Annotated in this window: 43 protein-coding genes, 9 tRNA genes, 1 rRNA gene and 6 pseudogenes (2 of these 59 cut by a window edge); 41 read left to right on the plus strand and 18 right to left on the minus strand. The window is 41.3% G+C overall.

All coding sequences use genetic code 11. From position 1 onward, the window contains the following. The 7 genes from RBH91_RS03125 to RBH91_RS03155 all read left to right on the plus strand — a co-directional run. Positions 1 to 40 (plus strand) — tRNA-Asn (locus RBH91_RS03125); it begins 35 nt to the left of the window's first position. 2 nt (positions 41 to 42) lie between these two features. Then, positions 43 to 133, plus strand: a tRNA-Ser gene (locus RBH91_RS03130). Between the two features lie 28 nt (positions 134 to 161). Further along, positions 162 to 233: transfer RNA gene (locus RBH91_RS03135), tRNA-Glu, on the plus strand. 17 nt (positions 234 to 250) lie between these two features. Then, positions 251 to 325, plus strand: a tRNA-Gln gene (locus tag RBH91_RS03140). A 9-nt stretch (positions 326 to 334) separates the two neighbouring features. Beyond that, positions 335 to 410 (plus strand) — tRNA-Lys (locus tag RBH91_RS03145). A gap of 11 nt (positions 411 to 421) precedes the next feature. Further along, positions 422 to 504, plus strand: a tRNA-Leu gene (locus RBH91_RS03150). 19 nt (positions 505 to 523) lie between these two features. After that, a tRNA-Leu gene (locus RBH91_RS03155) sits at positions 524 to 606 on the plus strand. Between the two features lie 199 nt (positions 607 to 805). Here RBH91_RS03155 and RBH91_RS03160 read toward each other — a convergent pair. Then, positions 806 to 1834 (minus strand): Delta(5) desaturase DesA, encoded by a 1029-nt coding sequence (locus RBH91_RS03160; protein ID WP_307893448.1) that lies wholly within the window; start codon positions 1832 to 1834, stop codon positions 806 to 808. A 153-nt stretch (positions 1835 to 1987) separates the two neighbouring features. Between RBH91_RS03160 and RBH91_RS22570 the strand changes: the two genes are divergently transcribed. Then, positions 1988 to 2116 (plus strand): molecular chaperone TorD family protein, encoded by a 129-nt coding sequence (locus RBH91_RS22570; protein WP_404802487.1) that lies wholly within the window; start codon positions 1988 to 1990, stop codon positions 2114 to 2116. 702 nt (positions 2117 to 2818) lie between these two features. Further along, the gene (gene cspC, locus RBH91_RS03165) at positions 2819 to 3022 is read left to right on the plus strand and encodes a cold shock protein CspC (RefSeq protein ID WP_003328189.1); all 204 of its coding nucleotides are present in this window, start codon (positions 2819 to 2821) and stop codon (positions 3020 to 3022) included. A 671-nt stretch (positions 3023 to 3693) separates the two neighbouring features. Here the strand turns inward: cspC and RBH91_RS03170 are convergent. Beyond that, positions 3694 to 3858, minus strand: coding sequence for a BC1881 family protein (locus RBH91_RS03170; protein WP_307893449.1), 165 nt, complete (start codon positions 3856 to 3858; stop codon positions 3694 to 3696). A 548-nt stretch (positions 3859 to 4406) separates the two neighbouring features. Further along, complete coding sequence (locus RBH91_RS03175) at positions 4407 to 4868, minus strand: CarD family transcriptional regulator (RefSeq protein WP_148958900.1); 462 nt, start codon at positions 4866 to 4868, stop codon at positions 4407 to 4409. Between the two features lie 224 nt (positions 4869 to 5092). Here RBH91_RS03175 and RBH91_RS03180 point away from each other — a divergent pair, with 224 nt between their 5' ends. Then, positions 5093 to 5356, plus strand: coding sequence for a winged helix-turn-helix transcriptional regulator (locus RBH91_RS03180; RefSeq protein WP_307894646.1), 264 nt, complete (start codon positions 5093 to 5095; stop codon positions 5354 to 5356). A 223-nt stretch (positions 5357 to 5579) separates the two neighbouring features. On the opposite strand, the gene RBH91_RS03185 is transcribed toward RBH91_RS03180, so the two are convergent. After that, the gene (locus RBH91_RS03185) at positions 5580 to 6224 is read right to left on the minus strand and encodes a YczE/YyaS/YitT family protein (protein ID WP_307893450.1); all 645 of its coding nucleotides are present in this window, start codon (positions 6222 to 6224) and stop codon (positions 5580 to 5582) included. A gap of 117 nt (positions 6225 to 6341) precedes the next feature. On the opposite strand from RBH91_RS03185, the gene RBH91_RS03190 reads away from it, so the two are divergent. The 5 genes and pseudogenes from RBH91_RS03190 to RBH91_RS03210 form a co-directional block, all read left to right on the plus strand. Continuing rightward, complete coding sequence (locus RBH91_RS03190) at positions 6342 to 6794, plus strand: MarR family winged helix-turn-helix transcriptional regulator (RefSeq protein ID WP_307893451.1); 453 nt, start codon at positions 6342 to 6344, stop codon at positions 6792 to 6794. A gap of 25 nt (positions 6795 to 6819) precedes the next feature. Beyond that, on the plus strand, positions 6820 to 7338 hold the full coding sequence (locus RBH91_RS03195) for a spermidine/spermine N(1)-acetyltransferase (RefSeq protein ID WP_307893452.1): 519 nt from the start codon (positions 6820 to 6822) through the stop codon (positions 7336 to 7338). A gap of 16 nt (positions 7339 to 7354) precedes the next feature. After that, on the plus strand, positions 7355 to 7972 hold the full coding sequence (locus RBH91_RS03200) for an FMN-binding negative transcriptional regulator (RefSeq protein ID WP_307893453.1): 618 nt from the start codon (positions 7355 to 7357) through the stop codon (positions 7970 to 7972). Positions 7973 to 8030: 58 nt separating this feature from the next. Then, positions 8031 to 8289: pseudogene (locus tag RBH91_RS03205) on the plus strand (MFS transporter); the annotation flags it as partial. Between the two features lie 167 nt (positions 8290 to 8456). Further along, positions 8457 to 8594: pseudogene (locus RBH91_RS03210) on the plus strand (lipoprotein); the annotation flags it as partial. Positions 8595 to 8633: 39 nt separating this feature from the next. Here RBH91_RS03210 and RBH91_RS03215 read toward each other — a convergent pair. Next, entirely contained in the window at positions 8634 to 8882 is a 249-nt protein-coding gene (locus RBH91_RS03215; RefSeq protein WP_307893454.1) for a hypothetical protein, read from the minus strand. Positions 8883 to 8888: 6 nt separating this feature from the next. Next, on the minus strand, positions 8889 to 9998 hold the full coding sequence (locus RBH91_RS03220) for a Rap family tetratricopeptide repeat protein (RefSeq protein ID WP_307893455.1): 1110 nt from the start codon (positions 9996 to 9998) through the stop codon (positions 8889 to 8891). Positions 9999 to 10281: 283 nt separating this feature from the next. Here RBH91_RS03220 and RBH91_RS03225 point away from each other — a divergent pair. The 3 genes and pseudogenes from RBH91_RS03225 to RBH91_RS03235 all read left to right on the plus strand — a co-directional run. After that, positions 10282 to 10515, plus strand: a pseudogene (locus RBH91_RS03225) (ArsR/SmtB family transcription factor); the annotation flags it as partial. A gap of 93 nt (positions 10516 to 10608) precedes the next feature. Further along, complete coding sequence (locus tag RBH91_RS03230) at positions 10609 to 11001, plus strand: SRPBCC family protein (RefSeq protein ID WP_239693634.1); 393 nt, start codon at positions 10609 to 10611, stop codon at positions 10999 to 11001. A gap of 81 nt (positions 11002 to 11082) precedes the next feature. After that, on the plus strand, positions 11083 to 11676 hold the full coding sequence (locus RBH91_RS03235) for a YdeI/OmpD-associated family protein (RefSeq protein ID WP_307893456.1): 594 nt from the start codon (positions 11083 to 11085) through the stop codon (positions 11674 to 11676). Positions 11677 to 11708: 32 nt separating this feature from the next. Here the strand turns inward: RBH91_RS03235 and RBH91_RS03240 are convergent. After that, a pseudogene (locus RBH91_RS03240) lies at positions 11709 to 11804 on the minus strand (hypothetical protein); the annotation flags it as partial. A gap of 530 nt (positions 11805 to 12334) precedes the next feature. Between RBH91_RS03240 and RBH91_RS03245 the strand changes: the two are divergent. The 3 genes from RBH91_RS03245 (at position 12335) to RBH91_RS03255 (ending at position 15897) form a co-directional block, all read left to right on the plus strand. Continuing rightward, entirely contained in the window at positions 12335 to 13741 is a 1407-nt protein-coding gene (locus RBH91_RS03245; RefSeq protein ID WP_307893457.1) for a right-handed parallel beta-helix repeat-containing protein, read from the plus strand. Positions 13742 to 14507: 766 nt separating this feature from the next. After that, positions 14508 to 14909 carry an RrF2 family transcriptional regulator gene (locus tag RBH91_RS03250; protein WP_076761287.1) on the plus strand — a complete coding sequence of 134 codons (402 nt, stop codon included), beginning with the start codon at positions 14508 to 14510 and terminating at the stop codon, positions 14907 to 14909. An 82-nt stretch (positions 14910 to 14991) separates the two neighbouring features. Beyond that, positions 14992 to 15897, plus strand: coding sequence for an NAD(P)/FAD-dependent oxidoreductase (locus RBH91_RS03255; RefSeq protein WP_307893458.1), 906 nt, complete (start codon positions 14992 to 14994; stop codon positions 15895 to 15897). A gap of 218 nt (positions 15898 to 16115) precedes the next feature. On the opposite strand, the gene RBH91_RS03260 is transcribed toward RBH91_RS03255, so the two are convergent. Both RBH91_RS03260 and RBH91_RS03265 read right to left on the minus strand, forming a co-directional pair. After that, on the minus strand, positions 16116 to 17489 hold the full coding sequence (locus tag RBH91_RS03260; protein ID WP_307893459.1) for a serine hydrolase: 1374 nt from the start codon (positions 17487 to 17489) through the stop codon (positions 16116 to 16118). Positions 17490 to 17641: 152 nt separating this feature from the next. Next, entirely contained in the window at positions 17642 to 18949 is a 1308-nt protein-coding gene (locus RBH91_RS03265; RefSeq protein ID WP_404802488.1) for an amino acid permease, read from the minus strand. 461 nt (positions 18950 to 19410) lie between these two features. Between RBH91_RS03265 and RBH91_RS03270 the strand changes: the two genes are divergently transcribed. Further along, positions 19411 to 20307: an ROK family protein gene (locus tag RBH91_RS03270; RefSeq protein WP_307893461.1), complete on the plus strand. Its 897-nt coding sequence runs from the start codon at positions 19411 to 19413 to the stop codon at positions 20305 to 20307. Positions 20308 to 20552: 245 nt separating this feature from the next. Then, a complete protein-coding gene (locus RBH91_RS03275; protein ID WP_404802489.1) occupies positions 20553 to 21176 on the plus strand; it encodes a DUF2306 domain-containing protein in 624 nt (207 codons plus the stop codon). Positions 21177 to 21297: 121 nt separating this feature from the next. Here RBH91_RS03275 and RBH91_RS03280 read toward each other — a convergent pair whose 3' ends face one another. Both RBH91_RS03280 and RBH91_RS03285 read right to left on the minus strand, forming a co-directional pair. Next, positions 21298 to 21432: a hypothetical protein gene (locus tag RBH91_RS03280; RefSeq protein ID WP_307893463.1), complete on the minus strand. Its 135-nt coding sequence runs from the start codon at positions 21430 to 21432 to the stop codon at positions 21298 to 21300. 120 nt (positions 21433 to 21552) lie between these two features. Continuing rightward, positions 21553 to 22338, minus strand: coding sequence for a cyclase family protein (locus RBH91_RS03285; RefSeq protein WP_307893464.1), 786 nt, complete (start codon positions 22336 to 22338; stop codon positions 21553 to 21555). A gap of 483 nt (positions 22339 to 22821) precedes the next feature. On the opposite strand from RBH91_RS03285, the gene RBH91_RS03290 reads away from it, so the two are divergent. Both RBH91_RS03290 and RBH91_RS03295 read left to right on the plus strand, forming a co-directional pair. Continuing rightward, complete coding sequence (locus RBH91_RS03290; RefSeq protein WP_307893465.1) at positions 22822 to 23187, plus strand: putative zinc-binding protein; 366 nt, start codon at positions 22822 to 22824, stop codon at positions 23185 to 23187. A 271-nt stretch (positions 23188 to 23458) separates the two neighbouring features. Beyond that, positions 23459 to 23776 (plus strand): YolC/YozM family protein, encoded by a 318-nt coding sequence (locus RBH91_RS03295; protein ID WP_404802466.1) that lies wholly within the window; start codon positions 23459 to 23461, stop codon positions 23774 to 23776. A gap of 203 nt (positions 23777 to 23979) precedes the next feature. Here RBH91_RS03295 and RBH91_RS03300 read toward each other — a convergent pair whose 3' ends face one another. Together RBH91_RS03300 and RBH91_RS03305 are read right to left on the minus strand one after the other, a co-directional pair. Beyond that, positions 23980 to 24813: an alpha/beta fold hydrolase gene (locus RBH91_RS03300; protein WP_307893466.1), complete on the minus strand. Its 834-nt coding sequence runs from the start codon at positions 24811 to 24813 to the stop codon at positions 23980 to 23982. Positions 24814 to 25148: 335 nt separating this feature from the next. Further along, a complete protein-coding gene (locus tag RBH91_RS03305; protein WP_307893467.1) occupies positions 25149 to 25412 on the minus strand; it encodes a CD3324 family protein in 264 nt (87 codons plus the stop codon). A 358-nt stretch (positions 25413 to 25770) separates the two neighbouring features. Here RBH91_RS03305 and RBH91_RS03310 point away from each other — a divergent pair, with 358 nt between their 5' ends. The 4 genes from RBH91_RS03310 to RBH91_RS03325 all read left to right on the plus strand — a co-directional run bounded on the left by RBH91_RS03310 (position 25771) and on the right by RBH91_RS03325 (position 29773). Then, positions 25771 to 26268, plus strand: a complete 498-nt coding sequence (locus tag RBH91_RS03310) for an RNA polymerase sigma factor SigV (protein WP_307893468.1) — start codon at positions 25771 to 25773, stop codon at positions 26266 to 26268. After that, positions 26268 to 27128, plus strand: a complete 861-nt coding sequence (gene rsiV / locus RBH91_RS03315; RefSeq protein WP_307893469.1) for an anti-sigma-V factor RsiV — start codon at positions 26268 to 26270, stop codon at positions 27126 to 27128. The genes RBH91_RS03310 and rsiV overlap by 1 nt, the downstream gene beginning before the upstream one ends. Before the next feature lie 231 nt (positions 27129 to 27359). Then, positions 27360 to 29225: an acyltransferase family protein gene (locus RBH91_RS03320; protein ID WP_307893470.1), complete on the plus strand. Its 1866-nt coding sequence runs from the start codon at positions 27360 to 27362 to the stop codon at positions 29223 to 29225. Between the two features lie 47 nt (positions 29226 to 29272). Beyond that, a complete protein-coding gene (locus RBH91_RS03325) occupies positions 29273 to 29773 on the plus strand; it encodes an arsinothricin resistance N-acetyltransferase ArsN1 family A (RefSeq protein ID WP_307893471.1) in 501 nt (166 codons plus the stop codon). A 12-nt stretch (positions 29774 to 29785) separates the two neighbouring features. Here the strand turns inward: RBH91_RS03325 and RBH91_RS03330 are convergent, their stop codons facing one another. Continuing rightward, on the minus strand, positions 29786 to 31084 hold the full coding sequence (locus RBH91_RS03330) for an NAD(P)-binding domain-containing protein (protein WP_307893472.1): 1299 nt from the start codon (positions 31082 to 31084) through the stop codon (positions 29786 to 29788). A gap of 58 nt (positions 31085 to 31142) precedes the next feature. Then, positions 31143 to 31463: an ArsR/SmtB family transcription factor gene (locus RBH91_RS03335; RefSeq protein ID WP_275667193.1), complete on the minus strand. Its 321-nt coding sequence runs from the start codon at positions 31461 to 31463 to the stop codon at positions 31143 to 31145. A 523-nt stretch (positions 31464 to 31986) separates the two neighbouring features. On the opposite strand from RBH91_RS03335, the gene RBH91_RS03340 reads away from it, so the two are divergent. The 5 genes from RBH91_RS03340 to RBH91_RS03360 all read left to right on the plus strand — a co-directional run bounded on the left by RBH91_RS03340 (position 31987) and on the right by RBH91_RS03360 (position 37315). Then, positions 31987 to 33627, plus strand: a complete 1641-nt coding sequence (locus RBH91_RS03340) for an FAD-dependent oxidoreductase (RefSeq protein ID WP_307893473.1) — start codon at positions 31987 to 31989, stop codon at positions 33625 to 33627. A gap of 102 nt (positions 33628 to 33729) precedes the next feature. Then, positions 33730 to 34041: a metal-responsive transcriptional regulator AseR gene (locus tag RBH91_RS03345; protein WP_307894648.1), complete on the plus strand. Its 312-nt coding sequence runs from the start codon at positions 33730 to 33732 to the stop codon at positions 34039 to 34041. 15 nt (positions 34042 to 34056) lie between these two features. Next, complete coding sequence (locus tag RBH91_RS03350) at positions 34057 to 35355, plus strand: arsenic transporter (RefSeq protein WP_307893474.1); 1299 nt, start codon at positions 34057 to 34059, stop codon at positions 35353 to 35355. A 24-nt stretch (positions 35356 to 35379) separates the two neighbouring features. Further along, the gene (gene arsC, locus RBH91_RS03355; RefSeq protein ID WP_307893475.1) at positions 35380 to 35799 is read left to right on the plus strand and encodes an arsenate reductase (thioredoxin); all 420 of its coding nucleotides are present in this window, start codon (positions 35380 to 35382) and stop codon (positions 35797 to 35799) included. A gap of 289 nt (positions 35800 to 36088) precedes the next feature. Continuing rightward, on the plus strand, positions 36089 to 37315 hold the full coding sequence (locus RBH91_RS03360; RefSeq protein WP_307893476.1) for a Bcr/CflA family efflux MFS transporter: 1227 nt from the start codon (positions 36089 to 36091) through the stop codon (positions 37313 to 37315). 45 nt (positions 37316 to 37360) lie between these two features. Here the strand turns inward: RBH91_RS03360 and RBH91_RS03365 are convergent. From RBH91_RS03365 to RBH91_RS03375, 3 genes and pseudogenes are all read right to left on the minus strand, one after another. Further along, positions 37361 to 37507, minus strand: a pseudogene (locus RBH91_RS03365) (NADH-dependent alcohol dehydrogenase); the annotation flags it as partial. A gap of 117 nt (positions 37508 to 37624) precedes the next feature. Continuing rightward, the gene (locus RBH91_RS03370; protein ID WP_307894649.1) at positions 37625 to 38578 is read right to left on the minus strand and encodes a histidine kinase; all 954 of its coding nucleotides are present in this window, start codon (positions 38576 to 38578) and stop codon (positions 37625 to 37627) included. A gap of 177 nt (positions 38579 to 38755) precedes the next feature. Next, positions 38756 to 40630 (minus strand): annotated as a pseudogene (locus tag RBH91_RS03375) (sensor histidine kinase); the annotation flags it as partial. 236 nt (positions 40631 to 40866) lie between these two features. Here RBH91_RS03375 and RBH91_RS03380 point away from each other — a divergent pair. The 7 genes from RBH91_RS03380 to RBH91_RS03410 form a co-directional block, all read left to right on the plus strand. Then, a complete protein-coding gene (locus tag RBH91_RS03380; protein WP_307893477.1) occupies positions 40867 to 41943 on the plus strand; it encodes a response regulator in 1077 nt (358 codons plus the stop codon). Between the two features lie 327 nt (positions 41944 to 42270). Then, entirely contained in the window at positions 42271 to 48192 is a 5922-nt protein-coding gene (locus RBH91_RS03385) for a SpaA isopeptide-forming pilin-related protein (protein ID WP_307893478.1), read from the plus strand. Between the two features lie 117 nt (positions 48193 to 48309). Next, positions 48310 to 48948 carry a class A sortase gene (locus tag RBH91_RS03390; protein ID WP_307893479.1) on the plus strand — a complete coding sequence of 213 codons (639 nt, stop codon included), beginning with the start codon at positions 48310 to 48312 and terminating at the stop codon, positions 48946 to 48948. Positions 48949 to 49979: 1031 nt separating this feature from the next. Then, complete coding sequence (locus RBH91_RS03395; RefSeq protein ID WP_307893480.1) at positions 49980 to 51401, plus strand: sugar porter family MFS transporter; 1422 nt, start codon at positions 49980 to 49982, stop codon at positions 51399 to 51401. 499 nt (positions 51402 to 51900) lie between these two features. After that, a tRNA-Arg gene (locus RBH91_RS03400) sits at positions 51901 to 51977 on the plus strand. 15 nt (positions 51978 to 51992) lie between these two features. Next, positions 51993 to 52066 (plus strand) — tRNA-Gly (locus RBH91_RS03405). A gap of 96 nt (positions 52067 to 52162) precedes the next feature. After that, positions 52163 to 52738 (plus strand): 16S ribosomal RNA (locus RBH91_RS03410); it runs 973 nt beyond the window's last position.

The following is a 52738-nucleotide window of genomic DNA, read 5'->3' on the forward strand; positions in this document are numbered from 1 at the left end:
AACCGATCGGTCGCAGGTTCGAATCCTGCCTGTGGAGCCAATGGAGAAGTACTCAAGTGGCTGAAGAGGCGCCCCTGCTAAGGGTGTAGGTCGCGTAAGCGGCGCGAGGGTTCAAATCCCTCCTTCTCCGCCATTAGAAAAATATGATTCCGACTTCATATGGCCCGTTGGTCAAGTGGTTAAGACACCGCCCTTTCACGGCGGTAACACGGGTTCGAATCCCGTACGGGTCATTTCTCATATGGATTATTGGGCTATAGCCAAGCGGTAAGGCAACGGACTTTGACTCCGTCATGCGTTGGTTCGAATCCAGCTAGCCCAGCCATTTTTATTTGAGCCATTAGCTCAGTTGGTAGAGCATCTGACTTTTAATCAGAGGGTCGAAGGTTCGAGTCCTTCATGGCTCACCATTGTTTTTCATGCGGGTGTGGCGGAATTGGCAGACGCGCTAGACTTAGGATCTAGTGTCTTTATGGCGTGGGGGTTCGAGTCCCTTCACCCGCACTTTAAAACAACATATCATGCGGTCGTGGCGGAATGGCAGACGCGCTAGGTTGAGGGCCTAGTGGGGGCAACCCCGTGGAGGTTCAAGTCCTCTCGGCCGCATACCAATAATACCAAGGGTTTAATCACCTTTGGTATTATTTTTTTTACGGAAAATAGGGCAACAAATATACCGCATTGTGGAGTCTACAAGTGTATTTGGCACTAAAAAAGTGCTGACCTCTGCACAAAACCGTTGCGCGAGTCTGCACTTTTATTCTGCAAGATACACTGCCCCTTATCATCGATTATGGAAGTTTATTTAATCCGTTCTTAGCCGCGCTGATACTTGGCTTTTAGAAGCTTTTTTTAAGTGGCTAAAACCAACAAATTTTTTGCCTTCTTCATCCCATAGGCGGAACTTTAACGACTTAAGACTTGTTGCCAGTGTAATGGTCGGAACGTTTTGCAATGGTTCAGTGTTGTTATGCACTTTTTCAAGCTTATAGTTTGGAACTCTCGGGCTTAAATGATGAACATGATGGAAACCGATATTGCCTGTTAGCCATTGCATGACTTTTGGAAGCTTATAAAAAGAGCTTCCTTCAACTGCTGCTTTTACATATTCCCAATGCTCATCTTCTTCAAAATAAGAATCCTCAAACGTATGCTGAATATAAAACATCCAAATTCCGAGGAATCCCGATATCATAAAAATTGGCACCTGAACCAGCAGGAAGTTTTGCCAGCCAATAGCCCAACATAAAAGTGCTGCCAAAGCGACGATCCCCAGGTTCGTTACATACGTATTTATCCGTTCTTTGCGTTTTGCCCCTTTACGATTAAAACGATTGGTAATCCCGAAGACGTAAATCGGCCCAATAATAAACATAACAAACGGATTTCTGTACAAACGGTACATTATTTTTGTCTTAGTTGAGGCTTCCTTATATTCCTCAACGGTCAGTACCCAAATATCGCCTGTACCGCGTTTGTCCAGGTTGCTGCTTGTCGCATGATGGACAGAATGGTCGTGTGCCCAATGATCAAAAGGATGCAGAGTCAGAATTCCTGTTATTGTTCCAAGGATTCGATTCGCCTTTCTGTTCTTAAAAAAGGAATAGTGGCAGCAATCATGAAAGATGATGAAGGTTCTCACTAAAAAACCTGCCGCAACAACAGAAATCGCTAATGTAAGGAAATAAGAAATCGACAAGCTCTTATATTCCAAACACCATAACAGGAAAAATGGTACCAATGTGTTAATGATTTGACAAATACTTTTTTGTAAATCGGACTTTTCATAAGGTGTAACCAGTTTTCTCAAAGTCCTTAGGTTTTGTTCATTCATTTTTTAAAGTTTCCCCTTCCCTGATGATCTTAATCTAAGTATAGAAAACGTTTTATTGCCTTTGAAGTCCCAGCTGTCATACTCCATATATGATACTTATCTTCCCCATCCCTTTGTAAAATTATTGGAAATGCGAAACTGATTTCCAGATCAATTAAATCTTTATTAGCAGAGCCAGCTGGGATACAAAAGGCGTATGAAGATTATACCCGGCTCTTTATCGGGCCAAACTCTCTCCCTGCTCCCCTATGGGAACCGGTTTATTTAGACCGTGAACATTGATTGTTTGAGGAACAAACATTACAAGTAAGGAAATACTACCGTAAATATGGATTGATTTTTGAGTGTCAAAATAAAGAGAGCTAGAAGACCATATTACTATTGAGCTTGAATTTCCTAGTTTCTTAATTAAAAAGGCTTTGGAAAGTGGTAATGAAGAAAAGGAAGATTATTTGTGGTCAAGTTTTATTTTTTTATGAGCATCTTGGCAAATGGGGATATACCATGAGTGACCGTTTGGAAACATCTGCAGAAACAAAGCTTTACCAGTGAACAGCCCTGCTTTTAAAAGAATATCTTGCACTTGAACAAGAAACAGCTGAGCTTTTTAAAGAAATCTTTAACAATCAATAATGAAGTACTATTAAGCAAAGAAAAAGGTTTGAAGACACTCGCGATTCATTTTCAAGGTGTTTTCAAACCATAGTTATTAATAGGCCTCTTAGAGATGTTATAAATTCGATGCAGAATTATTGACATTTTCTATTTTTGCTTACCGCTGCACTGGTATTCATACGTTTAATAAATGATACCATGAATAAAACAATAATATTAATTTGCAATTATTTCCGTATTATGCTATGATAAAGAAGAATTATTTTTGTTCGGTGTAAAGGATAGTATGAATATCGACTTTTCGTCTTGATGATACTTTGGGCAAGGATAGTAATACAATGTGTGGTAACGCACTAGGAGGCAACAAAAATGGAACAAGGTACAGTTAAATGGTTTAATGCAGAAAAAGGTTTTGGCTTTATCGAACGTGAAAATGGAGACGATGTATTCGTACACTTCTCTGCAATCCAAAGTGACGGATTCAAATCTTTAGACGAAGGTCAAAAAGTAACGTTTGACGTTGAGCAAGGTGCTCGTGGAGCTCAAGCTGCTAACGTTCAAAAAGCTGCTTAATCTTAAATCGTTTATACAAACAGGCTCTTTATATAGGGCCTGTTTTTTTATGTTCTCTGTATAATACTCAATAAAAAACCCTACTCAACGTTCGAGTAGGGAGATGGTACAAGGTAATAGAAAAAGATTTAAAGCTTCAAAGGTTTGTTTACAGTATAACATATTGGATTGACAATATGCGGAATGTATATAAATTATTTATTTTTCTTTTCGAATACAACTACATTTTATTCTTTCTTTTTTCACTAACCTGCCCGTTAATTTAAGTAAAAGACTTCACAATCTCAAGTCCTACAAACCATTTTCAGATAACCTCTGATTGAAAGTTTATCAGCTAAGATCTTTTCTTTTCCTGTTCCAAATGCTTGGTAGCCGTAGTTCGGGACCAATACTATTTAGCGAGGAAGCAAAAACATTTACGAAATTCAGAAAAAATAGCCAACGTAAATGTGTCTTGTGCCATCCGCCAAAAGCGTCACGCTAAACGAAGTACCGATTTCTATTAAATAAAGTTGGCGCTATTTTTATTTTATAGAAGTAATCCATGATAATTCCGACACTCTCCTTCCTTTTAATCCATCACATCAGATGAAATTTATGCATATCCTATTATTACCAGAAGTAAACAAAAAGGATCATCCCTTTTCGTAAAGAATCATCCTTTTCTTCGTTCATTCAACCATTTTCAGGTATTCTTGATTAATTAAAATAACAGCTGGTCCATCTACAAGAATTCCACCAACTTCAATTTTTTCATAAGACTCAACCTTAATAGAAGTAACCCCTTTTCGCTTCTTTAACTCGTTACTTAATTCTTGCGTTGGCATGTGTTTCATATCTCCACTCCCTCTTATTGTTTCATTTAATCTTATTATGTTAAATGAATTATAAAAATGGTTTTTAGTTCTAGAAATTTCGTTATTTTTTATCGTTGACCATATATTTAGATGTTACCAACTCGTGTATCTCTTTTATGAAAAGAAGATAAACAATTACTATTCACTGTCGCAGTGGATATAAGAAATTCTTAAAGATAGAGGGGGATTGATTGATTTTTTTTCTGGAAATAATCACTTAGATATACCTAAAACAATGAAAGCCCTACCTCTCTTCCATCCTTACGGCTCCTTGTCCGTGCCAGTGTGAATCAGGATTACAAAAATCAAGTGACTATTTTATCGAATTTTTTGATAAAACTTCTAATGTTCGTAGAAGAAATTTAAATAATAAAAATGGATTAGATTGTAGGAATAACAAAAGAGGTTAATGTTCTAAAAGTAAGTTGAAGAAGTTGAACGTATTTGAAATGATTTACTTTTAATCATAATATTCCCGAAAAATCCAGGATGTTTTTTGGAATGCAATACATTATCTATAATTAACCTTAACAGAAACTTTTTATTTGATTTTCAGTGATTCCTTTAATTACTTCCAGTTCACTAATCAAAAATTCATATGCATTATCCAACATTTTTTTTTCGCTTGCGTTAAGTGCTTTTTCTTTCTTCATACGCATTAAATCACGTACAACTTCAGCGCCTTCTTGTATTTCACCCGTTTTTATTTTGTTCGTGTTTACTTTATACCTTTGTTTCCACGGCAGTAACCTATCTGATTCTCCATGCTGAAAAATGTGTATAATGTGTTTTAATGCAAGTATATCAGTAACTGGTCGTATACTTGAACTCAATATTTTACGCGTTGGAATCATAAGTTTCATATTACTGATTGACATTTTTATGACATAATACTGTTGTTTTTCCTCTAAGAATTCTTTTTCTTCTATGGCTTCAATTATACCTGCTCCGTGCATTGGATAAACAATGTTATCGCCAATTTGAAACATATAATCCACCTCCATATATGGTAACCTTCTTAAGATTACCATATATTCGTTTTTTTATCAAATATTCAATAATAACATGATCATATTTTTGGTGTCAATAAATTTTTTTAAAAAATCAGATCAAGCAAAAACAACATCAAAATAATAGGGAACGTGTCGTATTTCCAATAAAGGAAAGGTCAATTGGTCCGTGTATATCCTGAAATCTCGACTAATTAACATAGATCAGTTTAATAGGTGGTAAATATAAAATGATTATTTTATGTTGGTTGTCTGAAAATAAGGTTATGAGGTTCAATGAGCTGAAGCGATGTATTGGGACTATTTCCTTTAAAACACTAAGTGTTATGTTAAAAGAACTTGAGGAAGATGGTCTTATTATACGCAAAGAATTTCCCCAAATACCTCCAAAAGTTGAATATTCATTATCTGAACGTGGTTGTTCACTTATTCCATTGTTAGATATAATGTTTGTTACGGACCACTAACTTACAGTAAGAAGAAGCTAAAGACGAGGAATAATATTGGAAGAGTAGACAAGATGTCTACTAAGGCTGTCGAAAAAATCTCGGGCAGCTTTTCATACAATACACGGGTTATTTCACTGAAGGAAATCCCTTATATATGTCTTTGAACTGCGAAAATAAAAAACGAGGGATTTTTTTGACCTGCGTCTTCAAAAACCCCCGCTTTCTCTTTAAACTGAGCATTCTATATTGAATGCTTTTTATCTTGACCATCATTTGGTAATGTACTGGAATTTGTTAATATGCGGTCCAATACTTTTTCAGTAAATGGCATAAAGTAATTAAGTATCAGCCCTCCTAAACAAACGGTTAATAAAGTTCCAACGCCAATTGGTCCATTTAAAATCAGAGCCATGATCAAGAAGACGAGGTAAATGAATGTTCTGGAAAAAAATATATTTGTTCTCGTTAATTCTTGAAGGATTAATGTTAATCGGTCAACTGGAATCGGTGCGAAATTTGTGTGTAAATATGTTGCGGTTCCTAATCCTATAACAACTAAGCCGATTCCAAAACAAATAACTTTGCTGTACCATCGTTCAGGTGTTACAAAAAAGTGCAATAAAAAAAGCCACATATCAATACCCATACCCGTTATAAATGCTGTTAACACCCCCGAAACTTCCGGTTTTTGTCTTTTTAAAAATGAATTACAGCATATCAATATTAAAGCTATTATGATTTCCCAACTTCCCACAGTGAGCCCCACATTGATAGACAGTCCTATCAGAAGTGCATCAAAAGGTGAAGTGCCAAGGTCTGATTGGATCGTGAAAGAAATACCAAGGGTTAATATTAAAATTCCTAATACATAAAAAACATATTTCACTTTACTCGACCTCTTCATCATTATTTTTTTATTGCAAATGCAACAAAGTTGGGTTATATTTAATTTACGCCAATTTTATTGTATTTGCAACAAAAATATGTACGCAGGGAGTTAATGATGAAGGACATTCTTCGTGAAATTGGAATGATTGCCAGGGCATTAGATTCTATAAGCAATATCGAATTTAAAGAACATGACCTTACAAAAGGGCAGTATTTGTACCTTGTCCGAATATGTGAAAACCCGGGAATCATTCAAGAAAAGCTAGCTGAGATGATTAAAGTAGACCGGACAACCGCAGCTCGTGCAATAAAAAAACTTGAAATGAAGGGCTTTATTGAAAGGAAAGATGATGAACATAACAAAAAAATAAAAAAACTCTTTCCAACAGAAAAGGGAAAAAAGGTATTTCCTTTTATAAAAAGCGAAAATGATCATTCGAATCGTGTCGCATTAGAGGGATTTTCCGAAAGAGAAGTGGAAACCATCTTCAATCTTCTTCAAAGAGTAAGAAAAAATATAGAAAAAGACTGGGAATTCGTCAAAAAGGGAAACAAGAGAAATTATTGATGAGATAAAGGAGCGGCCGATTTAAATGACGATAAACATAAAAAAGTGCACCCTTGAAGATTCACGCAAACTTCAAGAAATTAGTTATGAAACATTTAATGAGACATTTAAACATCAGAATTCACCCGAAAATATGAATGCCTATTTGGAAAGGGCATTTAACTTAAAACAATTGGAAAAAGAATTATCCAATATGTCTTCGCAATTCTTTTTTGTTTATTTAAATAATGAAGTCGCTGGATATTTAAAGGTCAATATCAATGATGCTCAGTCTGAAAAAATGAGGGATGAATCACTTGAAATCGAGAGGATTTATATCAAGAACAAATGTCAAAAACACGGGCTTGGTAAATATCTGCTAAATAAAGCTGAGGAAATTGCGCTGGAACTTAATAAAAAGAAAATCTGGCTTGGCGTATGGGAAAAAAATGAAAATGCTATTGCTTTTTATAAGAAAATGGGGTTTGTTCAAACCGGAGCCCACTCTTTTTATATGGGGGATGAAGAACAAACGGACTTTATAATGACCAAAACACTCCTATAACTGAAGGAGGATTATTATGTATATTCCAAAATATTTTAAGGTCACAAACGTTGATGAAATTTTGGATTTTGTTCAAAAAAACTCTTTTGGCACGATCGTCACAACTGAACAAGGGAAACCAATCGCCGCTCATTTGCCTTTGGTGTTAAATAAAAAAGGCGATGATTACTATATTACTGGGCATATCGCTTATGGAAATCCTCAGTGGAGAACATTTGAAACCTGTGAAGATGTGCTTGTTATGTTCCAGGGGCCGCACGCTTACATTTCTTCTTCCTGGTATGGGCATGAAGAAGTTCCAACATGGAATTATCAAGCCGTCCATGTATATGGTAAAGCAAGCATTTTAGAGAAAGATGAATTGTTAGAAGGATTAACAATAATGATGGGAAAATACGAAAAACATCGAGAAAATCCGATTTTAATGGATAAACTTTCTCCTCAACTCTTAGAACGTCAACTGAAAGGTATTGTCGGATTTAAGATTAAGGTGGGAGAAATTCAGGCTGCATATAAATTAAGTCAGAACCGAAATGAAACGGATTATATGAACATCATTGATCAATTACAAAATGAAGGAAATCCAAATTCGAAACAAATGGCAGAACTGATGGAAAAGAGATTAAAAAATTAAATATAAGCCAACTTTTATTAAATCCTCAGATGCAAGAATTAAGGACCGGAACGGAGCAATTGCTCTTTCTTTAATTGGATTGGGATGCGAACTTTGGATTAATTAGTGGTACTGCTCAAATTGTTAATTCTACAGAGCCTTCAACTCGCGCGACAGTTCAAGGAACACTTGATGTTTTTACTGCATTAGCATGGGCTTCTGGCGGGGCTCTTTCAGGGATGATAATGAATAATACAAGTGATGTCGCACTATCTCTGAGCATAGGGCTATTATTCTTAGTTCTTATACCGATTGTCATTTGGTTCCGCAAGAAATAAAGGATAGTCGAAAGGCTATTCTTTTTTTGTATTTTTCATTAATAGACAGGGCATTAGTGACATGTGGATAATTACATACTTATTCAGTGGTTTATTTATAGCCTAAAAACAGTGCCTATTTTGTGCCCAAAATGATGAAAACTGGTGTAATGAATGACTACAAATGCTATTATGAAAAAGTCGGTGATTCATATCAGAAACTTGATCATATGCCAGGAGACGGAAAACGTGATCGTTTGGGACTTGATAGGAAAACACCAGATTATGAAGAAGTATTAGGAAAAGAAACAAAGTTAGAAAGTTAGAATTAAGAATAAATTTAAAGCAGGCATATGCCTGCTTTTTCAAGTGATAGCTTTTTCAGCGGTTTGAAATTCATTGATCGATGATGTAATCATTCTTCCAGCGGTTTGAAATTCATTGATCGATGATGTAATCATTCTTCCGGTAGTTTGAAATTCATTGATCGATGATGATGTAATCATTCTTCCAGCGATTTGGTAAGAGTCGGAGGGGGTAGTAAATTTAATCGGAATTGTTGTTAATGCGGCCAAAGAGAATAAAGTAATACAGAGTAGAATTTTGTTTTTCATAAAAAATCAACTCCCCTTTTTGTTTATATTCATTGCATGAATAGCTTTTCGGTAAAATTGGACTGATTCCTCAAGTTTACCAATTTTATTATAATATTCTGCCGCGTCTAAAGCCAATTCCTCAACATCTGTATACAGCCCCTTATTTTCAAGATATTTGAATTCCTCCTCTGTAGAACCATGATCAAAATAAATTTTTCTCAATATGTTAAGTTGCGCTTCATGGGATTTGTCATTTATAGACTTGGCATTCTCTACACCTTGTTCATAAAGGCTTAGTGCCTCTGGAAAATTCCCTTGTTTTAAACAAACATACATTAACTGAAATAAAGCTTTAGGTATATATGAAGAATTTTCTTTCTTAAATATTGATAAAGACTTTTGTATATGTTCATATGATTCCGAAAAACGTTTCAAATAAAAATGGCAGTTCCCCAAATTGAAATAAGCTGACGCTAATAAGTGGTTATTATCCGTTTTCTTAGTTTTATGTAAAGCAATTTGTAAGGTTTTTAAGGCGTTTTTATATTTCATGGTATCAACTTGATTTCCGGCTATAACGAAATAGCAATATATTTCTTTTTCTATTAAGGTCTCATGTGCTTTGAATGTATCGATCGCCATTGTGGCATAATTCATGGATATATAGTTCTGTCTGAGGTGGTAGTAAACTTCGGATAGCTTATAATAAAATTCGGCTTTTTCTTCTTCGCTATCAACAGAGGCTAATTTTTTTTCGGCGATTTTGTAACAGGTTATTGCTGTATTGAAATTATGTTGCTTGAATTCATACATCCCTTTAAAAAACCAATAGTAGTAGTGAATCATTTCATCGATTTGGGTGCTTTGCATGTCCTCTTTTTTGGTTTCAATACTTGATAATGAAGCAGAAATGTCAATTGCGTCGTTAGGTTTCAAATCTCTTAACATAATATTGTGACGGAAATCAATTAAAGAGTAATACAACAATACTGTTTGCTCTTCTTCCATTTCCTCGAAATCTCGTTGAATTTCGGCTTTAATGAATTCTGCGTCTGTGACTTGATTTCTGCGTATCTTCGAATACCATTCATTAATTTTTATTGCCACATTCTCCGATGGAATTTTTTGTTTCATGATGCAAACCCCTCTCATAATCAATACGTTCTCTATATCCATATATTGCATATATTAACATGTTTTCTCGATTTCGAGAATTAAAAAATTGAAAGTTTTCGGTGTGCCGCAATAAGGCTTTTTTTGCTATGAACTGTTTACTCTTTTACTATAAAGAAGGAACCTATAGTTGATGATAGGAGAATAAAACAATACCGTGATGTCAAAAATAAAATTGACGTGACACCAATTAGTGTCCTATAATCAAGACACCGATTAGTGTCCAATTAAGGGTGAGTGGATTTTGTACGAAAAAAATCAAGAGCGTGATATTTATGCAGCCATTGCTGACCCAGCAAGACGCAAATTGCTGCGTTTGTTGGCGGACGTGGAAGAAGTGCCGCTCAAAGAGTTGACCGTTCATTTTGAAATGGGGCGTACTGCGGTTTCGAAGCATTTGGCCATTCTTAAAGAGGCTGATCTCGTCATCAGCAGAAAGGTCGGCAGGGAAACGCGTTATCGGCTGAATGCTGCCCCATTGAAAGAAATTGAGGACTGGGTAGCGTTTTACAGGAAATTCTGGAGTGGAAGAATGTTGATTTTAAACCAAATATTACAGGAGGAACAAAAAATGAGTTTAACAGTATCACAAGATTTTCATTTTAAGAGCCCGATCGAGAAGGTATGGCACGCCTTAACAGATACAGATACTCTTGCAAAATGGATCATGGCTAATGACTTTAAACCTGTCGTCGGACATAAATTTCAGTTTCGGAATGAACAGTGGAATTTAATTATTGATTCCGAAGTTCTTGAAGTGGACGAGCCTTATCAGTTATCTTACACTTGGGTAGGCGGCGGGATAAACACTACAGTCACATGGACATTAAAGCATGAGGATGGAACAACCTACTTACATCTTGAACACACAGGATTCGAAAAAGAAGATCAAGCGTTCAATGGTGCGAAATATGGTTGGGTTAGAATGGGCGAAGAACTTAAAAAATTGTTAGAGGAAATGTAAGACCAAAACTCTAAACCTGTTTTTAAGTATTAGCTAACATATAAGAAAAAAGAAACTGCTCGGAAAGAGGGTTGTTCCTTGATGAAAAATAGTAGAATGAATCCTAAGGTTGATGACTTTTTAAGTAAAGCTGAAAAGTGGAAGGAAGAATATAAGCAGTTGAGAAATATCGTTCTTGACTGTGAGCTGACCGAAGAATTTAAGTGGATGCATCCTTGCTACACGTTAAATAAAAAAAATGTCGTTTTAATACATGGATTTAAAGAATATTGTGCACTTCTGTTTCACAAAGGCGCCTTGTTAAAGGATCCCCATGGGATTCTCATCCAACAAACGGAGAATGTACAGGCGGCGCGCCAAATTCGGTTCACCAATGTTCAAGAGATAGTTGAAATGGAACCCATCTTGAAAGCCTATATTCATGAAGCTGTTGAAGTTGAAAAAGCCGGTTTGGAAGTGAATTTTAAAGAGAATACGGAATTCATCATTCCAGAAGAACTTCAAAATAAATTCGATGAAATCCCTGCCCTGAAAACTGCTTTTGAAGCATTGACCCCGGGGCGGCAAAGAGCATACATTCTTTATTTTTCTCAAGCCAAACAATCCAAAACTCGAGTGTCAAGGGTTGAAAAATATGTACAGAAAATTCTCGATGGAAAGGGATTAAAGGATTAGTATATCCGATGAGAAAATAAATGAATCAAACTTTAAGATATGACCTCACTTTGTTTATTTGGAAAAAGGTGTCCGTAAACATCTATTGTCATCTTTATAGAAGCATGTCCTAGCCGTTCTTTTATTGTTGCATTCTTTTAATAAAGCTACGCGGCAATACTAAACCGGGATACGATCGAGACGAGTATCCTCTATGGTCATGTGTTTGAGCGGGAGACGTTTTTGTGAGATTGTGTCCGCATCTTCCAATATCGAGGTTTGGAAAGCTGTTGAGGTCAGATATTGATGGAACAGAAGTGATGATTGTTTGTGGTGCAGTGAAACAAAAAAAGCCCTCAACTTGAGGGATTTAGCTCAAAACTCTCCATTCCGCTGTTATTTGTAAAATCCATATGAAATTTCTTTGTTCTTTCCATAAGGTTTAATCACCTATTCTTCTTCATTCAGCATCATAAGTTCTTAATCTAGACTTTTTACTTCCTGAATTGTTGACAGATGATGCACCTTTCCACCGTTATGCCGTTCAGGCTGCCGAGATTTTCTCGACAGCCTTTTTGAGATTCATAAACACCATGTTCATATTTTTGAGATGGTTTTCCATAAATGGATAGCCTATAATTGTGATGCAATCCATTTTTATTAGAAAAGGGGGCTGAAGATGAGAGTATTGTATTTTATTTTATCAGTAGGTATTTTAGCTTCTGTTATGCTCGTCTTAGCTTATGATAAGACAAGAGCGAATGAAGACGAACAAGCAAACTGCTTATATGTTTCTCCAGATGGAAATGATCAAAATGAAGGAACGAAAGAAAAGCCGTTTCATACACTGGCACATGCCGCAAAAGAGGCTGTTGCCGGCACAACCGTCATGATTCGGGAAGGTACATATCATGAAACACTTGATGTAAAGCATAGCGGGACGGACGGAAAGCCTGTCACATTCCGAAACTATGAGAATGAAAAAGTCGTGATGAGCGGAGAATCAGTTGCGGACGCAGAATATGAAACACCGTTAATTCGTATTCACAATAAACAGTACATCACAATCAGCGGTCTGACAATGAAAGATCTTTCTGTTTCATCCGAAGAAGCAACCGCCATGGGAATTTACGTTTCAGGCTCCAGCAGTCATATTACCATTAAGAACAATCATGTCCGGGATATAAAGACAACAGCGGATGAGGGCAATGCCCACGGAATTGCGGTCTATGGAACTGGCAGCATGAAAGACATTAAGATCGAGGGCAATACGGTGGAAAAACTGACACTCGGAGCGAGTGAAGCGGTTGTGCTAAATGGAAACATCGACGGTTTCACGATTGCGGGCAATGTGGTCCGTGACAATAACAACATCGGTATTGATCTTATCGGCTATGAAGGAACTGCGGATCGAAATGATTTTGTGCGCAACGGTGTCGTAGAAAACAATACGGTTTCTCATAACTCGACTTACGGAAATCCCGCCTATGGGGATGATTACTCGGCTGGCGGCATATATGTCGATGGAGGACAAAGTATTGAAATTAAGAAAAACACAGTCTACGGCAATGATATCGGTATTGAAGCAACGTCTGAACATAAAGGGAAATATGCCGCAGATATTCAAATAACCGATAACACGGTGTATCAGAACGCTTATACCGGTATTTCAATCGGCGGATACGACAAAGAGCGGGGAGGCACCATCGATTCTGTCATTTCTCACAATATTGTGTACCGCAATGATACAAAGGGGCTGTATGGCGGGCAGCTGCTGCTGCAGTACGATACAAAAAATAACAAAATCGAAAAGAACATCATGACAGCAAGTGATTCGCGATTATTTATTGCGAACGATTTCACGAAAAATGAAGGGAATACGGTGAATCATAACGTTTACCATAAGGAAGCCGGCAAAGACGGCTTATGGATTTGGAAAAAGAATGAATACGACTCGTTTTCGTCTTATCAAAACGCAACAAATAATGATGCAGATTCTATTTATGCCGATCCGATGTATCGTGACGAGGAGTCTTATGACTTTACATTAGATCCAGATTCACCAGCTCGATCTGTCATTGAGTAAAGCATATTTTTTTAAGAAAGTGACATGAGCAGACTTCCTTCAGAATCAAAGGTGGGAATATTTTTGAACGAATTTGTGCCTAAAGCTTTTCAAATGTTAGGGATCATTGGTTTCATTTTAGCCTTTGTCCAAATCTCAATTGGCTGGTTTATAGGATTTTTCTTTTCGGGTCTGTTCTTCATGATGTTGAAAACAAAGGATGATAAAACGGGAACATTTAATGTAATGGCGGGAATCTCGGCTTTCCTGTATTCATTTTATTGCTTATTTACCCAGGTTTTATGACTAAGTCGGTTTGCTGAATTGGATCATTTATAGAGCAAGATTTAAAGCAGGCATAAGCCTGCTTTTTTGGAGCATTAAAAGCCGAGAAATAAATAAGGAGAGCGGCAACATGGGGAAATTCTCAATTAACCTTTTAAAAATCTGGCTTGCAATACCTAGATGGTTTAGAATATTTACACTCAGTGCTATTACCATATACGTTTTATCATCATTTTTTATTAATGGAGTAAAACATTTATTGAAATTAGACACAGCTTCTTTCATCATAAGCATCATAGCATCAGGCATCATACTGTTGATTTTCAATAAACATTCTGAAATAAAATAAGATTTTACGTTATTGTATTTGATCCCCAGACCGGTTTAAAAATGCAATAATGATTAAGGTGGGCGATGGCTGTCATCAATGGCACCTTGACATACACCCGGATAAAGGATATTGTAGACACGAGATATCTTTAATTGAGGGGTAATGATTGAGATGAAATATTCAAAGGCGACGAACTATGCATTACATACAATGCTATATTTGGCAGTCCATACACCGGAGAAACACATAGGCGTTCACCAGCTTGCCGAGTACCAAAAGGTGTCGACAACGTATTTGTCGAAAATATTGACGAAGCTTGTCAAGGCTGGGATGGTTGAATCCATTTCTGGCGCGAATGGCGGTTATAAGCTAAAGCATAATTGGGAGAGCGTTTCTTTTTTAGACATCATCCAGGCCATCGAAGGCCCTGTGTCAATGTTTGATTATTGTATCAGTCATGATCCCAATTGCTTGATACAAAAGGTCATCTGTTCTGCGGAAGAAAAGATGCTGGATGAACTAAAGGATCAAAAAATTGCCGATATCGCTAAGCAAATGAAAGTGGCTGATTAAGCCGCTTTATTTACCCTCTTATTAAAGATATTACGGAGTTTTATTGTCCTTAATTATATATAAAAGCAAAGGATGGATAGAGATGAATACTTTTGATTGCGTGATTGTCGGCGCAGGTCCGGCAGGATTAAGTGCAGGTTTAACTTTAGGAAGGGCAAGAAGGAATATTGCAGTAATGGATAATGGAACGAATAGAAACAGGGTGACGCAGCAGTCACATGGATATCTGACCAGAGACGGCATAACCCCTCAAGCGTTTAAGGAGGCTGGAGTAAATGAGTTGAAGAATTACCCGTCCGTATCTTATTTTCATACAACAGTCACCGGAATTCGGAAGGAGTTTGGCGGAGAACGAATGATCGTCAGAACAATGGATGACAAGACATTTTATACAGAAAAAGTAATCTTGGCAACAGGTGTTCAAGAAGAATTTCCTTTTCCAAGTGTAAGAGAATTTTATGGCAAAAGCTTGTTTAGCTGCCCATATTGCGACGGCTGGGAGATGAGGGATCAGCCGCTCATCATCATCGCGGACAAAGAAGAGCATACCATGCACATGGCTAGATTGATTTATAACTGGTCAAGCGATTTAATTGTCGCCACTAACGGTGTGGAGCTTTCTAAAGATTGTGCTCAAGAACTGAAGGAACGAAAGATCATCATCAAAACTGAGCCTATCAAAAGCTTAAACGGTCATAACGGATATTTAGAAAAAATTGAATTTGAAACAGGGGAAACCATATCAAGATCTGGCGGATTTGTTGTGCCATCTTTTTACCGCCCTAATCAATTTGCTAAACACCTTGGCTGTGAAATTGACGAAGATGGAACAGTTGCAACAGACGGCGCGGGCCGCACAACAAGCAAAAACGTGTATATTGCCGGAGAAACCGAAAAATCGGCCTCCTCTTCACTCATTATTTCTGCTGCCGATGGTCAAAAAGCTGCCGTTTCCGTCAACACCGATTTAACGTTGGAGCGGTTTTAAGTCTTATGAAGTAATAAAAAAGCCTGCAGAAAAACCCAGTTTTCTCTGCAGGCTGATGTGTTCGCTTTACTTACACCTGATGCTTGTTCGGCTTCCGCCCCTTATAAATCGCAGCAAACCGGTGTGACAAATCCGTTGCCAGTGCCGGCACAATCAGAATGAACGCTTGGAATCTAGAATCAAGTAATTAGAAAGGCCGATAGTTCCAAGCTTAGCGGTCATTCCTTTCTGTCTGATTCAGGTACTCGCGCCGCTTCTTCTTCAGCCCCATTTTGGAAGATGATCAATCGGCTTGCAGCATTTTCTTCTACAATAAATTCGACTTCCACAGACAATGACCGGAGAAAAAAGCGTGTTTCCGAGGATGGAAATAACTCGAACCGAACTTGACCGGCGATTTGCATATAGAGGCGCTCTTTTTCAGATGTCACATAAACGGCGGTTCCGTCTTGAAATGAATAACTGCCGATGTAGCGCCTGTAAATGGCCGGATCGATTTCTTTTTTCTTTTTATCAGCAGGACGGTCTGGTATTGTGTATGCTTGATCAAACAAGATATTGTCCACCGCTTTAAAGATGGCCTGTTCATATTCATCGTCCTGTTCCACATTGCTCAAATAGATGAACGTTTTTTGATGATCAATATATCGAATCATCATCGTCGAATAGCCTGGCCAGCCTCCGCTATGACTGACGATCCGTCCCTTTTCGGGATTGTCTTGAAGCACCCATCCGCACCCATAATCTACAGTCTCGCCGTTTTTCAGACGCGCGGGAGAAAAAGCAAGCTCTTTGGAAGCTTGATTGATCAAGCTGTCTGTATATAAAGCCTTGTCGAACAAAAATAAATCCTGAATTGTTGAGTTTACGGTCCCGTCTCCTTGTATTCCATCAAGATAATAGACATATTCGGTTTCCTCAAGGTCGTCAGGCAGCACATACTGTCCTGTATGTACGTCATACACATATCCAAACGCATAATCGTCAATGATTTCAGGCTGAAGCCTTCTGTTGTACACCCTTGTGCTCCGCATGTTCACCGGATGAAAGATGCTTTTTTTCATGAAATCGGCAAAGCTCAAACCGGATGCCTTTTCAATGATCACCGCCAATAGCACGTATCCCGTATTGCTGTACAGCCAGCCTTCCCCAGGGGAAAAATAACCTGGCGGCTGATGGTTTATCAGCATATCAACGATATCTTGGTTAACAGCAATCTTGTTATGATCCCAATGATTCAGAAACCATTCAAAATAATCCGGCAGGCCCGACGTATGTGTCAATAGATGGTGAATCGTTACGCCCTGATAGGGAAATTCCGGAATCCAGCACTCCACTGAATCTTCGATATTCACTGCCCCTTGCTGTGCTAATTGCATGATTCCCAAGGCGGTAAACGGCTTTGAAAGCGATGCTAGTTCAAATAATGAATGTTCCTGCAATGGACGCTTTTCCGGCAGATTTGAATAACCGAAGGAGTTCTGATAGAGGATGTCGCCTTCCTCTGCAATTAACACCGCTGCGTTTAGATGATTTCTTTCTCCTAACACACTAAACAGATTGGCAAGCCGATCTCTTTTTTTCTGTTTCACTTCTCCACCTCCTCTTTTTTATACGTATATGGAAAATAGAGGTTCCCACCAAAAGAGACATTGGTTTTGGCAGGTTATGACCGATCGCCTTATGAAAAAATAAAAAGCCTGCAGAGAAAAATCTTTTTCCTCTGCAGGCCGAACACATTTCCTCATGCACCTGAATGTTTCTTCGTTATTCTCATCTTATAAATCGCAATCAGCAAAATAAACCAAACCGGTGTGACAAATAGGGAAACACGCGTATCCGTCGCAAGTGCCAGCACAACGAGAATAAACGCCAGGAATGCAAGAATCACGTAGTTTGAAAACGGATAAAGCGGCATCTTGAATTGATTCGCTTTCGCTAAATCGGGTCTTGTTCTGCGGTATTTCAAATGGCAGATGACCGTAATGCCCCAAATAAAGATGAAGCATATGGTAGATATACTTGTGATCAGCGTAAATACTTCTTCCGGCATGATATAGTTCAGAGAAACGCCGATCAGAATGACGACGGCCGAGAAGAATAATGCATTGCTCGGTACTTTGCGCGAAGTCAGTTTCGTCATGGCATCGGGTGCATTGTGTTCTTTGGCGAGCGAATATACCATCCGGCTTGTGCTGAAGACCGCACTATTGCTTGCCGAAGCTGCCGATGTGAGCACGACAAAATTGATAATGCTCGCAGCTGCAATAATGCCGATCGCAGCAAAGACTTGAACGAATGGACTTTCATTCGGATTGATGACATTCCACGGATAAATGCACATAATGACAAGAAGTGCACCGATATAGAAAAGCAAAACCCGGACAGGGATATTGTTGATCGCTTTCGGAATAACTTTTTCCGGATCTTTTGTTTCTCCTGCCGTGAGTCCGACAAGTTCAATGCCGACAAATGCAAAGACGACCATCTGGAAAGAAAGGAGAAATCCATGCAGTCCATTTGGGAACATGCCGCCGTGGCTCCATAGATTTGAGAAGCTCGCTGTACCTGACTCTGTGGAAAACCCTTTTATAATCATGAAAAGGCCGATGCCAATCAGCGCCAGTATCGCAATGACTTTGATTAATGCGAACCAGAATTCCAATTCTCCAAAAAGCTTTACGGTCGCCAGGTTCATGATGAGCAAAATCATAAGGGCGATAAATCCGGGCAGCCACTGCGGCACTTCAGGAAACCAATACTGGGTATAGAGCCCGACTGCTGTCAAATCGGCCATCGCCAGCGAAATCCAGCAAAACCAGTAGGTCCATCCCGTGATAAAGGCAGCCATATCGCCTAAATAGTCTCGTACAAAATCAACGAATGAGTGATAGTTCAAATTGCTTAAGAGCAGTTCCCCCAGGGAACGCATAATGAAAAAGCAAATGATCCCTGTGATCATGTAAGCAAATAAAATTGCCGGCCCGGCAAAATGGATCGATTTCCCCGAGCCGAGAAACAACCCGGTTCCAATGGCTCCGCCGATGGCCATGAGCTGTATGTGCCTGTTTTTCAGGCCTCTCGATAATGTTTGATGATGTGTGATATCGTCTGTCACTTTGATGTGCCTCCAATAAACTTGTTTTGTTACCCCTTTGCTCCCGTAATTTTTATGTACTATTATAACACTAAAATTTATAGGAATTTATTAAAAGGATTTTTCTGCTGATTCGTCTGCAAACGATGTTAAGAAAGCCAAGATCCGCCTCATTAACATGTTATAGCGATAGAGTTTTTGCGGCTTTAACTGGTTCCTTGAAACAGAGAGGTGTTGATAGCTTAAACGATGAGCAGGAGAAAGAGGAACCGAGAGCAAATTTCTATAATAGCCGTTGATCAGAAAATCGGTCTAAAATATATGTATAGCGTTGCATTCTTAAGTATGGTTCGCTTGAAAGGCAAAAGGAGCAAAAACCGGAGCATTCATTAACAGATTTTTTTGGAGGCATGGACATGTATTTGGCTTTTGATATAGGCGGGACCTATGTGAAGCAGGCATTAATAGATACGGCAGGAAATATACAATCAAAAGATCAGTTTCCTACCCCGTATTGTCTAAAATCATTGATTGCAAGCATGACAGACATTTATGCATCGAGCCCGAGAAAAATAAAAGGCATCGCCGTCAGCTGCCCGGGTACGGTTGATATCAATACGGGGACCGTATACCACGGAGGAATGGTCTCTTATTTGCACAATCAAAATCTGATCGAACTGCTCGGAGAAAAGTGTGCCGTTCCGATAACCGTAGAAAATGATGCGAAATGTGCGGCATTAGCCGAATTATGGCTTGGAAGTGTGAAAGGACATAGGAATGCAATCGTCCTGGTGCTGGGAAGCGGAGTAGGCGGCGGATTGATTATCAATGGACAACTGCATCGCGGGAGTCACCTGTCGGCAGGGGAAGCCAGCTATATGATGAATCATATCAACCCTATTTCATTGCGTGCAGAATTTTTCGGAAGTGCAGGTTCTTCCGTATCTATGATCAAAGCGATTTCAAAAAAGAAAGGTATAAAGGCAGAGGGCCAAGATGTATTTGATCTGATCAATCAGCAGGATTCTGAAGCAAAGGCTATTTTTGAAGAGTATTGCTTGCAGCTTGCGGTCCAAATGATGAATCTGCAATACCTGATCGACCCGGAAATCATTGCGATCGGCGGAGGAATCAGCGCGCAGCCTGTCGTTGTAGAAACGATCCGGCAGGCAATCGATAAAATTAAGAAAAACAACCCGATGCATGTTGCAAGCCCAAATGTCGTTGCCTGCACATTTAAAAATGATGCAAATTTGCTTGGAGCATTGTATCACTTTTTTGAGTTTAAACAAAAAAACATTTCTGTAGACTAAAAGGGGCTCCGGGGATTGAATCTCCGGAGCCCCTCATTCCTTCCTCACCGAAATCCCATTCAAATTGTCACTTTTTTGTCGTTGCATCATAACCGGATTGGTGTATTCTAAAAAAGGAATCAGGTACCCGGTCTTAGGAAACTGCGTTTGCATTAAAAAGCTCCCTTCCTTTGTTGAAAACAGCTTAAAATGAGGAGGAATATAAGCTGAGCAAAAAAAGAGTAACGATATTTTCGGCAATGATAATGCTCGTCACGATATATATACTGTACACCTTGTTTGCAAATTTGATTCATGATCCGCATTCGACAGCCTTTCTCATCCATAAAACGAATTTACGTGCTTCTTTTGATCTTCCGGTTTGGTTAAATGTCATGTATGTCCACGTGATTGCTGCTTGTGTGGCCATGCTGGCCGGCGCTGTCAATTTCTCTGGAAGGCTATTGAAAAGCTGCCGCAAGTTCCACCGGTTGAATGGCTATATCTATGTCGTTTGCGTGATGATCGTAACGCTTTCGTCAGGCTATATGGCGCCGAACTCTACGGGAGGGCGAATTGTGAGCATCGCTTTTAATATGGTAAACATGTATTGGCCGTTTGCCACGATTATCTCTGTCATTCAAGCGAGGCGAAAGCAGTTTCACAAGCACCGGAAGTGGATGATCCGCAGCTATGTATTCTGTTTTACCAACTTGTTTATTCATTTGATTACTTTTGTATGTCATAGCGGATTAGGCTTAATATATGAGACGAGCTATACGATAGGCGTTTATGGGGCTATTGTGCTGAATGTTGCTATAGCTGAATGTATCATTCGATATATATTTCGAAAAGCGCCAAATACGTGGCATGCAGCTGTGAATGGCTAGGCCGGCATGAAGCGGTAAAAGGCTGTTAGGTTAAAGTTTTGTTTGTTCCATCAAATGATACCATGGGGGTTTTAGCCCCCTGGTATTTTTGTTTTTATATATAAGTAAAGGCCGTAATCAGTCATAACAGAAGGATGCCCCATTGCCGCAGCATGGCTGTGATTTCGCCGGCCGGATTTTCAATGACAAGAGACTTGTTGAAATTTTCTTTTAGATGAAGGAACGTTTTGTAACGCTCGGCCAATTCAAAAAACACTTTCTCCAATTCCCCGATTTCTTTTGATGCTGTTTGTTCTTCTAGCTGTTCAGCAAGCGCAAGTTCATTGAATCAATATCAAGCAATTTTATTCTTGCCATAGATGATGCCCTCCTTGATTTAATCCTCGTAATGAAGAATGGCAACAGGACGCGCCCAGCCGGCTGAGGCTTTTTGAACTTTAACTGGAAAAGCCATTACATAAAAACCGGTAGAAGGCAATTGATCTAGATTAGCAAGCTTTTCAATTTGACAGTAAGGAATTTTGCTTCCGGCGAAATGTCCTTCCCACACAATGGCAGGATCTTTTTCTTTCTCGTAGCGTTTAGCTGTTTTACTGAATGGCGCGTCCCAGCTCCAAGCGTCGGTTCCGACAAGCCGCACGCCGCGCTCAGTTAAATAGAGCGTTGCTTCGCGCCCCATTCCGCAGCCGCTGTCAAGGTAATCCTTTTCCCCGTATTTGGCGCCAGCCGATGTATTCACAAGCACAATATTCCCGGGAGCCAGCTTGTGATTGATTCGGTTCAGTTCAGTTTCGATTTCTTTTGCAGTGACGACATGTCCATCTTCAAAATGTCTGAAATCTAACGTAACGCCGGGGCCGTGAAACCAATCAAGGGGAATCTCGTCTATCGTCGGCATTTGCTTGTCGTCATCCGTAACAGAGCGGTAGTGGTAAGGGGCATCTATATGCGTCCCTGCATGCGTTGATATATTTACTTTTTCTACAGCCCAGCCTTCATGGCCGGGAAGGTCGTTTACAGAAAGTCCGGGAAAGCTTTGGGCCATCTGCTGAGCGCCTTGTTTATGGTCCGCATACTCAATTTCAGGTATAAAGCCCGGCGGGTCAGATGGAATATCCCCTCTTAAGGATACTGATAAATCTATGATTTGACGTATTTTCATATGGTTCACTCCTTTGCTGGAAAATGATGATATCCAAATTTTAAAAAATGAATGGGAAATGAACAACCTACAGTTTTTCTAAAAATGTTCCTTTATGTACATTAAACAAAAATGCATCTATTATCATAGCAAATGAAACACGGATGAAAGGCTGCATTAGTATATTGTTTTTCTTAAAGTCTCAGCGGCGTCATTTTCTAGCTGCTGGAAATGAGCCCAAACTGTATAGGCCGCTTCATTTTCAAGGATTCTTTTATAGACGATCAGCGAATGTAAAATTAATTTTCTTCCGGATTCTTTCTGAAAATCTGTGTAAGCATCATTTAAGTCTCGGCTCGGATTTTGTATGATTAGTATTTTTGTAAATTTGGCTGTGAATTGAAAAAAGTGATATAGCTCACAGTTTTAACGAAGCAGCTCGTGTAGTGTGAATGATAGTTTTTTTGCTGGAAAAATGAAGAGAAATAGGGGATGAGTTAACCGATGAAAAGAACGGATTTGCCTCTTGTGTATTCATGCTCCGGATGTTCTTCAGCCGCACAAACGGCCAACATGATCGCGATAAAAATGGATCGGGAAAAAATTGCCGAAATGTCTTGCATTGCCGGTGTTGGCGGTGAAGTAAAACCGCTTGTCAAAACAGCCAAATCCGGACGGGATATCATTGCGATTGACGGCTGTCCCTTGTGCTGCTGCAAGAGCTGTTTAGCGAAGCATGACGTTCAGCCAAAGCATCATTTTGTATTGTCGGATTTTGATGTGCCAAAGAAAAAAGGCGCAGACCCTGATCCTGTCCTTTACATGAATGCTTATGAAAAGATATTGCATCTCATGAATTCTGAGACTTAAACGGATGAATCAAACGATTATCATTCATTTGGAAAACGGCTATCTAGGTAGTCGTTTTGTTATGCCTTCACATCGTGATTCTGCGCTGTTAGGTTGGCGTTTCACGGTTAAGTGTCTGTCATCTTTTGTCTTTTAATGACATCAAGGCGGTGGTATGTACGGCGAATACAATACAACCGTTTATATGCATCTTTATGGTAAGATTGATTCTTTTTAAAAAACTTATTTTTTGAGATTATGAACTTTACAACATCGTTTTAAATTCTGCGATGTGCCGGGAAAAAAGAAAAAATTAGTTGGAGTTTTGATTTTAGCCCTTTTCTTGTTTCTAAAAGAAGTACTGGATAGCGCATGGGATAAGTTTGGTTTAGTTAGTTATATGATTGGAGATACAGATCCCGCTATATCAATCGGCATGGATGAAACCAAAAGTGAAGAAAGACTGCGAGAATACTTAGATCAGAACTTACCTCAAGAAGCAAAAGAAAAATACGACATTGAGATCATTCAAGGGGACATTGAAGCTTTAGAAAAAAAGTCTTTGGGGGTCGCAAACAAGAGAAGAATTAAATTAAGAAAAACAGGCTGAGTCGCCTGCTTTTCCTTTTCTGACTTGATCTCTTGGAGGTGCTATCGATCTAATGGTTTCGTACCGCCTTTCCCATTTCAAATTGACAGAAATGAACCTTTTGGTCAGCGGAAAATCGCAATAGATCACAGGCCAGACGATCCGCGTCAATGGAGGATTTATTTAAACTGTGATTTTCCGGCCGCTTTAAAAATACCAAGGGTTTAAACCCTCGGTTTTTTTGTTGTTTTATTTCTAAAAACCTCATCCAGCTTCTCCGCGAATTCCCTCGGATATAATACACAGCCCACATGATTGCCGGGAAAGTCCACAACACCCGTTCCCAAATGATCCGCCAATGCTTCTGCATACCGGTACGGGAGAAAGCCTTGTGAATCAATGCCTCCGGCAGGTGTGACCGCAATTGATGAGGCTTTTAATCTGCCGATGTCCGGCCTGTATTCTCTCAAGCCCGGCACCTCAGATAGGATAAAATAATCGATGTTGGCCATGAGCTGGTCCGTCCGTTCTGGAGGACGCTCCGGCTGAGCGGATGAAGTGATGCCCATCGCTGCTGCGAACGTTTCTAAAGCCGACAAACCGCTTCGTTTATATTGCTGTTCAAGGTCCTCCAGGCTCTTTACCCCTTTGGTGTGATCGCTGCCGGTCAACAATTGCGGAATTGGAGGTTCGTGTGCCACCATCATGCGAATTTGTTCAGGATGATGGATAGCAAGATCAAGACCGATGACCGCGCCGGAGCTGCAGCCGAACACATAGGCCGGTTCATCAGTCAGGCTGGCGAGCAGCCGATGGGCGTCATCACTATGTGCAGAAACCCGGTAGTTTTCGGTTGGGTCTTCGAGTCTGCTGCGGGAGTGTCCGCGGCGGTCATACGTGACAACGGTGTAGCGGTCTGAAAGAAGGTCTGCGATCGGGTATGAATCAGCATCGCCGTTGCCCCCGTGTATCATAAGCAGTACAGGACCCGATCCGCGCATTTCGTAGTAGAGGCTTGCGCCTGGAACCTGCAATACGCCATGTTTTGTATAAGTCATGACAACATTCTCCTCTCGTTGCATCATCACTTTTACATTAAATGATGCAGAAAGGGTATGAAATGCAGAAATCAGCTAATAAACAAACTTGCCATACTTAAAAGCACTGATCACAAGGATCAGTGCGCAGCGTGTCGGCAAACCCTCGCATTCGTTGTCAGGCCTGCGCGTCGGTGCTCACGAATTCCAACATTCGCTCCGCTCCGATGCTCGTCCTTCCTAGACTGCAAGGGTTTTCAATCACGCTGAAAAGGATGACAAAATCCTAAAACTTTAAACCGTTTTAGGATTTTGTCAACAATCTGAGCACTGATCACAAGGATCAGTGCGGAAGTTTATTTTGTGTAAACAATTTTTTTAACCGTTTCGACGGAGAGGTGATATTCCTCGGCTAACCGATCCATCGTCGCGCCATTTTTAAAAGCTTTTTTTATCGAAGCATTTCGGTCATCAATCAGCTTTCTCGCTCCTGAACACACACCCCATTTTTGGCGGGCTGATTCAGGTTTGGGGATATAGATTGTTTCCCCTTGAACATATTTTTGAATTTCTGATATCAGCTTTTCAGGTAGAACAGCGGCTGCTTTTACGTATGCCATGTTTGCCAGCTCCTTATTCTTTAATAAGCAAAATAAGGTGCAAAGCCATATATCAGAAAAGCTCACTCAGGCGATTTATAATGTCCGCCCCATGCAAAGTATCGCCTTTCCAATAACAGGCTTTGCATGAGACGCTGCATTATCTGGCATTTTGATGTTTGCCACGTTCATCACCTCCCTGAAGTTGTTTTTTATTATAAATGAAATCAAGTTTACTTGCATTTGATTATCAGCCCGGATGACCAAATATTTTCCACTAAAAAGAATGATCCCCGCGCAAACTATTTTTCAGCCTACCACGTCTATCCATATGTAACAGCTTATATACGTATATTCAAAAAAGGAGCTCTTTATTGCAATGAAGACACAAACAGCCAAGGCGTCGCTTGTCGATTGCATAACAGACAGGAAAGAAGACTTTTACCGGCTGGCCTATAGTTATGTGAAAAATCAAGAAGACGCATTAGATATTGTTCAGGAATCCATTAAAAAAGCGCTGGCTTCCGTCGATTCTGTCCGCAATCCAGATACGGTTAAAAGCTGGTTTTATAAAATTCTGGTACGCACTGCAATTGACTTTTTGCGAAAGCAGAAAAAACTCAAGGTCATGGATGAGCAAACGATAGAGTTTTTAAGCAGCGGAAAGGAAGATACCTACCGCGATACAGACCTGTATGAGGCGCTTGAAGAACTGCCGCATCCATATAAAACGATTATCATTCTGCGTTTTTTCGAAGATCTCAAATTAGAAGAGATAGCGGAAATCACTGACGAAAACTTGAATACCGTCAAAACTCGCCTTTACAGAGGGCTGAAGCTGATGCGCATCCATTTGACGAAGGAGGATCTTTCTTAATGGAAAAGAAATTAGAACAATTAAGAGAAGAGTACAAAAATGTCCCCATACCTAAAGAGCTGGATCAAGTTGTTGAAACAGCGCTTCGGAATAAACCAAAGAAGAAGAGAAGGATCGTGATGTGGCCCGCATCAACAGCTGTTGCAGCTGCTGTATTATTGACCGCGGTTGTCAATATCAATCCTGGAGCGGCGCAGGCCATGTCGAGCATACCCGTCATCGGCAAGGTCGTCAAAGCCATCACATTCATCGAGATCAAACAGGAGAATGATCAATCCAGCATTGATGTGAAGACCCCGGCGCTGTCCGGCTTAAACAACCGGGAGCTTGAGGATGGCATCAATGAAAAATATGTAAGAGAAAGCCGGCAGCTGTATCAGGAATTTATGAAGGCGACATCCAAAAATAAAAAAGGGCATCTCAGCATTTACAGCGATTATGAGACGGTGACAGACACGCCGGATTTGATCTCGATCCGCCGCAATATCGAAAAAACGCAGGCGTCCAGCTATACACAGCGGCGCTATATCACCATCGACAAAAAGAACGAAATCCTGCTTACGCTGAAGAGTTTGTTTAAAGACGACCGCTATATTGATGTCATCAGCGAAAACATAAAAGAACAAATGAAACAGCAAATGAAGGATGACCCTAATAAAATATACTGGCTCAATGATGAAGAGGCAGAGTCTTTCAAACGAATGAAGCCTGATCAAAACTTTTACATTATTGAAGACCATAAACTGGTGATATCGTTTGACGAATATGAAGTCGCACCGGGGTATATGGGAGCTGTAGAGTTTGAAATACCGACAGGCGTCATTTCAAAGCTCCTCGTCGGCAGCCGCTATATCCATTAATTAAAAAAACCATGATCCCTGCAATCATGGATTTTTCTTCTTTTTGTTAATTTGTAACAGCAGATTGAAACTATTATACTAAAGAGACGGCATTCTGAGAAAAAAAGTTTAGGACATTTCATACATATTTTTTGAAACAAAAAACCGCCCCTTCTGCGTCTATTATCGGAGCCATTGAAAAAGGCGCGAGAAAAACACGAGAACAACCGCACAAATCATTGGAGGAATACCATGCTGGATCAGACACAACATCACCGCTACATACCGGGGCTTGACGGACTTCGGGCTTTTGCCGTTTTGGCGGTCATCGCCTACCACCTCGACTTTAATTGGGCAAACGGCGGCTTTATTGGGGTGGACATCTTCTTTGTTTTATCTGGCTACCTGATTACATCGATTATATTGCCGGCGTATGGAAATGACATCACCCTGAGTTTTCGAGATTTTTGGCTGCGCCGGATGCGGCGGCTGCTTCCTGCGGCGGTGCTTATGATCATCGCCACTGTCATCTGGACCGTATTGTTCAACAGAGAGCTGATGCATACCGTACGGGGAGATGCGACCTCCTCACTTTTGTATGTCAGCAATTGGTGGTTTATTTTCCATAACCTATCATATTTTGATAGCTTCGGATCTCCATCGCCTCTCAAGAATCTATGGTCATTGGCGATTGAAGAACAGTTTTATATCGTGTGGCCCATCCTTTTGCTTTTCGGAATGTACATATTGAAAAAACGAGAGCGGCTGGCGGTAGCGGTTTTGCTGCTTGCACTTGGTTCAGCCGTCTGGATGAGTGTTCTGTATGTCCCGGGCGGTGATCCGAGCCGCGTATACTACGGGACAGATACACGTTCTTTTGAACTGCTGTCCGGCTGTGCTTTAGCCCTTGTGTGGCCGATGAAAAGACTGTCTTCAAACAGGCTGCCAAACAAGCTGAAGCATGCATTGCACAGAACTGAGCTTGCGGCTTTTGCGTTTTTGATACTCTGCATTTATTTTGTTGATGAATACGCCCCATTTCTCTACCACGGCGGAATGCTGCTGATCAGCCTATTTGCAGCCGTTTTTATTGCATGTGTGAGTCATCCGAGCAGCTTTGTAGGCTATTTGCTCTCATGGAAACCGCTGCGCTGGATTGGCACAAGGTCGTATGGCATATACCTTTGGCATTATCCTGTCATCGTGCTGAGTACGCCTGTGCAGGAGATCGGAAATCCAGTGTACTGGCATGCTGCTGTTAAGGTAGCTGTTACGTTAATTCTTGCCGAGGCATCGTATCGCTTTATAGAGAAGCCGATCCGGGAGGACGGATTCAGGCCATTTTTCCGCGCGGTTTTTCTCAATAAATTGTTGGAATGGAAAACGTCTTCCGTCTTAAATAAAGTATCGATGGGGCTCATGATTGCCGCCCTTCTCATTTTTGCGGGAGGGCTGTCCGGATTGGCCGACGAAAAACAACAACCGCAATGGACGTATTCTAAATCTTACCAAGAAACAAGCGCCGCACCAGATCAGCCATCTGATCAAAATGAGGAAGAGAAAGACGAAAAGACGAAAACAGATGAAAACCAAGATCAGGCTGAAACGAGCGATCAGCAAACAAAGGAAAATCAAGATCAGCAACCGCCAAATCGTTCCGAAAAAGAAGTGTTGGCCATCGGCGATTCCGTCATGCTTGACATCGCTTCAAATCTCCGGCATCGGTTGCCCGGGATCACAATCGACGGAAAAGTTGGAAGGCAGGTGTCGCCAGCGCTCCAATTGACATCAGCATACGAATCGTTTAATCAGCCGGATAAAGCTGTGATCATTGAGCTGGGAACAAACGGATATTTTACTGACGGCCAAATGGATGCGTTGCTTAATGCCTTCTCAAAGGCTGATATTTACCTCGTCAATACTCGTGTTCCCCGTCAATGGGAAAGCAAGGTAAATGAATCATTAAAGCGGCAGGCGAATAACCGGAAAAATGTAACATTGGTTGATTGGCACAGCGAAGCCCTTCAACATCCCGAATACTTCACCTCTGACGGCGTGCACCTTGTGCCGAAAGGGGCTGAGGCTTTGGCAGATCTCATCGTTCAAGCAATGAAATAACCTTTTTATGCTTTACATTGTATTGATTAAAACGGGGGAGGACGGAAATGATTCGGATTAGAACTGCAAAAGATGCAGATGTAGCGAGCATTTTGGAAATTTATAATCAAGGTATAAAAGACAGGATTGCTACATTAGAAACGAGTGAAAAAGATATCGAGTATATGACGGATTGGTTTCACAATCGTTCTGAAAAGGATACGGTTCTTGTGGCAGAAGACAACGGTGCGATTGTTGGATGGGCTTCTCTCAATCGGTATTCCCACCGGTGTGCATACGACGGCGTTGCCGACTTATCGATTTATATTGCCCGTTCTTATCGCGGGAAGGGGATAGGCAAAGCTCTTTTATCAAGCATAGAAAAAGCAGCTGTTCAATCCGGCATACATAAAATCGTATTATTTACTTTTCCTTTTAACAAACTTGGACAGGGATTGTATGATTCAATGGGGTATCGGGAAGTTGGCGTATTTAAAGAGCAGGGCAAAATAGACGGTCGCTATGTAGACGTTATGGCGATGGAGAAAATACTGACAGGCCTCTCATGAGACCTGTCTTTTTTAATCAGAGCAGCAGGCAGACCCGGTGTCAGAGGAAGGAGAGGTCACCTTGCATACGCCTGTTTCAGGCAATTTCAACTCGACTCTTTTGGCGGATTCTTTGTCGCCTGTAATATGTGCAGTGACGGAACGGGCTTGTTCATAGCCTGTTGCCAATAAAAAGGTCGGCGCTCTTCCATAGCTTTTTGAACCAATGATATAAAAGTTTTTTTCAGGCTGTCTTAGTTCTTTCTCGCCATGAGGGCGAACAGTGCCGCAGCTGTGAATATTGGGATCAATTAATTCAGCTAAATCAGGCACGCATTCCAAAGCAGGATCAAACGTATGCCGGACTTCTTTCAAAAAACGGAAGTCAGGTCTTGCGCCGGTATTGGCTATGATTTCATCGATGTTTTCCAGCTTCTTTTGCTGCTGATGCTGGAGGCCGATCATACGCAGCTTCCCATCTTGAGCGAATGAAACAGACTGAATAAACATTGAAGGAAAAACTGTAATAGAGCCGCTTTCTAACGTTTTGCGCAGCCTCAATCCTAATTCGCCTCTTGCGGAAAGCTGGTCATTTTCTTCACCGCCAAAAGCTTCAGCAACCTGTTCTTTTCTCAAAATCCAAATGATATTGGTATTTGCATTTTGCTGTTTTAACCGGGCTAAATCCAACAATGTATGAATAGCAGAATGTCCGCTGCCCACAACAGCAACTGTTTTATTTAAATAACGTTCGCGATCACGATTCAATACGTCAGGTATTCCATAATAAATCTGTTTGAAAGCTCTTTTTTCTTCATCGGTGATGATGCCATCAGCGCTTATTGGATTTGGATTCTGCCAAGTGCCGGTGGCATCGATCACCGCTTTAGCTTCATATCGTTTCTCTTCGGCATTGTCAGCCTTGACGTGAAGGATGAAAGGAGACTGATCTCTGCCTTTTGTTTTTGTTTTATCAAAGCCCTTTTTTCCAACATGAACAACACGGCTTTTCAAATGAATATAAGGCTTCATTTCAGGGAGTTCGGTCAACGGTTTTAAGTATCGAGACACAATTTCTGCACCAAGCGGAAGTTCATCTTTATCAGGGAGTGGAACATGGTGTTTCTTTAGCAACGCTTTTGCTGCTTCATCTATATTATATTCCCAAGGTGAAAACAGCCTGACATGGCCATAGTCTAAAAAATTGGTTCCAATATCTTTACCTTCTTCAAATAAAATAAATGGCTCATTTCTTAAAATGAGATGGGCTGCAGCTGCCGTTCCCACAGGCCCGCCGCCGATAATGGCAACCGGTAAAGTTTTGTTATTCATATGTATCCCCCTATAAATCAATTTTTTTTGATTAATTATTCAAAAAGAATTCCCTTCCTCAGCGTGAAGGGCGGAACAAACAGCACAATTCTTCAGACAGCAGATGCTGAATTTCACTGTCGTTCAAGGAATAATAGCTCCATGTTCCCTTTGTTTCTTTTTGGATTAAATCTGCATCTAATAATATTTTTAAATGATAGGACAATTTAGATTGGGGCATTTGTATATCTTCGATTAAATCGCAGACACAAGTCGACCCGCGTTCACAAAGGATATGCAATATGTGCAGCCTTTTTTGATCTGATAATGCTTTGAATTTCTTTTCATAATGTTGAAACGTACGATGTAATGGTTTGTTTTCCAGCGGTATATTGAGCAACTGCAAACCTCCATTTATTTAATCAAATATTTTTGATGAACTAATCATAACGGGTTGCAAGAAAAAAATCAATTTTTTTGATATATATATTTAATTACTTATATAAGCATTGACTTATATCGTGTTGTTATTATACAATGTGCGCTAAAGAGGGAATATTCCGCTGTACAAATCAAGGTAAACAGTATGAAGTCTGTTTGAGATGTTTCATTTTTCTTTTTGTTTATGCGTTGGATCATGAAGTGAATGGCTTTCCAAAATAAGAACAAGGAGCATTTTTCTTTCATGACTTGTGTAAAGCAGAGCTTTATGTTCTTGATTTAGCGATAATTTTAATGTGATATTGAATGATGATTAAGAAAAAATAAAAAGGCGCAATTTCTAATTTGGATTTGAGCTGTTTTTCTAACAGGACCAAAAGGTTTTTTCTTCTGTAGATCAATCGATGTATCATGAATATAAGTAAACGCTTATATAATGGTGTGAAATGAATTAAAAAAGTTAAAAACGGAGGTCATTCAACATGAAAATGATCATCATTGGTTCTGTTGCGGCAGGTACTTCAGCTGCGGCTAAGGCGCGCAGAAATGACGAAAATATCGACATAACAGTTTATAACGCTGACTATGACATTTCTTATTCCATTTGCGGCATCCCCTACTTTTTAGGCGGGGAAGTTGAGAACTTAAGTTCCTTGACACCAAGAAGTGCGGCGTGGTTTAAAGACCGCTATAACGTTGACATTTTCACTCGTCATGAGGTTACCCAGATCAATACCGATCAGAAAGAAGTTGTTGTTAAGGATCTTGAAACCGGAAAAACAAAAATGGATACTTATGATGCTTTAGTTTTGGCAACTGGCGCTTCACCGGTTACCCCGAATATTCCTGACGTTCACAAAGAGCATGTATTTCAAGTGAGAACGATACAAGATACATCTGCAATTGACCAATATATGAAGCAAGAAAACCCTCAAAAAGCAACGATAATCGGTGCAGGTTATATCGGTCTTGAAATAGCTGAACAGCTTACTCATAAAGGCTTGGAAGTAACAATGATTCAACGAGGCAACCAAGTGATGCCGAACTTGGATCAAGATATGGCATACAGGGTTGAAGAAGAACTTCGAAGACATGGGGTTCAATTATTTTTAAATGAAGAAGCAACATCAATAGAAGATCAATCAGTAACGACAAAGTCTGGACAGTCGATTCAATCAGATATTGTGATCTTAGCAACTGGAGTTCGCCCAAATACAAAATTAGCTGAAGAAGCAGGCATTAAGCTGGGTTCAACAGGTGCTGTAGCTGTAAACTCCAAAATGCAGACAAATTCACCTGACATATATGCAGTTGGTGATGTGGCCGAAAGTATTTCATTCATCACAGGTGAACCTTTATACAGACCGTTGGGATCAACAGCAAATAAAATGGGGCGCATCGCCGGGGATGTCATCACAGGCGGTGATTTGGAACATCGCGGGATTTTAGGAACAGGCATTTTAAGAGTGTTTAACTTAGCTGTAGGTCAAACCGGCCTTACCGAAAAAGAAGCGAAAGAGCACGGCTATAATACTGACATTTTATATAACATTAAACCTTCAAAAGCAGAGTATTTAGGCGGAAAAGAATTGGTGATTAAGGCTGTTGCCGATCGACATACAGGACGTATTCTTGGTGTGCAGATTGTCGGAGAAGAAGGCGTCGATAAGCGCATTGATGTTTTTGCTACAGCCATCACTTTTAAAGCCAAGGCTGAAGATTTATTCCATTTGGATTTAGCTTATGCTCCGCCATTTAGTACAACGAAAGATCCTGTTCTGTATACTGGTATGGCCCTGCATAACTCAATTCGAAATAAAAACCGATTAATAACACCAGGGGAATTAATTGAAAGAATGGAGAACGGAGAAGCATTGCAAATCATAGATACAAGGGTTGAAAAGCAATTTAAAGTATCACACGTACCTGGTGCTATCAATATTCCGTTGTCACAGCTTCGAGAAATCGCCAAAAATCTTAATCACGATCTCCCGACCATTACTTATTGCAATAGTGGGGTAACAGGAAATGCCGCTCAAAATATGTTGATCAATATGGGAGTAAAAGAAGTCTATAACCTTTCCGGAGGAAACAAAAACTTTCAAAGTTATATAAAACATTAACAACAGGTTTTAAGTAATACGTCCATATATAATATTCCACTTATATACTGCATCAAAGGAGGGATTAAATTGACTGTCGGTACCAAATTAGGGGGCGATGCCATGCTGCGCTGCTTAAAAACACTCAGCGATCAAACAAGACTGATGATGATGAAGCTATTTCTTGAAAAAGAGTATTGTGTATGTCAATTGGTGGATATGTTTGAAATGAGCCAACCTTCAATCAGCCAGCATTTGCGAAAATTAAAAGATGCAGGCTTTCTAAAGGAGGACAGGAAAGGCCAGTGGCGTTTTTATTCGATCAACAGATCATGCCCTGAATTTGAGACAATCCAGCATATCTTAAATCAAATGGATGAGGAGGATGAACTTTTACAAAGCATCAAACAAAAAGAAACTCAAGTTTCTTGTTAGCAGGAGGGTATTCAATTGGCTTCAACTATTTTAGCATTAGTCATTTTTTTACTTACTTTAATATTGGTTATATGGCAGCCGAAAAATTTATCTATCGGCTGGTCAGCCTGTGGGGGCGCCATTATAGCCTTAATTGCAGGAGTTGTTGATTTCCAGGATGTCATAACTGTTACAGGGATTGTTTGGAACGCCACCTTAGCTTTCATAGCTATTATCATTATTTCCCTTATCCTTGATAACATTGGCTTCTTCGAATGGGCGGCTCTTCATATGGCAAAGGCTGCAAAGGGAAACGGTCTTCGCATGTTTGTATATGTCTCTGTATTGGGGGCAGTTGTTGCTGCTCTATTCGCCAATGATGGTGCAGCATTAATTTTAACGCCGATCGTTCTCGCCATGGTGCGTGCTTTGAATTTTCAAGAGAAACTGGTCTTTCCTTTTATTATTGCGAGCGGATTTATTGCTGATACCACATCATTGCCGCTGGTTGTCAGTAACCTGGTAAACATTGTATCAGCAGATTTCTTTAACATCGGATTTATTGAGTATGCTTCCAGAATGATTGTTCCTAACATCTTTTCATTAGCCGCGAGCATTATCGTGCTCTATCTTTTCTTTAGAAAAAGCATCCCTAGGCATTATGATATGACAGATGTTAAAAGGCCTGCTGAAGCGATAAAAGATCAGAAGATGTTTCGGATATCTTGGATCGTTTTAGGGATCCTTTTGGTTGGATATTTTATAAGTGAACTTTTTTCAATACCTGTATCGATTATAGCCGGTGTTATCGCAATCTTTTTTCTCATTATGGCTCAAAAGAGCTCTGCTGTGCAGACAAAGCAGGTGCTTAAAGGAGCTCCGTGGGCGATTGTGTTCTTCTCTATCGGAATGTATGTTGTCGTTTACGGGTTAAGGAATGCCGGATTAACAGATGTTCTCTCAAATATCATTCAGGCAGTAGCAGATCAAGGGCTGTTTGCCGGTACCGTTGGGATGGGATTCATCGCAGCCATTCTGTCTTCGGTGATGAACAATATGCCGACTGTTATGATTGATGCATTGGCAATCGGGGGAACTGATGCTCAAGGAATCATGAAAGAAGCACTAATCTATGCGAATGTCATCGGCTCTGATTTAGGTCCTAAAATTACCCCGATTGGATCGCTTGCAACACTTTTATGGCTGCATGTTCTTTCTCAAAAAGGTGTGAAGATTTCTTGGGGAACATATTTTAAAACAGGGATCATATTGACGATTCCAACCCTCTTCATTACGCTTGCCGGTCTTTATATTTGGCTGCTGATCATTCATTAAACTTATTTGAAGGAGAAGATGAAAATGTCGAAGAAAACAATTTACTTTTTATGTACCGGAAACTCTTGCCGCAGTCAGATGGCTGAAGGTTGGGCTAAAAAACACCTTGGAGAGGAGTGGAATGTTTATAGCGCCGGAATCGAAGCGCATGGATTAAATCCGAATGCCGTAAAAGCCATGATGGAAACAGGTATTGATATCTCGGGTCAAACATCAGACATCATCGATTCTGATATTCTAAACCATGCAGATTTAGTCGTTACCCTTTGCGGCGATGCTGCAGATAAATGTCCAATGACTCCTCCGCATGTAAAGCGTGAGCATTGGGGCTTTGATGATCCCGCCAAAGCACAAGGAACAGAGCAAGAAAAATGGGCATTTTTCCAAAGGGTGCGCGACGAAATCGGAGAAAGAATAAAGAGGTTTGCAGAGAACGGAAAGTAAAATAACATGAGCTGAGGAAAAAACTCGGCTTTGCTTTGAGTTTTTATATAAGTGACTGATTCTATAAGGCGGGGAAGATAGCTGCTGTTAATAAAATCAGTTCATTCTTTATTGAACGGTGAAAAATTATCCCAACACTTTTAAGTGGTGGGATTTTCATGTTTGGATTTGTCTTCTTTAATCAGCTTTCACTGTTCAAAAAATATGGTACAATATACAAATGCTTTGTTGACTGAGTCAATAAACTGGCGTTTTATGCTAGGTTGAAAGAGAAAGGTTTTGATATGTTATGCTTCATAATCCAACTGGGAAAGAACGTTTGTCATTGGCTTTTCTTCTTGGCATGCTGGCAATACTGGGCCCTCTTAATATAGATATGTATCTGCCAAGCTTTCCCGAAATTGCTGACGATTTGTCTGCCGGTGCTTCACTTGTACAGCTTAGTTTAACGGCCTGTCTGATCGGGCTCACTATCGGCCAGCTTATTATTGGACCGGTCAGTGATGCGAAAGGAAGGCGTAAACCTTTATTAATTTCGATTTCCTTATTTGCGCTGTCTTCGCTGTTTTGCGCGCTTTCACCGAATATCGGGACATTAGTGCTGGCCCGTTTTTTACAAGGATTTACCGCCTCGGCGGGAATTGTGCTTTCACGCGCGATTGTGCGGGATGTGTTTACCGGACGTGAGCTTTCGAAATTTTTCTCGCTTTTAATGGTCATCACTGCTGTCGCGCCTATGGTCGCGCCGATGACGGGGGGCGCCATTTTGCTATTGCCGTTCGCTACATGGCATACGATTTTTTATACGTTAACATTGATCGGATTCTTCCTTGTTCTCATTATTTCGCTGAGATTGACAGAAACATTGCCGCCGGAAAAACGGATTCCAAGTTCAATCGGTTCGTCCGTCAAGACGATGGGCAGTTTGATGAAGGACAGGTCTTTCATTGGCTATGCATTGACTGTCGGTTTCATTCATGGCGGAAGCTTTGCATATGTATCTGGAACACCTTTTGTATACCAGGATATCTATGGGGTGTCACCTCAAGTTTTCAGTGTTTTGTTCGGCATTAATGGTCTCGCCATTATTTCAGGAAGTTTTATCATCGGGCGCTTCGGGGGAATGATTCATGAGAGGAAACTGCTGCGGATGGCGGTCATTACGGCTTTAATTGCGACATCCGTCCTGCTGACGATGACAATGATTAAAGGGCCGCTTGCAACGCTTGTCATCTCTATCTTTATCTATATGATCACTATTGGAATGACCCTGACAAGCACCTTTACACTGGCTATGGAAAACCAGGGGCACCGCGCGGGCAGTGCAAGTGCAATGCTCGGAATGCTTCCATTGCTGCTCGGTTCAATCGTTTCACCTCTCGTTGGCATGAATGAAACGACAGCCATTCCGATGGGAGCGATCATGTTTATCACATCTGTTATCGGGGCTGTCGCCTTTTTCACATTGACAAAGGAAAAGGCGGAGGAGAGGCAGGCCGGAATAAGTGAAAGCTGATGGATTTTGAAGAAGGACGGAATCAATCGATTCCGTCCTTTCCTGTTATAGTGACGCACGAAGAATGGTAAGAACGTCATTCTTATTTAATTTTTGGAAGTTGCCGAACCCTCCGTGCTCCATTTCTTTAGCGGCGATGTCGGCAATCAGCTCGAGTTTTTCTTCTCCAATATCATAATCGGCCAGTTGGGCGTCTTTTTAGGGGCATCTGTCTGACCATATTTCAATTAAAAAAGCTTGCCGAGAAACCCGGTTAAAAACGGCTTTATCGGCAAGCAGAGCAACTATTTGATCATAGTTTTATCATCACTAACGTTTCATATGTTCGCTCGAAGTTTCATTGATATGAATGATCATCGAGACAGCGGTGCCTACATCAGGAGCGCTTTGTATTTTCAGTTCGCTTCCGCAGAAATGCTTCAGCCGCCGATTGATATTTTTGAGGCCGACGCTGCCATCGACATTCGAAGACAAGACATCTTTTATTTTATCCGGCGTCATGCCGATTCCGTTATCTTCTACCTTGATGAAATACTGGTTTTCGCTTTCTTTTTTTGCTGTCAGCTTGATCCAGCCGCCGCCTCTTTTTTTGCTGATGCCGTGATGGACGGCATTTTCCACCAAGGGCTGAATCATTAAAGGCGAAAGCATAAAGTCAATGTCTTGTTCAATATCGAAAAGGATTTCCAGCCGATCGCCGTAACGCGTTTTTTCGATAGAAAGATAGGAGTTGACAATAGAAAGCTCATTCCTGAATGAACTGACGGCAGATGTATTTTGAAAATCAAAACTCATTCTTAAGTAGTTGGTAAATTCAGCGGTAACCTCCCGCGCTTTTTCAATATCCAAATGGCTGAGAGAAATAATCGTGTTTAATACGTTGTAAAGAAAGTGGGGCTTGATCTGCGACTGGAGAAATGCCATTTCTATATTTGTCGCTTGATTCGCCGTATGTTTCATCATGATCAGATTTTTAATGCGCGCCACAAATTCAGAGTAATTGTAAGGTTTTTGCAAAATGTCGTTCGCTCCGCTATGAAAAGCCTTGTACTTGTCATGGTCGATGATAGCTGCTGTCATGATAAGAACCGGAAGATCGACCATGCTGAATCGTTCACGGATTTTCATACAGACTTCGAAACCGGTCATATCCGGCATCATCAGATCCAAAATCACCAGATCAAGCTTCGCGCGGGAGACCACTTCCAATGCCTCCTTTCCGTTTTTTGCTGCGATCACGTTATAAGGAACGCCTTCAAGCATATCGGCTAAAATTTTTAAACTCTCTATGTTATCATCGACGATCAGAACAGTGGCAGCCTCTATTTTCTTAGAATAATATGGCGTACTCACAGAGAGATCCGATATATCCCTGGCGGATTGTAATTCAGGCAGCCCCTCCTTTGCGCCAGGCAAAGAATCATGATGAGCAACTGGCAATGTGAAATGGAATGCCGATCCTTTCCCTGCTTCCGATTCTACCCAAATGTCTCCGTTCTGGAGCTTAACCAGCTGTTTGACAATGCTTAGGCCTAGACCGGCCCCGTCGTCTTTATGGTTTTCCGCCTGCTGAAAAGATTCAAATATGATGTGGCGGACAGCCTCAGGTATGCCGACTCCGGTATCGGCTACCGTCATTTTCACCATACTCTCGTTTATTCTGGCAGCAGAGATCGTAATCTGCCCCTCTTGCGTATATTTAATTGCATTGTCTATCAGATTGGTCATGATTTGCCGAAACCGGTTTTCATCGGCGAAAACGGGAGGAAGGTCGGCTGGAATGTGATGAACAATGCTCAGATTTTTATTTCTAGACAAAAGCCGGTAGAAGTCCATTTCCGTACCAATCGTCGAATAAATATCGACAGGAACCGGGTGAACTTGAAGTGTGCCCTGTTTCATTTTTTCCAAATCCAGAATGTCATTCACCAAATCTGACAATCTATAGCCCATGCGGATGACCAGCTGCATATTATCTTTTTCTTCTTCTATCGTTTTATGTCGCTTACCGGCTAGTAGCGTCTGACATATATTAATAATGCTGTTCAGCGGCGTTTTAAATTCGTGCGATGTTTTGGCAATAAACTCATCCTTTAATCGGTCAATCTTGAGCAGTTTCCAGGACAGGACTTCATTTTCGCGGAAAGCGCCGGCAAATTGCTGTGCCATCAGAAGAACGGCCGCCAGCAAAGCGATGATTGATGGCAATGAATAGATCGAATTGAATGAAAAGACCGTTCTGCCGCTGTAAGCAGAGATGGTCGTTAATATCACAAATGCGCTCATCGATATAGAAGCAATGGTAAGATACAGGCTGCCTTTCATTTTTCGAAGCGCAGCAATCGTAAAAATATAAGTAATATAAATCAGAGTCGTAACGGCAAGAACGGAATGTAATTTGTATGAGAGTTGGTCAATGAAACCCACCGACATAAAATCTGTGATCAAAATCAATCCGGAGAAGACAATCGCCACAAGTATAAATTTCTTTGAAACAATCTCTCTGTAGGCAAAATAAAGATAGAGAAAAACCGCAATGCTGACAAGCACCGTAGTGATCGCCCTCAAAGAGTTTAGCAATGAAAATGAAATAGATGGATAGAGGAGAAATATAATCCGCTCTTTCCCGACCAAAAGAATGATGATCGAAAAAAGAAGACACATCACAGAAAAAAACAATAAATGCTTATCCTTTCTTCTTTGCAGGAAAAAGCCCAGAAAATATAAGCCGGTGATGAAAAAAGCTGTAATCATGATAGAATCATTAAGAAAGGAAATTTTGTTTTCCCGTAATATTTGCTCCTGTGTCCCAAAAGTGATCGGTTTTGCGATACCCCATCCCGGCACTTTTCCAAAATTCGAGAAGTGCAGAACGAGTTCATTATTCCCCCTGTGAATCGTGAAAAAGCTCGTATACGGTCTGTTTTGCGCCGTGAAATTCGCTTTGCTTGAGGGGCTGCCGCTTTGTCCGATTAATTGTCCATTGAGATAGATGCGATTTGAACTGTAAATAAATGAGGTGCTGATCCCAAAAATCTGATTGTCTTGATTCGATTGGATCGTCAGCTTGTACGTTCCATAATCCACCTTGATTCCCGATTCGATCAATTTCACATTGCTGGGGACATCGACGAATATGGGATTTTTCCCTTTTCCTGAATGGAGTGCTTTTGGTGACAGAATCTGATTTGGATATAATGTCCACTTTCCGTTCAGCTTTACGTTCCCATCCTTCTGAAAATCCCAGTTTTTCAGATTCATGATCCCCTGCTGTGCTTCAGGAAGTTTTGACCCGGACAAATGATTAATGGCCATGAAAATAAAAAAGAAGGCCGCATAACCGAAAATAATCGAAAATAGAACGAATGTCTTTTTCAAAATCAGCACCCCTTACTCAAAATCAACTAATAAACCACTACTAAATTCCTATTCATCAACACGAATATTGTAATCATAAATGTTAAAAAACTACAAGAGAGAAAAAGATCCAACTAAACGGGCAGTTAGGCATGATATAATAAAAATCATTTTCAGATGGGGTGGGATGTTTCGTGAAAGCATTAATTGTTGATGACGAGGAACTGGCACTGATTCATTTTAAATATATGCTTGAACGAACAAATTTCTTTCAATCCATTGAAACGTTCCAAGATCCGGTTGAAGTTCGGGAGCATCCGGCGATCCAGGACGCAGATGTGGTGTTTCTTGATATTGAAATGCCCGGGATAAACGGCATTGAGCTTGCTGAAGCGATCCAATCGATGAATGAAAACATCCAAGTTGTTTTTATCACGGCCTACAATGAATTTGCGATAAAAGCGTTTGAATTGAATGCCGTTGATTATTTGCTGAAACCCGTTGATGCCGTTCGGCTGGTGAAGACGATTGAACGAATCAGGGAGAACAGCATGCTTAGGGCTTCTGCAGAAAATGCCGGGGGAAATTTTTTCATCCAATGTTTTGGGAACCTGCAGTTTCATCAAACAGTAGAGGGTGTCAAAACATACATACCAGTCAAGTGGAGAACGTCCAAAGCCCGCGAAATTTACGCTTATTTGCTCCATCATCAAGGTCATGTGGTCAGTAAAGACATGCTGATCGACCTTTTTTGGACCAATCATGATATTTCCAAAGCAAGTACCCAGCTTTACTCAGCGATTTACCAAATACGAAAATTAATCGGACGGCTTCCTTTCAGCCAATCAATCGAGAAGACCGACACAGGGTATGTCCTGCGGATGTCCGACGTAAAAGTTGATGTTGTTGAATGGGAAAAGTCTTTGATAGAGGCTCCTCCTATCACTGCAGCTACAATAAACCGGCACATGGATATGTTAATGTCATACCAAAACCATTACTTTATGGAGCACGGCTATCTGTGGGCAGAACCGGAAAAGACGCGGCTTGCTCAGATGTGGCTTGGGAAGGCTTATGAACTGATCGATTTCCTCATTCATGAAAAGAACTACCATCAAGCAGTGGACATATGCCTGCAAGTTGAGAAAATTGAACCTTGTGATCATAAAATGATGCAATACAAGATACAGTTATTTAATAAAACCGGGAATGTAGAAGAAGCGATAAAGGAATATGAGCGTTACAAGCGAACGAAAGATAAGATGAACTGAAGAATGAACACGACCAGACCGGCTGAGCCGGTCTTTTTTTATGCGGTATTACCGGATATTCAATCAGTCCATTTGGAATGTACAGAAATTGTATAGTTCCATTTCATACAATGAAGTTTGGTTCGGATGATAACAGCTGGCAAACGAGAGGACAAAAAAACCTCATACCGGGGCCAATCTTGATGACCGCCGCTAAACATATAGCAATTATTTCGAAAGCCAATCATTCGGCAGATATAGATATTTTCAGGGAGGAGGCCGTGAGATCTCTAGACTCGTGAATCTATCGGCACGCAAAAAATAATATAAAAGGGGAGGAATAAGAATTTGAGATCGAGAAAATTTCCGCTCGGCCTAAAAAAAAGCAGAAGGCTAAAGACATTTTTGATCACTTGCTTTACGCTGATTTTCGTTTTCAGCCAGGTTCTCGGCTTTACGCTTAAATCAGAGGCTGCCGGCACGTCAGCAAGTGACAGTCAACTCTTCGATTCAGTGACAATCAAAAACGGCAGCGATCAAGCTGTTGACGGGTCAAAGGGCGACGAACCAGCATTAACGCCAGGGGATAAAGTGACGCTCACATACGAATGGTCATTAAAAAACAATGAAGAAGCGATCATCGGCAAAGACATCACAGTAGAGATCCCTAAAAGTTTTGAATTTGATAAGGATGCCGCAGGTGATGTGAAAACGGCTGAACAGGTCATCGGCAGCTATAAAGTGACTGCAAGCGACAACACTCTGACGGTGAAATTGAACAGTGCAGCTGCTGATTCTGCTGATGCAAAAGGGGCCATCACACTGTCGGCGAAATTTGCCGCCGATGTGAAAGACGATACAAAAACGGTAACAGCTCTTTTTCATCTGGGCGCCGGAAAGACGCAGCAGGTGATCATTCCAGTGAAGGCAGGTGAGACATCGGGTTCCGAATCAGAAACGCCTAAAAACGACTCTGCAGAACCTGCGGACGATCAGGCAGGAACAGATGACAAATCTCATTCTTCAGCCGACCAGGATCAAGAAGAGGCAGAATCAAAACCATCTGCAGACGCTAAGAGCGGCGATTCACGGGCGGCAGCATTTTCAAGTACATCGGCTGTCAGCAGCCTTGAGTCTGAAGGAAATCAAATTACGCAAAATATATTAACCGGCGTAACATTGACGGATGAGAAAGGAAATCCCTATGACCAAAGCAATCGTGCCAGCACGAATTCTCCGGCCAAAATTACAATGACCTGGGCTATTCCGGATGAGTTGGGCAAAACAATCAACGCCGGCGATCAATATGCATTTGATTTGCCCAAGGAATTTATCATGCATAACGACATTACTGACCAGCCATTGATCGGCGGCGACACCGCTTATGGTTCTTTTACAATTGATAAAAGCGGTCATGTTGTGATGACTTTCAACGATGAAGTCAAAACAGATTCCAATGTCAAAGGGACATTGTTTGTCAATACACAGTTCAATCAGCAAAACATTAAAGGTTCGACTACACAAAAGATACCCTTCCCGGTCAATTCAGACACTCCGGAAGTAACGGTTTATTTTAAACCAAATGTGAGTAAAACCATTGATAAATCAGGGACTTTGGATAAAGGCATCAACCCCGGTAAAGCAACATGGACGGTCGATGTCAATAAAAAACTGGATCAAGTCACAAATGCTAAACTCACCGAAAGCCTTCCAGACGGATTGATCTATCGTTCAGTAACAGTTTATCAACTGGATGTTAACATTGATGGATCAGTAAACCAGGGAAGTGAAGTGACTTCAGGATACAGTGTAGACGCAGATGGAAACGTCGCATTCGATGGAACCATTGATTCAGCCTATCGCCTCGTATACGAAACAGACATTGATAATAGTGCAAAGCCTGGCGAAGGCGGAAATGTAACGTTGACGAACAAGGCATCATTCAGCGGAGATAATCTGGAATCAATTTCTGCAGAAGCTTCCGTCACGGCCAATTATGGAAAAATGCTCGAAAAATCCTCGACCGGCTACAAAGGCGATTCACAAACGTTCAGCTGGGCTGTTTTGTACAACTATGGAGAGAAAAAGATCGAGCAATCCAAGGCCAGTATCACGGACACGTTTGGTTCCAATGATTTGCATCTCGTTTCAGATTCCTTGAAGGTCATTCCGATTACATTTAGCCAGAACGGCAGCGAGCAAGCCGGAGCCCCTTTAGAGGAAGGTGCGGACTATACGCTGGCCGACAACGGGAACGGCTTTGAAGTTCAATTTAATAAAACGGTCACCGGAGCTTACAAAATCACTTATCAAACCCAGGTCAACAGCGGAGTGATCATTGATAAATCTACAAAGTACACCAACACTGCGGTGACAGGAACAGGGGAATCGAAGGAAGACTCGGGCACTGCTATCCAGCAGAACCTGATAAAAGGTTATTCAAACCTTGATTATGAGAATAAGACCGTCGACTGGACAATTACCATTAATAAGAACAACTATACAATGAATAATTGGACATTGAATGATCAATTTGACAGCGGAGGGCTGACGCTCATTGACGGCTCATTCAACATTCAAGACACAACCAAGAACGAAACATTGCAAGAGGGCAAAGATTATACATTGACAAAAAAGCCCGATCACGAAGGCTTTACATTGGCATTCATCGGGGATTATGCGAAAACAAACAGTCAGTTTAAGATCACCTATACGACAAAAATCAATGCTGATTTTTCCAACGAATCTATTAAGAATACGGCTGAGTCAGCATGGACTGATCATAGCGGCGATGAACGCACGAACAAAGAGTCGAGCGGTTTTACACCGAATCATCAGACCTCTCATAATGGATTCAAAAACGGCTCATATAACGCTGTTTCAAAAGAAATCACCTGGAAAATCGGTATCAACTATAATGGCGAACCTTCAAAGAATCCTTATATTAAAGATTCGATAACAGATAACCAGCAATTTGTTCCGGGTTCGATTGTGGTGAAGAGCTATTCGATCAACAAAAACGGCTCCATCACAGAAGGAGACACGCTTGACCCTTCCAAATACGATGTGGAAGAGCCGTCGGCCGACAATGATCATACATTGACCGTACACCTTAAAACAGACGATTCTGTACCATATCTCATTGAATTTAAAACATCGCTTAAAGGGCAGGTCATTGATCAAAGTCAGTACACAAACAAGGCGACGTACCATAATGACGGCCATTCCGACCGTACCTTGACAGGCTCTGTTTCGGTCGCAAACGGCGGAAACCTGATATTCAAAGGCGGTAAACAGGATGGCGGCTATGTCGATTGGAACATCAATGTCAACTCCAGCCAGTCGACGCTGAATGATGTCAAAGTCACTGACACTCCGGATGAAAACCAAATATTAGATGCAGATTCTTTTAAAGTGTATCAAGCCAAATATGATGAAAAGGGCGTTGTTAAGGACAGCAGCGGAAATCTTGTTGCAGATCAAGTGCAGCTCCAGAAAGACAAGGATTATACGCTAGACATCACAACCGATTCTGCAACGGGGGAACAATCATTTATCCTGAAATTTATAGGCAGTTACAAGCAAATAGACCGCGCCTATGTTATTCAATATCGTTCCCTGATTAATATAGCCGGCACGAGCGGCCACGTCAGCAACAAAGTGTCAATTTCCGGAACAAATGTTCAGGAACAGACTCAGGAAAACGGAAGCTCAGTCTTTGTCGCTATTTCAAGCGGAGGCGGTTCCGGTTCAGGAGAAAAAGGAAGCCTGACCATCTTTAAAACAGGGAAGGACGATACACCTCTTTCAGGAGCCGATTTTCAATTGTGGACCAAAGACAACAAGCAGCTCCTGCGTACAGGAACGACAGATGCCGATGGAATGATTACGTTCGGAAATATCCGCTACGGCACCTATGTATTAAAAGAAACGAAGGCGCCAGACGGATATACCATCAGCAATGCCTACGCAAACGGAGTCTCTGTTAAGATAGACAGCAATTCCTCCAGCTCAGGTGCGCTGCACAAAGTCATTAATTACAAGAACAAGGTGACGCTTATCAAAAGAGATGAACAAAAAAATCCTTTGAGAGGAGCTGTTTTCAAGCTGGAGAAAAAATTCAGCGACGGCACCTTTACTACGATACGCACGAATATCAAAAGCGATGAACTAGGAAAAGTTGATATAGAGGGTGTGCCAGCCGGCGACTATCGTTTAATCGAAACGAAAGCCCCTGCAGGTTATATTGTGAATACACAACCGATCAACTTCTCAGTAACAAAGAATGACAAGAATCAAGTGCCTGACGTGGATTTGGGCACATTGATCAATTATAAAGGCAGTGTCCAATTAACGAAGGAAGATGCCGAAAGCCATAAGCTTAAGGGAGCTGAATTTAAGCTTGTGGATCAGGAAGGGAAAATCGTCCAAGAGAAACTGACGTCAGATGAAGACGGGAACGTGACGGCTTCAGACCTCGCGCCGGGACGCTATGCTTTTGTGGAAACGAAAGCCCCTGCCGGATTTGTATTGAACAGCGAGCCGATTGAGTTTACAATCTCCGAATCAGCGGAAGGAAAACCGGAATCGGCAGATGCCGGCGTTGCGGTAAATTACAAAGGTTCCGTTCTTTTGACGAAAGAAGATGGCGAAGGCCATAAACTTGAGGGCGCCGTATTTAAGCTTGTGGATCAGGAAGGGAAAATCGTCCAAGAGAAACTGACGTCAGATGAAGACGGGAACGTGACGGCTTCAGACCTCGCGCCGGGACGCTATGCTTTTGTGGAAACGAAAGCCCCTGCCGGATTTGTATTGAACAGCGAGCCGATTGAGTTTACAATCTCCGAATCAGCGGAAGGAAAACCGGAATCGGCAGATGCCGGCGTTGCGGTAAATTACAAAGGTTCCGTTCTTTTGACGAAAGAAGATGGCGAAGGCCATAAACTTGAGGGCGCCGTATTTAAGCTTGTGGATCAGGAAGGGAAAATCGTCCAAGAGAAACTGACGTCAGATGAAGACGGGAACGTGACGGCTTCAGACCTCGCGCCGGGACGCTATGCTTTTGTGGAAACGAAAGCCCCTGCCGGATTTGTATTGAACAGCGAGCCGATTGAGTTTACAATCTCCGAATCAGCGGAAGGAAAACCGGAATCGGCGAACGCTGGCATTGCGGTTAATTATCAAGGCTCCGTTCTTTTGACGAAAGAAGATCAAGACGGAAAAGGATTAGACGGTGCTGTTTTCAAAATCGTTGACAATAATGGAAAAACAGTCAGAGACGATCTGGTATCAAAAGAAGGCGGCAAAATTGAGGCCGCCGGATTAGCGCCGGGAAGTTATCAATTTGTTGAAAAACAGGCGCCTGACGGCTATCTTCTGTCAACCAGCCCAGTACAATTCGCGATCCAGTCTGAACACGACGGCAAGCCGGAGCAGGTTGAATTAACGGCCGTCAACACGAAAAACAGTGTTGTGCTGACAAAAGTGGATGAGAACAACAAAGACGCCGTTCTTCAAGGTGCGACATTCAACTTGACAGACGGAAACGGCAAGGTGCTGAAAGCAGGCTTGACCACCGATGATAAAGGGCAGATCACATTGCACGGCCTCAAACCGGGCGACTACCAGTTTGTTGAAACAGAGGCACCTAAGAATTACGATCTGGATAAAACACCAATACCGTTCAAGATCAAAAATACCGATACAAAATCAGTGGAAATCACCGCAGAGAACCAATTGACACCAGGCGACGTGATACTGACAAAAGTGGATCGAAACGATAAAAATACCGTTTTGGAGGGAGCTGAATTCAAGCTTTTGGATTCCAGCGGCCAGCCTGTAAAAGCTGACGGCTACGGCAAAGAACTGCCATCAGTCTGGAAAACGGATAAGAACGGACAGTTCACCGTAAAAGGATTGGCGCCCGGGCGCTACCAATTGATCGAAACGAAAGCGCCCGATGGCTATAAACTGGATGAAACTCCGCTTCCATTCGTCATTGAAAAAGGACAGTCAAAAGCAGTCGAGATCATTGCTCATAATGAAAAATTAAAAACGCCAGAGCTTGGCAAAGACACAACGGATGACAATTTGAAGGAAGACGGACATGATTCTAAAACCGATGACACAAGCAGTCATTTGAAATCAGACAAAAACCTTCCAAAAACCGGTGATACGGACAGCATGATGCCAATCATGATCGGCATTCTGCTGCTCTTAGCAGGCGGAGCCTTGGCTTTTGTCTCAAGAAAGAAACAAAGAAAGGCGTAGTTAAATGTTTTTGCACCTGATCATTGAAGATACGGTCAGGTGCTTTTTTTTAGAAAAAACAGCCCCCGCCAGAAAGAGCTCATTTTGGTCATTAATCATAAGGAAGGGATTTTCTCCATGTATAAAAAAGTGATCATTGCGGTCCTTGTTCTATCAGGTCTGCTGCTCATCTTTTCTCCTTTCATAAAAGAAAGCATCATCAGCTGGCTTAGTAATAGTCAGAATAAGACGGAACTGACTGCGGCGCAAGCGCAAAAAAATAATGAAGAAAAGGCATTATTTGAATTCGATGCGATTCAGCCGCCTTCTTTTTTCGAAACATTAAAAGCAGGCTTTGATCGCGAGCCGAAAGCGGTCATCGGCCGGATATCCATTAGCAGTGTCGAAATGGAGCTTCCGATATTAAAAGGCACAACCAATCAAAATCTGCTGAGCGGGGCAGCCACAATGCGGCCAGATCAGAAAATGGGCGAGGGAAACTATCCGTTGGCAGGCCATCATATGAGGCAGAAGAACCTCCTGTTCGGACCTCTGTTAAAGATTAAAAAAGGGGCAAGGATTGTGATCACAGATTTTAAAAAAGACTACATCTATACTGTGACATCCAAAAAAGTGATTTCAGAAATGGATGCAGATGTGATCCAGGAGACAAAAGAAAAGGAAGTTACACTGATCACATGTGACAAAGCAGAGAGAACCGAAGGGCGCCTCGCGGTTAAAGGAAAATTAATTGATGTTGCTGTTCATGTAAAATAAAGGCGCGTTAACAGTTTTATTGGTGTGCTATGAAGCTTTGTTCTGATTCAGGCGGTTCTCGAAAGCGTGAAAAATCCTTGTCGATAAAGGTTTGAACTCTTTTCAGACCGAGGCGGCAGATAAAATGGAAAGCTTGGTAATTATAGACTGTCGAGGCGCCCTCATTCACTTGGGGGCACTTGTTTTTTCATGCGTGATGACAAAGCATTATATAGATGACGACTGGAAGTGAGCGGTAGGGTATGATCCGGAGCGAAATGCAAGTGAGATAGTCATACTTGAGGCTGCCCGATTTCGATGATGATCCGGACACAAGAATCAAGCTTGATCACCGGGTGCCTCTCGCTTTCCACGGAAACTGGATTCCTGCTCACTAGCGGGAAGCAGTTCAGGCTGTTCGTCATAAAAAATATCAGGGGTCTGGCACCCTTGGTATTTTTTTTTGTCGTGAAGTCCATATGAGAGATCACAAACAAGTGACAAAAACATAACTATAACCTAACAAAAACGAGATCATTCTACGGAAATTTTTGAATGATAAAATAAATGATGTGAAAACGGGATGAATCCCTGATATTACTTATTTTTAGACGTGTTAATAACAAATTTTAAGAATAATTTTCTGAAATTTTTGTTGACTGAAAGCGCTTTTAAAATTATGATAATATCAGACATAACAAAAACATAACAAAAATGTAACTACAACATAACAATGAATAAGAATGGGTGTGCTTAGATAAGGCGTGAAATGAAAGCGATTCCAAAATTTTCACATTTACTCGTTGTCCATCATTCTCCAGCATTGAAATGTGTGTCTTTCTTTGGGATGAAAAATTTCAATTTTCCAATAATGAAGGGGAGGTTTCTTTGGTGAATCGATACAGAGTTTGACCATAGCTGATGGCTTTATACATTGAACTTATTATAGAGATTTTAAAGATTAGGGATGGCTGATTGGCGATCAGGACTTCGAAAACCTTTGGAAATAAACGATTTATAAAACATTGTGTACAAAGGCGGGGGAAATAGACATGAATGAACAGGGAAATCAAAAGTCATTTTTAAGTACCATTATTTTAGTTTCGACCTTCGGCGGGCTTCTCTTTGGATATGACACAGGGGTCATCAACGGTGCTTTGCCATACATGGCTGAGGGGGATCAGCTCAACTTAACTGCATTTACAGAAGGCCTTGTTGCAAGTTCACTCCTCTTGGGTGCTGCACTCGGAGCTGTATTTGGAGGGAGGCTGTCCGATTATATCGGCCGCCGCAAAAACATTATTTTACTTGCTGTGCTGTTCTTTTTCGCTACCCTTGGCTGCACCCTTGCACCAAATGTAACCGTTATGGTTCTTTCGCGCTTCTTACTGGGGCTTGCTGTAGGGGGAGCGTCTGTCACGGTGCCGACTTATTTGGCGGAAATGTCTCCGTCCGAAAAGAGGGGGCGGATGGTTACCCAAAATGAATTGATGATTGTGAGCGGACAGCTGCTTGCATTCACTTTCAATGCCATTCTTGGCACCACAATGGGCGACAGCTCTCATGTATGGCGCTACATGCTGGCTATCGCGGCTGTACCGGCGGTATTTTTGTTCTTCGGTATGTTAAGAATGCCTGAAAGCCCGCGCTGGCTTGTTTCAAAGGGGAAAAATGAAACCGCTTTAAACGTCCTTAAAAAAATTCGTGAAGAAAAGCGCGCCGGTTCAGAACTGACAGAAATTGAAGCTGCCGTCATGAAAGAGTCGGAAATAAAGCAAGCGACATATAAAGATCTTGCGGTTCCATGGGTTCGCAGAATTGTATTTCTCGGAATTGGAATCGCTGTCGTTCAGCAGGTTACGGGTGTAAACTCCATTATGTATTATGGTACTGAAATTCTTAAAAATGCCGGTTTTGAAACAAAAGCGGCGCTGATTGGAAATATTGCGAACGGTGTCATTTCGGTGTTGGCGACTTTCGTGGGGATTTGGCTGCTCGGCAAGGTAGGGCGCCGGCCTATGCTCTTGACCGGTTTGATAGGAACAACATCAGCGCTGCTGCTCATCGGAATTTTCTCAACCGTGCTTCAAGGATCGGCCGCTCTGCCTTATGTCGTTCTCGCTTTAACGGTAACGTTCCTTGCATTCCAACAAGGAGCCATTTCACCGGTAACATGGCTTATGCTTTCAGAAATTTTCCCGCTCCGTCTGCGCGGACTCGGTATGGGTGTTACCGTATTCTGTTTATGGATCGCCAACTTCTTTGTCGGCCTTACATTCCCGGTGCTGCTTGATAAGATCGGGCTGTCCTCGACATTCTATATCTTTGTTGGTCTGGGGCTTCTCTCGATCACCTTTGTGAAAAGATTTCTTCCGGAAACAAAGGGGCTTACGCTTGAACAGCTTGAGCATAATTTCCGCAACTACAAGGCTGAAAATGTACAGAATAGTACAAGTGCGAAAATCACCGGATAATAGCTTTAAAAACAGGGTTCGTCAAGAATCCTGTTTTGTCATTTTCAGGTTCTATAAAATAAAAACTTCATTAAATGCCCTTGTGAAAATGTTGTCGCCATGAAGAAACCGCAGTTAATCTTTTTATTGAAGATAGAGGGAGCCGGATGCGAAGAATAACATAAAATAAAAAGCCGGGGTTAAAGATAATCATCCTGGGGATATGACATATTTATCATGAATCAAAAAAAACGAAATAAAGTGTTGACTTATAAAAAGAGTACATGGTATATTATTATTCGTCGCTGATAACAACGCAGTTATCACTTCGGAAAACGCCAGTTGATTTGAAACAGCTCTTAAGCTGAAGGTTTTAAATTAAAGGGTGTACAAACGCTTTAAAATGTGTATAATGAATAAGGCTGAAACGAAACGGCTTTGATTCTTACATTGAACTTTTTAAAAAAACTTGTTGACTTTAACTGATTTTCATAGTATTATAGTTAAGTCGCCTGATAAAGCGCCCGTAGCTCAATTGGATAGAGCGTTTGACTACGGATCAAAAGGTTAGGGGTTCGACTCCTCTCGGGCGCGCCATAACACATTTACCACGCGGGTGTAGTTTAGTGGTAAAACCTCAGCCTTCCAAGCTGATGTCGTGGGTTCGATTCCCATCACCCGCTCCATTTTCAGAAATGATCTTTGAAAACTAAACAAGACAAACGTACCTGTTAATTCATTAAATAAATCGCACATGCGAATGTGCGTAGTCATTATCAAACTTCATGGAGAGTTTGATCCTGGCTCAGGACGAACGCTGGCGGCGTGCCTAATACATGCAAGTCGAGCGGACCGACGGGAGCTTGCTCCCTTAGGTTAGCGGCGGACGGGTGAGTAACACGTGGGTAACCTGCCTGTAAGACTGGGATAACTCCGGGAAACCGGGGCTAATACCGGATGCTTGATTGAACCGCATGGTTCAATCATAAAAGGCGGCTTCGGCTGCCGTTTACAGATGGACCCGCGGCGCATTAGCTAGTTGGTGAGGTAATGGCTCACCAAGGCGACGATGCGTAGCCGACCTGAGAGGGTGATCGGCCACACTGGGACTGAGACACGGCCCAGACTCCTACGGGAGGCAGCAGTAGGGAATCTTCCGCAATGGACGAAAGTCTGACGGAGCAACGCCGCGTGAGTGATGAAGGTTTTCGGATCGTAAAGCTCTGTTGTTAGGGAAGAACAAGTACCGTTCGAATAGGGCGGTACCTTGACGGTACCTAACCAGAAAGCCACGGCTAACTACGTGCCAGCAGCCGCGGTAATACGTAGGTGGCAAGCGTTGTCCGGAATTATTGGGC

The organism is Bacillus swezeyi, assembly GCF_030908325.1.
GTDB lineage: Bacteria > Bacillota > Bacilli > Bacillales > Bacillaceae > Bacillus > Bacillus swezeyi.

Bases quoted from the DNA above. Each gene is read 5' to 3' on its own strand.
- RBH91_RS03160 (WP_307893448.1), bottom strand. From the start codon at position 1,834: ATGAATGAACAAAACCTAAGGACTTTGAGAAAACTGGTTACACCTTAT.
- cspC (WP_003328189.1), top strand. From the start codon at position 2,819: ATGGAACAAGGTACAGTTAAATGGTTTAATGCAGAAAAAGGTTTTGGC.
- RBH91_RS03170 (WP_307893449.1), bottom strand. From the start codon at position 3,858: ATGAAACACATGCCAACGCAAGAATTAAGTAACGAGTTAAAGAAGCGA.
- RBH91_RS03175 (WP_148958900.1), bottom strand. From the start codon at position 4,868: ATGTTTCAAATTGGCGATAACATTGTTTATCCAATGCACGGAGCAGGT.
- RBH91_RS03190 (WP_307893451.1), top strand. From the start codon at position 6,342: ATGAAGGACATTCTTCGTGAAATTGGAATGATTGCCAGGGCATTAGAT.
- RBH91_RS03195 (WP_307893452.1), top strand. From the start codon at position 6,820: ATGACGATAAACATAAAAAAGTGCACCCTTGAAGATTCACGCAAACTT.
- RBH91_RS03200 (WP_307893453.1), top strand. From the start codon at position 7,355: ATGTATATTCCAAAATATTTTAAGGTCACAAACGTTGATGAAATTTTG.
- RBH91_RS03215 (WP_307893454.1), bottom strand. From the start codon at position 8,882: ATGAAAAACAAAATTCTACTCTGTATTACTTTATTCTCTTTGGCCGCA.
- RBH91_RS03220 (WP_307893455.1), bottom strand. From the start codon at position 9,998: ATGAAACAAAAAATTCCATCGGAGAATGTGGCAATAAAAATTAATGAA.
- RBH91_RS03230 (WP_239693634.1), top strand. From the start codon at position 10,609: ATGAGTTTAACAGTATCACAAGATTTTCATTTTAAGAGCCCGATCGAG.
- RBH91_RS03235 (WP_307893456.1), top strand. From the start codon at position 11,083: ATGAAAAATAGTAGAATGAATCCTAAGGTTGATGACTTTTTAAGTAAA.
- RBH91_RS03245 (WP_307893457.1), top strand. From the start codon at position 12,335: ATGAGAGTATTGTATTTTATTTTATCAGTAGGTATTTTAGCTTCTGTT.
- RBH91_RS03250 (WP_076761287.1), top strand. From the start codon at position 14,508: ATGAAATATTCAAAGGCGACGAACTATGCATTACATACAATGCTATAT.
- RBH91_RS03255 (WP_307893458.1), top strand. From the start codon at position 14,992: ATGAATACTTTTGATTGCGTGATTGTCGGCGCAGGTCCGGCAGGATTA.
- RBH91_RS03265 (WP_404802488.1), bottom strand. From the start codon at position 18,949: ATGGCCATCGGCGGAGCCATTGGAACCGGGTTGTTTCTCGGCTCGGGG.
- RBH91_RS03270 (WP_307893461.1), top strand. From the start codon at position 19,411: ATGTATTTGGCTTTTGATATAGGCGGGACCTATGTGAAGCAGGCATTA.
- RBH91_RS03275 (WP_404802489.1), top strand. From the start codon at position 20,553: ATGCTCGTCACGATATATATACTGTACACCTTGTTTGCAAATTTGATT.
- RBH91_RS03285 (WP_307893464.1), bottom strand. From the start codon at position 22,338: ATGAAAATACGTCAAATCATAGATTTATCAGTATCCTTAAGAGGGGAT.
- RBH91_RS03290 (WP_307893465.1), top strand. From the start codon at position 22,822: ATGAAAAGAACGGATTTGCCTCTTGTGTATTCATGCTCCGGATGTTCT.
- RBH91_RS03300 (WP_307893466.1), bottom strand. From the start codon at position 24,813: ATGACTTATACAAAACATGGCGTATTGCAGGTTCCAGGCGCAAGCCTC.
- RBH91_RS03305 (WP_307893467.1), bottom strand. From the start codon at position 25,412: ATGGCATACGTAAAAGCAGCCGCTGTTCTACCTGAAAAGCTGATATCA.
- RBH91_RS03310 (WP_307893468.1), top strand. From the start codon at position 25,771: ATGAAGACACAAACAGCCAAGGCGTCGCTTGTCGATTGCATAACAGAC.
- rsiV (WP_307893469.1), top strand. From the start codon at position 26,268: ATGGAAAAGAAATTAGAACAATTAAGAGAAGAGTACAAAAATGTCCCC.
- RBH91_RS03320 (WP_307893470.1), top strand. From the start codon at position 27,360: ATGCTGGATCAGACACAACATCACCGCTACATACCGGGGCTTGACGGA.
- RBH91_RS03325 (WP_307893471.1), top strand. From the start codon at position 29,273: ATGATTCGGATTAGAACTGCAAAAGATGCAGATGTAGCGAGCATTTTG.
- RBH91_RS03330 (WP_307893472.1), bottom strand. From the start codon at position 31,084: ATGAATAACAAAACTTTACCGGTTGCCATTATCGGCGGCGGGCCTGTG.
- RBH91_RS03340 (WP_307893473.1), top strand. From the start codon at position 31,987: ATGAAAATGATCATCATTGGTTCTGTTGCGGCAGGTACTTCAGCTGCG.
- RBH91_RS03345 (WP_307894648.1), top strand. From the start codon at position 33,730: ATGCTGCGCTGCTTAAAAACACTCAGCGATCAAACAAGACTGATGATG.
- arsC (WP_307893475.1), top strand. From the start codon at position 35,380: ATGTCGAAGAAAACAATTTACTTTTTATGTACCGGAAACTCTTGCCGC.
- RBH91_RS03360 (WP_307893476.1), top strand. From the start codon at position 36,089: ATGCTTCATAATCCAACTGGGAAAGAACGTTTGTCATTGGCTTTTCTT.
- RBH91_RS03370 (WP_307894649.1), bottom strand. From the start codon at position 38,578: ATGCTTGAAGGCGTTCCTTATAACGTGATCGCAGCAAAAAACGGAAAG.
- RBH91_RS03390 (WP_307893479.1), top strand. From the start codon at position 48,310: ATGTATAAAAAAGTGATCATTGCGGTCCTTGTTCTATCAGGTCTGCTG.
- RBH91_RS03395 (WP_307893480.1), top strand. From the start codon at position 49,980: ATGAATGAACAGGGAAATCAAAAGTCATTTTTAAGTACCATTATTTTA.